Genomic DNA, 56,357 nt, shown 5'->3' with positions numbered 1-56,357 from the left:
CCCCACCGCCGCTGTGCTGGGTGCCGGCACTGAGGTCGGGCACGGCAATGCGGATTTCCTTGAGTTCGTCGGCCTGGGCCAGCAGCGGCAGGCAGCCCAGGAGCCCCGCCAGGGCCGGGGCGGCGAACAGGCTGATGACGCGTTTGAAGGGAAGGTTCATGGGTGCGGCTCCTGGTGGCAAAGGCTGAGAGGAGCAAAAGGTAGGCACGGAATCGTTCAACATTTAAATACTATAAATTCACATTTTAATAACTATATCGAATAAATCAGCTGCCACGGGCGTCCCCGGGGATATGCATGAAATGCATGAAAAATATTCTTCAAATGCATTGGATGCGTGTCGGCGAGAAGCCTTAAATGGCCTTTCTTATCTCTTAATAGAATCGATAAGAATTTTAATAGACCACAAATGCATAACACGTAGAAACCGCCTTGCCAGCGAACAGACCCTCAAACGCTGATTCGCCGACAAGCCAGCCCCTACGGCATCGACCCACGCCATGCAGTACCCGACGACGGAGGTCATCCATGGCCCGTGTTTCCCTGCTCAGCCTGCCCCTGGCGGCGCCGTCCGACGGACGCCCGGGCTGGCCCCTGATCAGCCAGCGGCTGCTGCCCTGGCTGTTGCCCATCAGCCTGTTAGCCCTGTGGTGGCTGGCCAGCCGCAATCAATGGATGAGCGAACAGATCCTGCCGGCCCCGGCCCTGGTCTGGAGCAGTGCCCTGGAACTGGGCCATGGCGAGCTGTGGAGCCATCTGGCGATCAGCCTGCAACGGCTGTTCTGGGGCCTGCTGGCGGGTATCGCCGCCGGCGCCCTGCTGGGGGGTGCCCTGGGCTTCAGCCGACGCCTGGAGCGCCTGGTGTTTCCCACCTTCGGCGCCCTGTCGCAGATCCCCACCCTGGCCTGGATCCCGCTGTTCATGGTGTTTTTCGGCATCGGCGAAGTGCTCAAGCTGGTGGTGCTGATCAAGGCGGTGGTGGTGCCCGTGACCCTGCACACCCTGGTGGGCGTGCGCGATGCCCAGCCCCGGCTGCGGGAAGCCGCCGCGGTGCTGCGCCTGCCGCCGGCGCTGCTGGTGCGCCGCCTGGTGCTGCCCGCTGCGCTGCCGGCCTTCATGGCCGGGGTGCGCCTGGCGCTGGCCACCGGCTGGACCTCGCTGCTGGCAGTGGAACTGCTGGCCTCCAGCGAAGGCATCGGCTACCTGATGGTCTGGGCACGCCAGCTGTTCATGCTGGACATCGTCTTCGTGTGCATCCTGGTGATCGGCCTGCTGGGGGTGTGCATGGACCGCGGCATCGGCTGGCTCGACCGCCGGCTGGTGCACTGGCCGCACCCGGCCACCGCCGAATTCCGTCGCGGCCCGCGCTACCAGGGCTGGCAGCGCCTGCAACCCTGGCTGCTGCCCCTGGCGCTGCTGGCCCTGTGGCAAGTGGCGAGCGACCAGCAGTGGGTCGACCCGAACATCCTGCCCAGCCCCCTGGCGGTACTCGCCACCACCGGCAACGGCCTGCTCGATGGCAGCCTGCTGGGGGGCATGGGCCTGAGCCTGGGCCGCACCCTCGGCGGCCTGCTGCTGGGCGGCGGCCTGGGCTTTGCCTTTGGCCTGCTGCTGGGCCTGTCGCGGTTCAGTGAACGCCTGCTGGGCCCGACCCTGGCCGCCATCCGCCAGATCGCCATCTTCGCCTGGGTGCCGCTGCTCACCGCCTGGTTCGGCCTGGGGGAACTGGCCAAGTGGGTGTTCGTCGCCCTGGCCGCATTCTTCCCGCTGTTCATCGCCACCCAGCGCAGCGTCGCCCAGCTCTCGCCGCAACTGGCGGAAGCCGCCCAGGTACTGCGCCTGAACCTCTGGCAACGGCTGCGCCGGCTGGTGCTGCCCGGCGCCGCGCCGGGGATTTTCGCCGGCCTGCGCATCAGCCTGATCTACGCCTGGCTGGGCACCATCGGCGCGGAATACTTCATGCCGTCCAACGGCGGCATCGGCAGCCAGATGATCAGCGCCCAGCAACTGCTGCGCATGGACCTGATCATGGCCGGCATGCTCCTGGTGGGCCTTACTGGGGCCCTGCTCAACCTGATCGGGCAACAACTCGAACTTCGCGCCACCCGCTGGAGACACGCATGAACGCACCCCTGGTCAGTTTCACTCACGTGGGCAAGACCTTCGCCGTCGCCGGTGGCGAGGTGGAGGCGATCCGCGAATTCAACCTGGACATCGCCGAAGGCGAGTTCGTCGCCATCGTCGGTTCCAGCGGTTGCGGCAAGTCCACCCTGCTGCGCCTGCTGATCGGCCTGGACACCGAGTTTCGTGGCCAGATCCGGGTCGACGGCAAGGCCGTCAGCGGCATCGGCGGCGAGCGCGGCATCGTGTTCCAGGAACACCGCCTGTTCCCCTGGCTGACGGTGGCCGAGAACATCGGCCTGGGCCTGGTCAACGAGCCCCTGAGCGCCGCCGAGCGCCAGCAGCGGGTCGGCGAATTCATCGAACTGGTGGGCCTCAAGGATTTCACCCGGGCCTATCCCCACCAACTGTCCGGCGGCATGGCGCAACGAGTGGCCATTGCCCGGGGGCTGGTAGCCAGCCCGCGGATCCTGCTGCTGGACGAACCCTTCGGCGCCCTCGACGCCCTGACCCGCCAACAGATGCAGGACGAACTGCTGGCGATCCGCGAGCGGGCCAAGATCACCACGGTGCTGGTGACCCACGATGTCGAGGAAGCGATTTTCCTCGCCGACCGGGTGGTGGTCATGGAACCGCGCCCGGGGCGGATCAAGCGCGTGGTCGAGGTGGCCCTGCCCCACCCGCGCCAGCGCAGCAGTTTCGACTTCCACCAACTGCGTGAGGAGCTGCTTCACGAACTGACCCGCGACGAGCTCTACCAGGCGCCTTCGCCGGTACAGATCCGCGACCTGCCCCTGACCTTCATTGCTTGCTGAACAGGAGTGCCGCGATGCCGCAACGTCCCAACTTCCTGGTGATCCTGGCCGACGACCTGGGCTTCTCCGACCTCGGAGCCTTCGGCGGCGAGATCGCCACGCCGAACCTCGATGCCCTGGCCTTCAACGGCCTGCGCCTGACCGACTTCCACACCGCCCCCACCTGCTCGCCAACCCGCTCCATGCTGCTCACCGGCACCGACCACCACATTGCCGGGATCGGCACCATGGCCGAAGCCCTGACCCCCGAGCTGATCGGCAAGCCGGGCTATGAGGGTTACCTCAACGACCGCGTGGTGGCCCTGCCGGAACTGCTGCGCGAGGCCGGCTACCAGACCCTGATGAGCGGCAAATGGCACCTGGGGCTGACTGCCGAACGCGCGCCCCATGCCCGGGGCTTCGAGCGCTCGTTCTCGCTGTTGCCGGGGGCGGCCAACCACTACGGCTTCGAGCCGACCTACGACGAGCACACCCCCGGGCTGCTCAAATCCACGCCGGCGCTGTACATCGAGGACGACCGCTTCATCGATGAACTGCCAGCGGATTTCTATTCCTCCGATGCCTTTGGCGACAAGCTCTTGCAGTACCTGAAAGAGCGCGACCAGAGCCGGCCGTTCTTCGCCTACCTGCCGTTCTCGGCGCCCCATTGGCCGCTGCAGGCTCCGGAGGAAATCGTCGCCAAGTACCGGGGCCGCTATGACGCCGGCCCCGAAGTGCTGCGCCGCGAGCGCCTGGAAAAACTCCAGGCCCTGGGCCTGGTGGACCCGCAGGTCGAGCCCCATCCGCTGATCAACCTGAACGCCGAATGGAACGCCCTCAGCGAAGAACAGCGCCAGGTGTCGGCACGGGCCATGGAGGTGTATGCGGCGATGGTCGAGCGCATGGACTGGAACATCGGCCGGGTGGTGGACTACCTGCGCCAGCAGGGCCAGCTGGACAACACCCTGATCCTGTTCATGTCCGACAACGGTGCCGAGGGCGCGCTGCTGGAAGCCTTCCCCAAGTTCGGCCCGGAGCTTTTGACCTACCTCAACCAGCACTATGACAACCGCCTGGAGAACATCGGCCGGGCCAACTCCTACGTCTGGTACGGCCCGGCCTGGGCCCAGGCGGCCACTGCGCCATCGCGGCTGTTCAAGGCCCTCACCACCCAGGGCGGAATTCGCGTGCCGGCGCTGCTGCACTACCCGCAACTGCCGCTCAAGGGGCAGATCAGCCACGGCTTCGGCACGGTGATGGACATTACTCCGACCCTGCTCGACCTGGCCGGCGTGCGCCACCCGGGCAAGCGCTGGCGCGGGCGCGATGTGGCGCCGCTGCGGGGCAAGTCCTGGCTGGGCTTTCTCTCCGGCGAAACCGCCCGGGTGCATGACGAACAAACGGTAACCGGCTGGGAGCTGTTCGGCCGCCGGGCAATTCGCCAGGGCCAGTGGAAGGCGGTGTACATCCCCGGCCCCGTGGGCCCGGCGACGTGGCAGCTGTACGACCTGGGCCAGGACCCGGGGGAGATTCACGACCTGGCCCACAGCCAGCCGGAAAAACTGCGCACCCTGCTGGAAGAATGGCAGCGCTACGTGGATGAAACCGGAGTGATCCTCAGCGAATCACCATTCCAGCCGGATTGAGCTTGTAGGAGCTGGCTTGTCTATGAACCGGCCCCTGGAGGAGCCTGCTTGTGTAGGAGCTGGCTTGCCAGCGAAGGCGTCCTCCAGAACAACACAAGTCTCCAGGGCCCTTTCGCCGGCAAGCCGGCTCCTACGGGGTGCGTTTGGGTTGTCGGTGAATACACCGAGCTGCGCCAGGCGCTGGCCTCAGCCTCGGGTGATGCGGCAAGCCGGGGTTATCGGCAGTTCCTTGACCACGACGTAATGCCCAGCCCGGTTTTTCTCGACCCGCAACGGCGAAGCGGTCAAGTAGCTGCCGCGCAGGCTCTGGTCGACAAAACAGATGGCGATGCCCTGCTTCCCCTGCTCCATCACTCTGACGCTGTAGACCCAGCTTTGCTCTTCGTCCACCGCGCTGTAGGTGCCCTCGGCGCCTGCGGCCTTCTCGTAGATCCGATAGGGCGACTGGCCCAGCGTGGTGCCGTCCGGGTAATGCCGCGGCCGCAAGGAATTGCGAAAACCGTTCACTTCCAGATGCTTCAAGATACTCAGCGCCAGTGCCTCGTCACTGCCCTGCGCCACCGAGTCGGCCAGCGACACGCTGCCCACACTCATCAAGGCAACGGCGATCAATCGCCTTACCGCACTGCTCATACTGTCTCCCTGTCGTTGCCTCTTCGCGGATTCCGGGCGTTTCCCGGCACCGCGTGACCTTGGCTTAACGTTATCGGTCCTTGCATATTTAACCAGAAAGACAGTCCGCCCCCTCAAGCCCGGGCGTTATGCGCCGGTTGCATCGCTTCGCGCTCCTGCCGGGTAAAGCGGTTGGCCCGGGCAAAGGTGCCGAAATCGTTGAAGCGCACGCCCATCTCGGCCATCACTTTATGCGCCACCGATGCCGTCATCTGGCGGATGTAGAACGGCTCCCTGACCACGAAATGGTGGATGCCGTGGGTGCTGCCGAAGTTGCAGCAGAAGGCCTGCAACGGCCACATCCACCAGGGGTTGAGCACCTGGGTCTGCTGGATCACGTTGCCCGGCTCGATGTCGCCGTAGTAGTGCATGTTGGAACTGACAAAGTGCAGGCAGAAGGTGCGCAGCACGTTGGGGCCGATGATCACCACCACGGCGATATCGACGTAGTGCATCAGCGACACGGTGTCTTGCGACCACTGGATCGGGCTGCCCAGCAGGGCGGCCACGCCGTTGGCCCCATGAAAGCCCAGGAACACATACCAGGCGCCCCAATGCAGCAATGCCAGCGGCGCGTACACCGCCAGGGTACGAACGAGGATGCCCAGCTTGCGCCTGGCCCCCGGCGCCCGCAGCAGGCGGATGAAGGCCGCCATCATGTTGTCCCCCACCATCAGCAGGCGGGCGATGCCCCAGGGCTCGCCGTTGGTGATGGCGCGCTCCTCGATGTCGCTCTCGCTGCCGGACACCTTGTGATGATTCAGGTGCAGGTGGCGGCGCACCCAGGGGTTGATGGTACTCGGCCGCGCCAGCCACACCAGCCCCAGCATCAGGTTGTGGGGCAGGCGCTGCTTGCGAAAGTACATACTGTGGATCAGGTCGTGTTCCAGCTCGTGGGTCAGGGAGGCGAAAAAGGCATTGAGCAGCAGGCACGCCCACCAGGCCAGGTGACCCGTGACATAGAGCAGCGCTGACCCCAGCATCCCCGACAGAGCGAACGCAAGGATCCCCGCGCCCAGCGCGTCCTGGTGCCGCAGCAAGGGAAAACGCCGGCGCAGTTCATCACCCCGGGCCAGGACCACCTGGCGTATATGCGCCGCCCGCTGCTGTGCGTTCATCCGCTCGGGGCTTGCAGAAATACCCTGCATGATTCCATCCTCTGGTCAGTGATGTGTGCATCCTGCCCCGAGCCCCGGCTCCGGGCGCTAGCCGTAAACGCCAACCTGTTGACCGGACGCGCCAATCGCATGACCGAAGCCACCTCCCTTGCCAGCTGGACCCGCGCCTTGCGCAAGCAACTGGACGCTCTGGACCTCGACAGCGCCGCACTGTGCCGCGAAGCCGGGCTCGACCCGCAATTGATGGACGACCCCAACGCCCGCTACCCGCTGTCGGCCACCACCCGCCTGTGGCATCTCGCCGTGCAGGCCAGCGGCGACCCGGCCATCGGCCTGCGGGTGTCGCGCTTTGTCAGCCCCACCACCTTCCACGCCCTGGGCTACGCCCTGGTGGCCAGCGGCAGCCTGCGGGAAGTGTTCGAGCGCATCGTGCGTTATCACCAGGTGGTCAGCGACGCCCTGGAACTGGCCCTGACCCGGGAAGCGGACCGCTACCGGTTCTTCCTCAAGGTGCCGGAGGGCTCGCCGCAACCGGCCTTCGAAGCCATCGACGCCTTTGCCGCGATCTACGTGCGCACCTGCCGCAACCGCCTGGGCCGTGACTACGCGCCGTTGGCCGTGCAATTGCGGCGCCCGGCCCCGGCGGACCCGAGCCAGTGGCACAAGGTATTCCGCTGCCCGGTGCAGTTCGCCGCCGTGGACGACTGCCTGGAGTTCGGCCTGCACGATTTCGACAGCCACCTGGACGACGCCAACCCGGAGCTGGCCGAGCACAACGAAGCGGTGCTCAAGCGCACCCTCCTGCAACTGCGGCCCCTGACCTGGGAGCGCAAGGTACGCGGGGTGATCGAAGCCCAATTGCCCGAAGGCGAACCTTCGGCGGAGCGAGTGGCCCAGGCCCTGCACCTGAGCCTGCGCAGCCTGCAACGGCACCTGGCGGATGAAGGCACGCGCTTTGACACCCTGCTCAACGAATGCCGGGAAAACCTCGCCCTGCTGCACCTGCGGGACCTGGAATGCTCCCTGAGCGAGATCAGCTACCTGCTGGGGTTTGCCGACGCCAGCAGTTTCAGCCGGGCATTCAAGCGCTGGACCGGGATGACCCCGGGGCAGTTTCGCGACGGCCTGCGCTAAGCCCCAGCAGCCTTGTAGCCGCTGCCGAGCCTGCGAAGCTGCGAACGACCGCAACGCGGGCGCAAATACTGCAGGCCGCTGAAGGCCTGGCGGCCTTGTCGCAGCCTCGGCAGTGGTTACAGGAGGGAGAAGCCCAGTTCGAATACCGTGGCCTGCTCATCGCTCATGACCCGCACCTGGCCGCCATGCAGCAGCATGATCGAGTGCACGATGGCCAGCCCCAGCCCCCCGGAGTCCCCCGGCTCGGCTCGGGACGGGTCGACCCGGTAGAAACGGTCGAACAGCCGGGGCAGGTGCTCGGGGGCGATCGCCGGGCCCTGGTTGTGCACCTGCAACCAGCACCAGCCCGCTTCGTCGTGGCGCCGCAGGCGGATCAGCGACCCTGCATCGGCATGACGCACGGCATTGGCCAGAAGGTTGCCCAGGGCCCGTTGCAGCAATTGCTGGTCAGCCCGCAGCTCGCCGGAAAAACCGTTCTCCAGGCGCAACTGGCGGTCGTCGGCCAGGGCTTCGAAGTAGTCGCACAGTTGCGCCCCGACACCGGCCAGTGACAGTACCTGCAGGTCCAGCACCGCATCGGCCTGCTCGGCCCGGGCCAGGAACAGCAGGTTCTCGGCCATGCGCCCCAGACGCTCGAACTCTTCCATGTTGGAGGCCAGCACTTCCTGGTACTCCGCCGCACTGCGCGGCTGGTTCAAGGCCAGGCCATTGCTGCCCAGGAGGTTGTGCAACGGCGTGCGGATCTCGTGGGCCAGGTCGGCGGAAAATTGCGATAGACGCTCAAAGCTCTCTTCCAGGCGCGCCAGCATGGCGTTCAGGGCCTGCACCGGCTCGTGGAATTCCGCCGGGATGCCGTTGGTGTGCAGGCGCCGGTCGAGGCTGCGCAGGTCGATCTGGCGGGCCGCTTCGCTGAGCTGGCGCAAGGGCTGCAAGCCCCGGCGCAACAGCAGCAGGCCCAGGGCGAAGGCCAGCAAGGCCCCCAGCCCCACCGCCAGGTACAGGCGCAGGCGGTAACTGGCGAGCATCTGCTCGCGCTCGCTGAGAACCTTGCCGGCCACCACGGTCAGGGCTTCGCCCTTGGGCCCCCGGGCCTGGCCCGCCAGCAGCGCCACCGGCACATCGTCCGGCCCCGGCCAGAGGCGGACATCGGTGCGTTGCGGCGCCTGTTGCAGCGCAATGGGGTCGAGCGCGGGCAGGGGCTGCCGGCGCGGGTTGATGTCGATCACCGTCGAGCCATCGGCCCGCAGCACCAGCAGCAGGCTTTCCTGGTTGCCCAGCATGTTCTGGTACAGCCGGGGCCGGGCTTGCAGGGCATCCAGGCTGTCGCTGTCCTGCAGCAGGGCCCGCACCTGTTCCAGGCGGCCGAGCAGGGCCAGGTCGTCGCGGTAGGCGATTTCCCCGGCCAGGGAACGGTAGAGGAACACCCCGATCACGCTGAGCACCAGGGCGCAGACCGCGGCAAAGGCCAGGGCCAGCCGCCAGGCGATGGAACTAGAGCGCTTCATCCGGGGCTTCCAGCTGGTAGCCGACGCCACGCACGGTGTGGATCAGCTTGGGCATGTAGGGGTCGTCGACCTTGGCCCGCAACCTTCGTACCGCCACTTCCACCATGTTGGTGTCGCTGTCGAAATTCAGGTTCCACACCTGGGAGGCGATGAGGGTCCGCGACAGCACTTCGCCCTGGCGGCTGGCCAACAGGTGCAGCAGGGCGAACTCCTTGTTGGTCAGGGCGATGCGCTGGCCGCCACGGCTGACGCGACGGCGCAGCACGTCGATCTCCAGGTCGGCGATGCTGAAGGACTCGGCCTCGCGCAGCGGTCCGCGGCGCAGCAGGGTGCGCACCCGGGCCAGTAGCTCGGCAAAGGCGAAGGGCTTGAGCAGGTAGTCGTCGGCGCCCAGTTCCAGGCCGCGGACCCGATCCTCGATAGCGTCGCGGGCGGTGAGGAACAGCACCGGGGTGGCACCGCGCTGGCGCACCAGTTGCAGCAACTGCCAGCCGTTGAGGCCGGGGAGCATGACGTCGAGGATGATCAGGTCGTACTCCTGCTGCTCGATGAAATAGCGCCCGTCCAGGCCGTTCAGGGCCACGTCCACGGCAAAGCCGGATTCTCCCAGGCCCTTGGCAAGGAAATGGGCGGTCTTGGCTTCGTCTTCAACTACCAGCAAACGCATGGCGCACCTCGGAAATGATCGGCACAGGCTAGGCGCCCGACGCGCGCTTGCCCATTACAAACTTGTAATCAAGACGACGGAGTTCTGACGGAGTGCGCTGGCTAAGGTGGCCACCGGTCTTTATGGAGCTCGTTCGATGATCTGCAAACCTCTTGTCCTGGGCCTCGGCCTGAGCCTCGCCGGCACGGCCCTGGCGGCGCTCGAACTGCCGCGCCATGCCGAACTGGACCTGGCCGCCGCCCGCCAGTTGGCCGATGCCAGCCTGGCCCAGTGCACCGCGGCGGTATCGGTGCTGGACCGTGGCGGCAACCTGCTGGTGGCGATGCGCGGCGATGGGGTGGGCCCGCACAACGGCCCGGCCAGCCAGCGCAAGGCCTACACCGCGCTGTCGACCAAGACTTCCAGCCGGCTGTTCGCCGAACGGGCGCGCAACAACCCCGAGGCGGCCAATCTCAATACCTTGCCGGAGCTGTTGTTGCTCGGTGGCGGCCTTGCGTTGTTTGCCGGCAAGCAGTTGGTGGGGGCCATCGGGATTGCCGGGGCCGGTGGCGCAGCGCAGGACGAGGCGTGTGCGCTCCAGGCCGCGCAGCGGGTGGGGTTGGCTACCGAGGCCGGGCGTGAGTGATCGTGAAAGCCTGCGCCCGCGTTGCGGTCGTTCGCAGCCTCGCGGGCTCGGCAGCGGCTACAGGTTGTGTTGTTTGTTCAATCGAGGAAGGAGTGGGGCATGAATGTTTTGCGTAATAGTCTGGCGGCCATCGGCCTGTGTGGTTTGTCGAGCCTGGCCCTGGCGGCAGGCAATCCGTTGAGCGTGCACGTGCTGAACCTGGAGAACGGCCTGCCATCGCCGGGGGTCAAGGTGACCCTGGAGCAGCAGGTGGGCCAGGACTGGAAGCCCTTGTCCGAAGGGGTGACCAATGAGCAGGGGCGGATTGCCGAGCTGTTTCCGGCGGGCCGGGCGCTGACGGCCGGCGAGTATCGGGTGGTGTTCAAGACCGGCGAGTACTTCAGGCAAGCCAAGCGCGAGACCTTCTTTCCGGAGATCCCGGTGATCTTCGAGGTCAGGCAGACCGAGCAGCATTACCACATTCCGTTGTTGCTCAGCCCTTATGGGTTCTCGACCTATCGTGGCTCGTAGGAACCGGCTGCCGGCGAAGGCGATCTCGCGGGCCTCTTCGCTGGCAAGCCAGCTCCTACGGGAGGCAGGGACATCGCGGGGGCTTCTATGGCGAGGTCAGGGCGCGCAGGCGCTCGGTGTCGAGGATTTCGATCTCGCCATAGCTCAGGCGCAGGATGCCCTGGTGCTGCAGCTCCTTGAGGATCTGGTTGGTGGTCTGGCGCGACAGCGAGAGCATCAGCGCCAGTTGTTCCTGGGGCAGTTGCAGCACGCGGCGGGCCTGGGCCACTTCACCGTAGCCGGCGGCCATCGCCAGCAGGCGGCTGGCCACCCGCGCCGGGGCCGGCATCAGGCTCAACTGCTCCAGGTTGATAAAGGCCAGGCGCAGTTTGTGGCTCATCAGCAGGGCGAACTGGCGCCAGTATTGCGGCTGCTGCTCCAGTAGTTGCAGCAGATTCGCCTGCGGCACCTGGAGCAGGGTGCAGGCGCCCTCGGCGTAGGCATCGTGGGTACGGGGCTGGCCGTCGAACAGGCAGATCTCGCCGAACCAGTGGGGCGCTTCCATCAGGCTCAGCAAGGCCTCCTTGCCCTGCTCGCTGACAGCTCCGACCCGCACCGTGCCCTCGAGCACCGCGTACAGCCCGCAGGGCGGATCGCCGCGCCGGAACAGGCACTGCCCCGCCGTCAGCCGGCGCGGGCGCGCACTGTCGAGCAAACTATTCTGTAAGGAAGCCGGCAGGTGGCTGAACCACTGGCCGGTCATCAGGCATTCACGCCACTGGTGCAGGTCCATGAACAGGTCTTTCCCTCAGGGCATCGCAATGATTGTCGCCTAGCTGACAGAGCCGAGCACCGCCGCCGGGCATGATCGAGCCACCCTAACGGAGGAACAACAATGAAAAGCCTCGTTGATCATCTCAGTCAATACGCCGCCTACCACCGCGACCCGCGCAATATCGCCAGCCACTTTATCGGCATTCCGATGATCGTGGTGGCGGTGGCCGTGCTGTTGTCGCGTCCCGCCTGGAGCATGGCCGGGCTGTCGTGGTCGCCGGCGTTGCTGCTGGCCCTGGCCGCGTCAGTGTTCTACCTGCGCCTGGAAGTGCGCCTGGGGGTGCTGATGACGGTGCTGATGGCGCTATCGGTGTGGGCCGGCCAGGTGCTGGCGGCGCAAAGTACCGGGCTCTGGCTGAGCAGCGGCCTGGGCCTGTTCGTGATCGGGTGGGTGATCCAGTTCATCGGCCATTACTACGAGGGCCGCAAGCCGGCCTTCGTCGACGACCTTTCGGGGCTGATTGTCGGCCCGCTGTTCGTGGTGGCCGAACTGGCCTTCCTGCTGGGCCTGCGCCATGACCTGAAGCAGGCCATCGAGCAGCGTTCCGGGCCGGTGGCCCTGCGGCACAAGAAAGCCATGGTCTGAAGCCCGGGAACGCTTCGGGAATATTGGGCCGGCCCCCGCAGGAGCCGGCTTGCCGGCGAAGAGGCCTTCGAGCCAGGTGCAAACCTGAAGGACGCTTTCGCTGGCAAGCCAGCTCCTACAGCGGGCGTGATGTCGGCGGGGTCAGAGGCTGGCGTGTTTCTGCCAGACCTTGGGCTTGAAGAACAGGGTTTCGCCACGGGCCAGGCCGATCAGGCTGTCGTGGTCCTTCACCACTTCGGCCTCGATCAGTTCGCTCTGCCCTTCCACCTTCAGGGTCACCCGGGTGGTGGCCCCCAGCGGACGGATATCCCGCACTTCGGCGGCGTGGTGGTCTTCCAGTTCGGAACGCGACAGCGACACTTCGTGAGGCCGGAACAGCACGTGGTTGTCCTCCCCCAGGTGCAGGCGGTTGGAGTCGCCGAGGAAGTGGTAGACGAAGTCGCTGGCCGGGTTCTCGTAGACCTCGCCCGGGGAACCGATCTGCTCGATCACGCCCTTGTTCATCACCACGATGCGGTCGGCCACTTCCATGGCTTCTTCCTGGTCGTGGGTAACGAATACCGAAGTCAGGTTGATGTCTTCGTGCAGCCGCGCCAGCCAGCGCCGCAGCTCCTTGCGCACCTTGGCGTCGAGGGCGCCGAAGGGTTCGTCCAGCAGCAGCACCTTGGGCTCCACCGCCAGGGCGCGGGCCAGGGCGATACGCTGGCGCTGGCCGCCGGAGAGCTGTTCCGGGTAACGGTCTGAGAGCCAGTCCAGCTGCACCATGTTCAGCAGCTCGTGGACCTTCTCGGCGATCTTGCTCTCGCTGGGGCGCTGGTTCTTCGGCTTCATGCGCAGGCCGAAGGCAACGTTGTCGAACACGCTCATGTGGCGGAACAGGGCGTAGTGCTGGAACACGAAACCGACGTTGCGATCACGCACGTCGTGGCCCGAGACATCCTCGCCGTGGAACACGATGCTGCCTTGGTCCGGGGTTTCCAGCCCGGCGATGATCCGCAGCAGGGTGGTCTTGCCGCAGCCGGACGGGCCCAGCAGGGCCACCAGCTCGCCGCTCTGGATGTCCAGGTTGATGCTGTTCAGGGCCTTGAAGGCGTTGAAGTTCTTGCTGACGTTACGGACTTCGATCGACATGACTTATTCCTCCGCGGCGCTGGCGCGCAGGCGGTTGATTCGGGATTCGCTCCACTGCTTGAGCAGCAGGATGAACAACGCAAGGATCAGCAACAGGCTGGCGACGGCAAAGGCGGCGACGTGGTTGTACTCGTTGTAGAGGATTTCCACGTGCAGCGGCAGGGTGTTGGTGACCCCGCGAATGTGCCCGGAAACCACCGACACCGCGCCGAACTCACCCATGGCCCGGGCGGTACACAGCACCACGCCGTAGATCAGGCCCCATTTGATGTTGGGCACGGTGACGTGCCAGAACATCTGCCAGCCATTGGCCCCCAGCAACCTGGCGGCCTCCTCTTCCTGGGTGCCCTGCTCCTGCATCAGCGGGATCAGTTCCCGGGCAACGAAGGGCACGGTGACGAAGATGGTGGCCAGGACAATGCCCGGCAAGGCGAAGACGATCTGGATGTCGTGGTCCGAAAGCCACGGGCCGAACAGGCCCTGGGCGCCGAACATCAGCACATAGACCAGGCCGGCGATCACCGGCGACACCGAGAACGGCAGGTCGATCAGGGTCACCAGGATGCTCTTGCCGCGGAACGAGTACTTGCTCACGCACCAGGCCGCGCTGACCCCGAACACCAGGTTCAGGGGCACCGAGATCAGCACCGCGATCACCGTGAGTTTCAGCGCCGACAGGGCGTCGGGCTCGAAGATCGCATCGAAGAACGCCCCCAGGCCGAGCTTCAGGCCCTGGGACACCACGATGAACAGCGGCAGCAGCAGGAACAGGGCGAAGATCAGCCAGCCGAGGCCGATCAGCAGGCGCCGCGAGGTGGCGCTGCCACGGCGGGCGGCGTTGGCGGAGGACGCGGCGGAAATGGACGATTGGGACATGGTCGCGCCTCCTTAAGGTCGTTCGATGCGCCGCTGCAGCAGGTTGATCAGCAGCAGCAGAATGAAGGAAACCACCAGCATCAGCACGCCGATGGAAGTGGCGCCGGTGTAATCGTACTGGTCGAGCTTGACCATGATCAGCAGGGGCAGGATCTCGGTCTTCATCGGCATGTTGCCGGCGATGAAGATCACCGAACCGTACTCGCCCACGCCCCGGGCAAAGGCCAGGGCAAAACCGGTGAGCCAGGCCGGCAGCAGGGCCGGTACCAGGATATGGCGGAACACCTGCCACGGCTTGGCACCCAGGCAGGCGGCGGCTTCTTCCACTTCACGGGGGATGTCCGCCAGCACCGGCTGCACCGTGCGCACCACGAATGGCAGGGTGACGAAGGTCAGTGCCAGGGTGATGCCCAGGGGGGTGTAGGCGATCTTGAAACCCAGGTCGGTGGCGAACTGCCCCACCAGGCCGGTGGGCGCGTAGAGCGCGGTCAGGGCAATGCCCGCCACGGCGGTGGGCAGGGCGAATGGCAGGTCGATCATGGCATCGATGATCTTGCGCCCGGGGAAGCTGTAGCGCACCAGGACCCAGGCCAGCAGGGTGCCGATGACGCCGTTGATGATGGCCGCATACAACGCGGTACCGAAGCTCAGCTTGAGCGCGGCGAGCACCCGTGGCGCCGAAATGATCGCCCAGAACTGTTCCCAGGTAAGTTGCGCGGCATGCACGAACATCGCCGCCAGGGGGATGAGCACAATCAGGCTGAGGTACACCAAGGTGTAGCCCAGCGTCAGCCCGAAGCCGGGTATGACGGGGGAGATACGACGCGACATAAGAGTCCTTGGTTAACGGAACGGATACGCAAAACCCGCAACTCAATGCGGGCTCTGCCTGGTAGGAGCCGGCTTGCCGGCGAAAGGGCCCGCAAGTCGTGCATTGCCCTCAGGGGCGCCTTCGCTGGCAAGCCAGCCCCTACAACAGGGTTATTGCGCCGTGTAGATCTGGTCGAACACGCCACCGTCATTGAAGAATTTCGGTTGGGCAGTTTTCCAGCCGCCGAAGTCCTTGTCGATAGTTACCAGGTCCAGTTTCGGGAACTGCTGGGCATATTTGGCGGCGATGTCCTTGTCCCGTGGGCGGTAGAAGTTCTTCGCGGCAATTTCCTGGCCGGCCGGGCTGTACAGGTGCTTGAGGTAGGCCTCGGCGATCTGGGTGTTGCCTTTCTTCTCGGCGTTCTTGTCCACCACCGCCACTGGCGGCTCGGCGAGGATCGACAGCGAAGGTACGACGATATCGAACTTGTCGGCGCCGCCGTCTTCCTTGAGGGCCAGGAAAGCTTCGTTTTCCCAGGCCAGCAGCACGTCGCCCTGACCGTTGTTGACGAAGGTGATGGTCGAGCCGCGGGCCCCGGTGTCCAGTACCGGTACGTGCTTGAACAGCTCCTTCACGTATTCCTGAGCCTTGGCCTCACTGCCACCGGCCTTCAGGCCGTAGGCCCAGGCGGCGAGGAAGTTCCAGCGTGCACCACCGGAGGTTTTCGGGTTCGGGGTGATCACCGAGACGTCTTTCTTGATCAGGTCGCCCCAATCCTTGATGCCCTTGGGGTTTCCCTTGCGCACCAGGAACACGATGGTCGAGGTGTAGGGGGTACTGGCATCGGGCAGGCGTTTCTGCCAGTCCGCCGGCAGGGTCTTGCCGAGCTTGGCGATTTCGTCGATGTCACCGGCCAGGGCCAGGGTCACCACGTCGGCGCGCAGTCCGTCGATCACCGCCCGGCCCTGCTTGCCGGAGCCACCGTGGGATTGCTGGATCTTCACGTTGTCGCCCGGGTGGTCCTTCTTCCAGAAGTTCACGAACTCGGCGTTGTAATCCTGGTACAGCTCACGGGTCGGGTCATAGGACACATTGAGCAGCTCATAGTCCTTGGCAACGGCGGAACCGGCGAAAACGGCGCTGGCGAGGGCGGCCAGGGCATAACGGCGAATCGACGACATGGTGAAGCTCCTGAAATTTTTTAAGGTGCTGGCATTTTTCTTATGGCGATTTCAGCCCGCATTCGAAAAGGAACGCTGGGATTCGTGCAGGGGGTCATGGATGACGCCCTCCGGTTGACCAGTCGGGCCTCTCGTTCGCGAGAGGGTGACGCGGTGTTCAGCGAGGTACTTTCAACTCGGTTTGTGGCCGGGCTGCTGCAGACGGAATTTTTCCTTGCGTTCGATCTGCACGACCTGGGCGTTGTGCACGGTGATTTCCACCGCACCGAAGCGCAGGTCGCGCAGTGCGCTTTGAATTTCCCGCAAGATGGTTGCTTCGTCCTGGCCGTCAACGCTACGTAGAGATGCGCTCATGGTGTTGCTCCTGAGTGGGATGTGCCTGGCAGTGGCGGCACTGCTTGCGGCGTGGGAGCAATACTAGATAGGGCCGGATATTCTTAAAAATACTATTTAAGAATGTTTATATAACCAGAAGAAATTATTCGAGCTGACAGCAGCTTAGCCCCAACCCTGTAGCCGCTGCCGAGCTTCAGCGAGGCTGCGCAAAGGCCCCCAGGGCCTTGCCTGGCGCCCTTGCGCCAAACCTCAACACCGCGCCTGCCACGTCGGTATGCCGCCCAAACCGTTCGCAGCCTGCGGCAGCGGCTACAGGGATCAACGGATCTGCGGGGCGTTGCTCCAGACCAGTTGCGCCGCCGGCATCGGCCGGCCGAACCAGTAGCCCTGGCCCAGGTCGCAGGCGTGTTCCAGAAGGAAACGCGCCTGTTCCACCTGCTCGATACCCTCGGCATGCACCTGCATGCCCATGCTCTGGGCCAGGGCAATGATGACCCGGGATATCGCCGCATCGTCCTCGTCGAACGGCAGGCCGGCGACAAAACCCTGGTCGATCTTGAGCTTCTGCACCGGCAGGCGCTTGAGCCGCAGCAGGGAGGAGTAGCCCGTGCCGAAGTCGTCGATGGCCAGGCGAATACCCAGCTCGCGCAAGCGGTGCATCTGCTCCAGGGCCACTTCGGGATCGTCCATCACCGCGCTTTCGGTGACTTCCAGCTCCAGGTAGGCCGGGTCCAGCCCGGTCTCGTGCAGCACCTGGGCCACCTGCTGGTACAGCTCGCTGCGGGCGAACAGGCGGGTCGAGACATTTACCGCGATAAACGACAGCACCACGCCATCGGCCTGCCACTGGCACATCTGCCGGCAAGCCTGCTGCATGACCCAGGCATCGATCTCGGCAATCATCCCGGTGCGCTCGGCAATCGGTATGAACTCCGCCGGCGACACCAGCCCGCGCTCGGGATGCTCCCAGCGCACCAGGGCCTCGACGCCTACCAGGCGGCTGGTCTTGAGGTCGTGCACCGGCTGGTAGTAGACCCGCAGTTCCTGCTGGTCCAGGGCGCGGCGCAGCTCGAAGGCGATTTCCACCCGCTGCTGGGCATGGGCGGTGAGCTCCTCGGTGTACAGGGCGTAACCGTTGCGCCCGGCGCTTTTGGCCTTGAACAGCGCCGCATCGGCGTTGCGCAGCAGTTGGCTGGCACTCAACGCGTCGCTGGGAAACAGGCTGATACCGATACTGGCGTTGATCACCACCTGCTGCTCGCCAAGCTGGAAGGGCTCCTTGAGGCCGTCGATGATGCGCTGGGCCAGGGCCGCCGCCTGCACCAGCTGCGGGCAGCTTTCGGCCAGCACCGCGAACTCGTCGCCGCCCAGGCGCGCCAGGGTGATACCCGGGCCAAACATCCCGCCCAGGCGCTCGGCCACCGCCTTGAGCAGTTGGTCGCCGACGTTGTGCCCCAGGCTGTCGTTGATCATCTTGAAGTGGTCCAGATCGATCATCAGCATGGCGCAGCCGCGCTTGTGGATCTGCGCTGAAGCCAGGGCCTGTTCGGCACGGTCGGTGAACAGCAGGCGGTTGGGCAGGTCGGTCAGCGGATCGTGATGGGCCAGGTGAGCCAGCTCGTGCTCGGAATCCTTGATCGCGCTGATGTCGGAAAATACCGCAACGTAATGAGTCAGCTCGCCCTGCTCATCGCGGATCGCGCGGATGGTCTGCCATTGCGGGTAGATCTCGCCGCTCTTGCGCCGATTCCAGATTTCGCCGCTCCACTCATCGGTCTTCTGCAACGAGTCGAACATCGATTGATAGAACTGCGCCGAATGATGCCCGGACTTGAACAGGCTCGGCTGACGGCCCAGCACCTCTTCGCGCTGGTAGCCGGTGATTTCGATGAAGGCGCGGTTGACGTGGACGATCTGCCCCTGGGTATCGCTCACCAGCACCCCTTCGCGGGTGCAGTCGAATACCGCCGCAGCCTGGCGCAGGCGCTCGCGGTCCTTCTGCTGGTGGCGCAGCCAGCGATCGGCCCCCAACACCCGCAGCAGACGGGCCCGGGCGAAGAAGATCAGCACCGCGCTGACCACCGCCCAGGCATAGCCGCCAACCAGTTGCCAATGGGCCCGATCGGAAGACTCATCGAAGAAACTGCTCAATAAGTAACCACTGAACTGCAACCAGACCAGCGACAACAGCAGATAGAGCAGCGCGGCACGCAAACCATTGCGATAAGAAACCGACATAAGTCCGTCTATTTCCACACGAAAAGTTTGGGATTATAGAGGAAGAAACATTCCGCCACTCTTATCTGAAAGGGCGACTGGTTTTCTCAGTGGGCTTAGTGATAATGCCTGGGCTGTTTTTTTCTTTATCGAGGGCCTTATCGCCTATGTGGTACGAAGGTTTACTTGGCTTGTCCGCCTGGCAACTGGTGGCAGTCACCCTGTTGATGACCCACGTGACCATTGTCGCGGTCACGGTCTATCTGCATCGCTATTCCGCGCACCGTTCCCTGGAACTCAACGCCGGCCTGAAACATTTCTTCCGCTTCTGGCTGTGGCTGACCACGGCGCAGAACACCCGCGAGTGGACCGCCATCCACCGCAAGCACCACGCCAAGTGCGAAACCGCCGACGACCCCCACAGCCCGGTGGTCAAGGGCCTGTCCACCGTGCTGCGCAAGGGCGCAGAGCTGTATCGCGAAGAGGCGAAGAACCCGGAGACCCTGCGCATCTACGGCAAGAACTGCCCGGAAGACTGGATCGAACGCAACCTCTACAGCCGCTACAAGCTGGGCGGCGTGGCGCTGATGGCAGCCATCGACCTGCTGCTGTTCGGCACCATCGGCATCACCATCTGGGCCATCCAGATGATGTGGATTCCGTTCTGGGCCGCCGGGGTCATCAATGGCCTGGGGCATGCGGTGGGCTACCGCAACTTCGAATGCCGCGACGCCGCCACCAACCTGGTGCCCTGGGGCATCATCGTCGGCGGCGAAGAGCTGCACAACAACCACCACACCTACCCCAACTCGGCCAAGCTCTCGGTGAAGAAGTGGGAGTTCGACCTGGGCTGGGCCTGGATCAAGGTCTTCAGCTTCCTGCGTCTGGCCAGGGTCCAGCGCGTGGCGCCTATCGCCCACCGGGTCGAAGGCAAGGGCCACCTGGACATGGACACCGCCATGGCCATCCTCAACAACCGGTTCCAGATCATGGCCCAGTACCGCAAGCTGGTGATCGGCCCGCTGGTGAAACAGGAACTGGCCAAGGTCGATCATTCGGTGCGCCACCAGTTCCACCGCGCCAAGCGCCTGCTGTCCCGGGAAACCAGCCTGCTGGAAGACCGCCACCACCTGCGCATCCAGAGCATGCTGGAGCACAGCCAGGCCTTGAAGGTGATCTACGAGAAGCGTCTGGCCCTGCAGCAGATCTGGGTCAAGACCAGCTCCAACGGCCACGACATGCTCGCGGCCATCAAGGATTGGGTACACGAGGCCGAGGCCAGCGGCATTCAGTCCCTGCGTGATTTCGCCCATCAGCTCAAGACCTATTCCCTGCGCCCCACCACCGCCTGACCCCAGCCCCTCGCCACTCCCGTGGCGAGGGGCTGCCCTTCTGAAATCAAGCCTTGCAGGCCCCTCTCGACCGTCTGGCGGGCGCTCGCGCTATCGCTGTAGCGGCCGGGAACTTAGCGCCCGATCCCCTATCTCAAACAACACTTCGCCACCCAGGCGGGCTTGGTTGTAGCCGCTGCCTAACGGCGCGCGGCACGCCCTTTGAGATCTGTGCCGATGGTCAACAAGAACCCACACACTCCCTCTGCGCTTCCACAGTGGCCCGAAGCCGCGCAAACCCTGATGGCCCTGATGCATGCACAGGGCGAAGTGGCCCGCCTGACCGAACGCGAGCAGCTGTTCAGCTCGCTGCTGGTCAGTGTCAACGCGGTGCTCTGGGCCTTCGACTGGGACAGCCGCCAGGTGCTGTACGTCAGCCCGGCCTATGAACGGATCTTCGGTCGCCACGCAGGCCTGCTCCTGGCGGACTGCAATCAATGGCGCGACAGCATCTACCCCGATGACCTGGAGTACGCCGAGCGCAGCCTGGCCCAGGTCCTGGAAAAGGGCGCGGTGGAAGATCGCGAATACCGCATCATCGATGCCCAGGGCCAGGTGCGCTGGCTCAGCGACAAATGCTTCATCAACCGCAATGCCGAGCCCGGGCAACGCCTGATCGTGGTCGGCATCGCCGAAGACATCACCGAAAAGAAGCAGCTGGAAACCGAGTTGCAACGCCTGGCCACCACCGACGTGCTGACCCAGAGCAGCAACCGTCGGCACTTCTTCGAATGCGCCAACCGCGAGTTCGAGCAGGCGCGCCTGCAAGGCTCGTCCCTGGCCTTCTTGCTGCTGGATATCGATGACTTCAAAGTGATCAACGACACCTACGGCCACCCCGAAGGCGACATCGTCCTGCAGCGCATCGCCGAAAGCGGGCGCGCGGCCCTGCGTCGCGGCGACCTGTTCGGGCGGATCGGTGGCGAGGAGTTCGCCGCGGTTTTTCCCGGCTGCACCGCGGACATGGCCCGCCAGGTGGCCGAGCGCCTGCAACGGGAGATCCAGCGCCAGAATTTCAGCCACCAGGGCCAGACGTTCACCATCACCGTGAGCCAGGGCCTGACCGGCCTGCTGGCGGAAGACGAAAGCCTGGACAACCTGTTCGCCCGCGCCGACAGCGCCATGTACGAAGCCAAGCGCCAGGGCAAGAACCGCATCATCACCGGATAAACCCGCGATCACTCGCCCGTAGGAGCTGGCTGGCCCGCGAAGGCGCCCGCAAGGCTTGCACAAGACTCCAAGGCCTCTTCGCCGGCCAGCCGGCTCCTACAGTGGTTCAGCCCTTGCGCAGGCGGGTCAATTCCGGCAGCCCGACCTTCAGCAGCCGCGCGGTCTTGCAGCGCGCGATCTCTTCCACCCCTTCGTGCTCGGTCAGCCGCGCCAGCTGCGCCGCCAGGTTCATCACCAGTGCCTCGCGGGAATACACCCCACCGCCCAACTGGTAGATCGAGGCAATCAGTTCCCGCAGTTCAAGGGGCATGCGCCAGCGGGTCCGCAGCGCCGAGCCGTAGGCCGCGCCAAAGCGCTCCAGGGCATCGCCGATTTCTTCCTGGTCGTCCAGCTCGCCGCCGGCCTGTTTCCACTCCTGCAGGCAACGCAGCAGCGCCAGGTCGCCCAGGCGATGCAGTAGCCCGGCGCAGTAGCAGCGCTCCTGGTCCAGGTCCAGCAGGCGCGCCAGGGTCCGGCCGTATTCCGCGATATGCAGGGACAGCTCCCAATAGCGCTCGGCATAGTCGGCCAGGGCCGGATCGCTCAGGCGCGCGCTGCGCTTGAGGGTCAGGCCGAGGATCAGGTTCATGCTCTGCCCGGTGCCCAGCCGATGCAGGGCCTGGGACAGGGTCTGTACGCCGTCGCCATGGTGCTGCGCGGCGCTGTTGGCTGCAGCGATCAGCACCGCGGTGACCTGGGGATCGGTGCGGATCTCTTCCTCCAGCACCTTGAGGTCCAGGCCTTCGGGGTTGAGGCTGCGCTTGACCGCCAGTTGCACATCGGTGAGCAGCGGCGCGCCGTCGGCCACATCGCGCCGGCGTTCGAGAAAGGGCCACAGGGTCATGCCCGGCGCCAGGGCCGGCACCTCGCAGGAGACTTCCTGGCCGGCGTCCAGCAGCAGGCCCTGCAGGCGCTGGGTCAGCCCCTCCATGTTCAGGGGCTTGGTCAGGTAGGCAGTGGGCGCCAGGGGCAAGGCCTCGCGCACGCTGGCGCTGTCGCTGCGCACGCTCAGCAGGATGAACGGCTGCACCGGGTTGCGCTTGCGCTGGCGCACCGCGCGCAGCAGCGACAGGCCATCGATGCCCGGCAGCTCCCAATCGGCAATGATCAGGTCATAGGGTTTGGCGCTCAGCAGGTCCATGGCCTCCTGACCGTCGGCACACAAGTCCAGACGCGCATCACAGCGCACGTTCAACAGCACTTGCTTGAGCAAATCACGAGACCAGGGATCAGCCTCGGCAATCAGCACGCGAGGTACAGCGGGTAAATCAACAGCGGTCATGCAGCACGCTCCCTAGGCAATCCCTTGCACCTTAGTCAATGCGCGGGCTTCCATACAACGCAAATCCCCCTGGAGCCGCTTGAGGGCGAAAAAAAACCCGCCGAAGCGGGTTTTTCTGTCGATCAGGTCACAGCGTCATCAGAGTTCAGCGAAGCACTCTTCGATGATGGCCAGGCCTTTGTCCAGCTGGGCATCCGGCGAGGTCAGCGGTACCAGAACCCGCAGAACGTTGCCGTAGGTGCCGCAGGACAGCAGGATCAGCCCCTTGTCGCGAGCCTTGGCCACGACCTGGGCCACGGCAGCGGCGTTCGGCTTGTGGCTGTCGCCATTCTCGAACAGTTCCACCGCGATCATCGCGCCCAGGGCACGCACTTCACCGATCACCGGGTACTTGGCCTGGATGGCCTTGAGGCCGGTCACCAGGCGCTCGCCAACAGCCTTGCAGCGATCCAGCAGGTGCTCTTCCTCGAACACTTCCATCACCGCCAGGGCCGCCGCACAGGCGATCGGGCTACCGGCGTAGGTGCCGCCCAGGCCGCCTGGAGCGATGGCGTCCATGTACTCGGCCTTGCCGCAGACACCGGCCAGCGGGAAGCCGCCGGCGATGGACTTGGCGAAGGTGGTCAGGTCGGCGGTAACGCCCATCTGTTCCATGGCGAAGAAGGTGCCGGTACGGCCAGCGCCGGTCTGCACTTCGTCAGCGATCAGCAGGATGCCGTGCTGGTCGCACAGGGCGCGCAGGCGCTTCATGAACTCTTTGGGCGCGACGTAGAAGCCGCCTTCGCCCTGCACCGGCTCGATGATGATCGCGGCGATATCACGAGGCTCGGCGTCGTTCTTGAAGATGCGTTCGATGCTGGCGATGGAGTCGTCGATGCTCACGCCGTGCAGTTCATTCGGGTACAGCGCGCGGAAGATGCCGCCTGGCATCAGGCCCATGCCGGCCGAGTAAGGCACGACCTTGCCGGTCAGGCCCAGGGTCATCATGGTGCGGCCGTGGTAGGCGCCGGTGAAGGCGATCACGCCGGCGCGGCCAGTGGCGGCACGGGCGATCTTCACGGCGTTCTCTACGGCTTCGGAACCGGTGGTCACCAGCAGGGTTTTCTTGGCGAAATCACCTGGCACCTTGGCGTTGATTTTCTCGCACAGCTCCACGTAAGGCTCGTAGGCCAGGACCTGGAAGCAGGTGTGGGTCAGCTTGTTCAGTTGCTCGGTCACTGCGGCGATGATCTTCGGGTGCACGTGACCGGTGTTCAGTACCGCGATACCGCCGGCGAAGTCGATGAACTCGCGGCCTTCAACGTCGGTGACGGTGGCGTTCTTCGCGCTGTCGGCGAAGATCGGGTGAATCTGGCCAACACCGCGCGGTACAGCGGCTTCACGGCGTTTCATCAAAGATGCGTTGGTCTTGCTCATAGTGTCCTCATTCACCGCTGCGGCAGCGGTGTGATTCAAGGGTTGCGGGGCGGGGAAGCGCCTGCGACAGCATGCGATGATCGACTGTCGGAGCGGTCCCGGGCCACCTTGAAAAGTGCGTTTTTTAAAGCTGCGCAGGGGGACAGCGCTCTCGTGCCCCCGGCGCTTGAAACCGGATCAGATACCCAGGCAGAGGTATTTGATTTCCAGGTAATCCTCGATCCCGTACTTGGAACCTTCACGGCCCAGGCCCGAGGCCTTGATGCCGCCGAACGGCGCCACTTCGTTGGAGATCAGGCCGGTGTTGACCCCGACCATGCCGTATTCCAGGGCCTCGGCCACACGGAACACACGGCCCAGGTCACGGGCATAGAAGTACGAGGCCAGGCCGAACTCGGTGTCGTTGGACATGGCGATGACTTCGGCTTCGTCTTTGAAGCGGAACAGCGGCGCCAGTGGGCCAAAGGTTTCTTCCTTGGCCACGGCTGCATCCTTGGGCACGTTGACCAGGATGGTCGGCTCGAAGAAGTTGCCTTCCATGGACTTGCCGCCGGCCAGCAGGGTCGCGCCTTTTTTCAGGGCGTCGGCGATGTGTTCCTGGACCTTGGCCACGGCTTTTTCGTCGATCAGCGGGCCAGTGGTGGTGCCTTCTTCCAGGCCGTTGCCGATCTTCAGCTTGGCCACTGCTGCCTTCAATTTCTCGGCGAAGGCGTCGTAGACCGAATCCTGGATGTACAGGCGGTTGGCGCAGACGCAGGTCTGGCCGTTGTTGCGGTACTTGGAGATGATCGCGCCTTCGACGGCCTTATCCAGGTCCGCGTCGTCGAACACGATGAACGGCGCGTTGCCGCCCAGCTCCAGGGAGACTTTCTTGATGTCCTTGGCGCATTCGGCCATCAGCTGGCGACCGATCTCGGTAGAGCCGGTGAACGACAGCTTGCGCACGATCGGGTTGCTGGTGAGCTCGCCGCCGATGTCGCCGGCGCTGCCGGTGACCACGCTCAGCACGCCTTTCGGGATGCCGGCACGGTGCGCCAGTTCCACCAGGGCCAGGGCCGAGAACGGGGTTTGCGAAGCGGGCTTGATGACCATGGTGCAACCGGCGGCCAGGGCCGGGCCGGCTTTACGGGTGATCATCGCCGCCGGGAAGTTCCACGGGGTGATGGCCGCGGTCACGCCGATCGGCTGCTTGATCACGATCAGGCGCTTGTCGGGCTGGTGGCCGGGAATCACGTCACCGTAGATGCGCTTGGCTTCTTCGGCGAACCATTCGATGAAGGAGGCGGCGTAGGCGATTTCGCCCTTGGCTTCGGCCAGCGGCTTGCCCTGCTCCAGGGTCATCAGGCGACCCAGGTCGTCCTGGTTCTCGATCAGCAATTCATACCAGCGGCGCAGCTTGGTGGCGCGCTCCTTGGCAGTCAGGGCACGCCAGGCCGGCAGGGCCTTGTCGGCGGCCTCGATGGCGCGGCGGGTTTCGGCAGCGCCCATCTTTGGCACGGTACCGAGGATTTCACCGGTAGCGGGGTTGTTGACCTTGATCGTCTGGCCGTTGTCCGCGTCGACCCAAGCTCCATCGATGAAGGCTTGTTGGCGGAACAACTGGGCGTCTTTGAGCTGCATGTCGGCTTCCTTAACAGCACCGCGCATACGCGGGGCGAATTGTGATTGTAGAAAGGCGCCAGGTCAGGAGGAGAGCGCCGGGGCGCTGTCACCAGCCCGTGGCCAGGCTGCCGTCAGGAAAATCGTTCACTGGGTAAAAGCACGAAAAAGTCGCACACAAGAATAGACGTGCGTTTGGGCACCCAGGCAAGAGCGTTTGAAATCTCAAACGAATCCTAGGGTCAACGGGGGTAAAGGACAATAGGCTGTTCGAAAAAAAGAACGTAAAGGCGCCTAGCGGTAAAAAATCCGCTTCAACCTCCCATGCCGCCGGGCAAAAGACAACGCCCCCGCAGCCTATGGCAGGCGGCGGGGGCGCTGGCATGGCGCCTGGGGAACGGTCAGCTACTGAACGACTTGAGCACCGTCAACAGGCTGGTGAGGTTGTCGGCCACACCGCCCTGGGCGACTTTCTCGGTGGCCGACGCACCGGCGGTGGTGTCGACGCTGTAGATCTGCATCACGCCCTGGTTGGTGGCCGCCTGGGCCAGGGTGTTTTGCTGCTGCTGCGCCGAAACCGAGTTCTGGAACAGGATGGCCACGGACTGGCCCATGGACTGGTAGATGGTGCCCATCGACATGGCTGGCGCTTCGGCGACGACCTTGACGTTGGTCTGGGTGACGGCATCGGTGATTTGCGGACTGACTGTGCTCATAAAAACTCCATTTTTTCAGCAGGTAGGTTCAACGGAAAATCAGGCTTTCAGCCATCAGCTCTGAAAGGACTTGAGAACCGTCAACAGGCTGGTGAGGTTGTCGGAGACCCCGCCCTGGGCGACTTTTTCGGTGGCCGCCGCCCCGGCGGTGGTGTCGACGCTGTAGATCTGCATCACGCCCTGGTTGGTGGCCGCCTGGGCCAGGGTGTTTTGCTGCTGCTGCGCCGAGACCGAGTTCTGGAACAGGATCGCGGTGGCCTGGGCCATGGATTGGTAGATGGTGCCCATCGCCATGGCCGGCGCTTCGGCGACGACCTTGACGTTGGTCTGGGTGACGGCATCGGTGATTTGTTCGTTTACAAGTGGCATGGCTCAACTTCCTTTGTTAGGCACACGGAGCATTCCGTGTCATTGAGTGAACGTGGCAGCCCTGATGCTGTGAAGCGGGGCTTGAACGGCCTTGCGGTTATTTCAGGGGGCCCTTATTGCCCACTGCCGGCGGTCAGTTGCTTGAGGGTGTCTTCGACTTTCTGCGACAGCCCGGCCATCCGCGCCTCGACCGCGGCTTTCACCTCCTGCTGGACCAGGGCGCTGATCATTGCCTTGAGCTGCGGATCGTCCGGCGGGAAGCTGGCCGGGGACAGTGCCGGCGCCAGCGCCGCCGCGGCGGCTGCAGCGGCGGCGGTCGTCACCAGACCGGCCCCGGGGGGCGATACCGACAGCGGCTCCTCGGACTCGGCGGCCGCCAGCAATTGGCGCAGCACCAGCTCCCGCGCCTGGGGATCGGCCTTGCCCGCGGCGGCGGAACCGGCCAGTTGATCGATGATCTGCCGGGTGCGCAGCCCATCGGACTGCATCAGCTCCGTGGCCCGCTGCCGCGCCTGATCGACGCTCTGTTGCGCGGCCCTGGACATGTCCAGCGGCTTGTCCTGGGCAAATGCCTCCAGTACCTGGCGCTCGACCTGGGTCAACGGGCGTTTCAGATACTTCTCGGCAAAGCCGAATATCGTCGCCATCGGGGTCTGCTCTTCATTCGCCATTGCATGCTCCTTACTCAATGAATGACGTTGAAGGGCTGGGCACCGGGTCCGTCGAACTTCAACGCCAGGGGAAAAGCCTGTGTCGCGGTCATGCTCCTGGCCGTGCAGGCCCCGGGCACCTGGCGCGCCCGGGGCGCTTGCTCAGGAGGACGGTGTGCGATTGGCCAGGGTGCTGCTGTACTTGGCGATGCTCTGGTCGATCTTGTCGATGGCCACGCCGGCCGCGTCGGCCTCCATGGCTCCGGCAGCCGCCGCCACCGCAGCCGCCGCGCCCACCAGCAGATCGGTGACCAACGCGCCCAGGGCATCCTCGGCAGCCCCCTTGACGTTCTCTTTGACGATGTTCTCGGTCATCTGCTTGAGCAGCACCGCCTGGGCCGCCAGGGCCAGCTTGCTGACCCCGTCGAAATACCCCGCCGCCGACTGCGCCACCAGGCCGGCGGCCTGGCTGATCATCATGTCCGGCGCTGCTGCGATCTGCGCCGGGGCATAGCTGAAGGTCTGGGCATTGCTGAACTGCACCGCCTGGACGATCTGGCTGTTCAGGGCATCGGTGCTGTCGCTGCTGGGCGTGCCGGCCTGCTTGAGCAGGTGCGCGTTCATCGTCTGCATCATCGAGGGCTGCGCCGGGCCTGCAGGCGATGGCGCAGGATCGGGCGCCGGCGCGCTGGCCGTCGAGGCGGCGTCACCGGCCATCGCCGAGGGTGCCTCAGGCTCGGCGGCTACTGCAGCGGCGCCAGGGTCGGCCGCCGCGCCGGCGCTTTCATCGGCCGCGGCTGCGGGTGGGGTTTTCTTCTTGAACCAGGCCATGACGATTCTCCCGGGCGGTCAGCCCTACTCGCCAATCGCCATGATCAGCGCCACGGCCTTGGACACCACCGCATTGGAGATCTGGTTGAGCGCCTGCTGGCTGTTGACCGCGTTCTGCAAAGACAAGCCGGCCGAGTGGCTGGCCACCTGGTACAGCGAGGCGATGGCCTGGGCCGGAGCCTCGGCCACGACCTTGACGTTGGTCTGGGTGACGGCATCGGTGATCTGCGAGTTGACCATTGGATCGGGCATACATCTCTCCTTAGATGGAATGGCCCACCGCAGAAGGCGGCGGCACCGGCTACAGCATCGAAAACAGGCTCACTGAACAGGAACGCCCGAGCGAGCCGGCTGTGAAACCTCAGGCCACATCAACGCAACTGCGCCCGCAACAGCTGCACATACTTGCGCGCCAAGGGCTGGTTCATGCCCAGCTCGGCGGCGATGTGGGGATAGGGCAGGTCGTCGACAAACTTTAGTTCAAACAGGCGGCGCTTCTTCGGCGGCAGTTGCGCCACCCGTCGACTGAGCAAGGCCAGGGTCTCCAGCAATTCCACCTGGTCGAGCACCGACATCTGCGGGGCCTCCAGCTGCTGCAGCGGGTCATCCTCGAGCCCGGCGAAATCCACAAACAGGCGCTGCTCCCGGGCCTGCCGGCGGCAGCTGTCGACAAACACATGATCGAGCACCAGGAACAGAAAGCCCTGGGGGTCGCGAATCCGCTCCGGCGAGCGACGAAAGAACAGCAGCGCCTTGATCGCCGTGGCCGCCAGCCACTCTTGGGCACCATCGGCGTTGCCCCGCGCCAACTGCCGGGCGCGGCGCTGCAAACCGGGCAATACCGCCCTCCAGCTGGCTTCGAACAGTTGGTCCGGCAGGCCCGCTTGCAGGCCGCCCGGCATGGAACAGTTCATCTCCTGCACCTCCCTGTGCCCCGTGATTGCACGGTTCTGGCTGCAGGTTGCGCGCAGGTACGAGGAAGCTTCAGCAGGAAAAACTGCCACTACGGCCCGGGTTTCCGGGGGTTGCGACGGACAAGCACCAGCCGATGAAAACCGGCGTGGACGCCCCGAGTCGACATAGGTATGATGTCGCCCGCACTGCACTCGTAGCTCAGCTGGATAGAGTACTGCCCTCCGAAGGCAGGGGTCGTGGGTTCGAATCCCGCCGAGTGCGCCATCTTCAGCGAAAAAGCCCCAGGTCTTACGGCCTGGGGCTTTTTTGTTGATCCGCGATGCAAAACGGCGCGATGCCCGGACGGCACCCCGCACACATGACGGCCCCGGGCTGTCCTGGCGAGGCGCAACTTGCTACATTCGCCGCCCCCGGACAGGAGGTCCCGATGCTGCGCCATCCCCTGCACAATCAACCCTTCGAGCCCCAGATACGCGACTGGGTCACCTGGTTCATGGGCTATGACATGCCCCCGGCCCTGGATGCCGAACTGAACCGCTACAACCCCAATGACCCGGACGACCGCGAATACCTGGTCCGCCACTACGGCCTGATGCGCCACGGTTCCCGGGAAAATTTCCGGCATCGACAGCGGCTGGTGGAGGTGCTGCAAGCGGCCCTGGATGACCCGGACTACGACTTCGAACAGATCTGGGAGCCCATCGAGGACGACTACGAATACGATCAGTGGCCCAGCAACTGGCCAGGGGTGATCGACAACAGCCGGGACCTTTTCCAGCGCCTGCTGAACGCGGCACGGGAGCGCTGGCAGGAAGACCTGGTCCGCGCGCAATTGCCTTCGCTGGCAGAGTGCCGGGCAATCCCGCACCGTGAGCGTTTCGGCGGGGATTGGCTGTTCGGCATCGACAACCCTGAAGCCTGGCGGGCCGAGTTCGATGTGACCGCCACGCCCTATGACCTGGAGACCCAGGGCCCGCAGTTCCAGGGCGAGCAACTGAGCCTGCACCTGAGCGGTGAACTGCCGCGCTTGTCTGTGCCTGCCAGCTGGCCGGTGATCGAGGCGGCGACCCACTGCAGTTTCGTGCTCAAGGTCCAGGGCATCAGCGAACTGGCGGTCAGCGGCACGCGCTTCGACGGGCGCATGCGCACCCAGCTCACTCGCCTGGGCCCCGGTTATCACCTGCGCCTGGAAATCGGCTTCGATTGCGTGATCGAATGCGTGGCGTTATCTGTGAGCATCGCCGACGTCAAGGGAACACCCGATGAAAAGCAACTTTGAAGTGGCTCTGGAGCGCGAGGAAGTGCTGCAGTTCTTTCGCGGCCAGGGCCAGTACCTGACACGGGACGGCGATTGGGACGAGCACCTGTACTGCATCAATTGGCCGGGGATCTTCGCCTACCTGCGGGACAACGCCGACGGCGCACAGCAACTGAGTGCCAGCTTCGAGCGCTACGCGTACAGCGTCGAGGAAAGCATTGAGGACTGTTTCGGCCTGCGGGAAAACCTGTTCTGCTACTACTCGACCCGAGCCCGCTGGGCGCCCGAGAGTGTCGACCTGCTGGGGCAATTGCCGGAGCCCTGCCGGCGGCGGATCGTGCAGCGCCTGAGCTGGTATCGCTGGCAAGTGGAAAACCACGCCCGGCTGCTGCCGGAACGGGCTCGGCGCATGACCGCGGACGGTGCCTGCGCCGAGTTCATCGAGTTGCCCGCCACCCCCTACGCCTGAGCGCCGGGGCTGCCGGATCACTCCTCCTCGACGGCGTCGGAGTGCGGGGCCGCCTGATCGTCTTCGTCGTCGGCCTGCTGATCGAGGTCCTCGCCCTCTTCAAGGCCAAAGTCCTTGCGGCTTTCCTTGATGGCCTGGCGCAGCTCCGCGCCCTTGATCGGGCAGTTCAACATTGCAGCAATACGGTCGATGCGGGGTGCCATGACCGGCCTCTCACTTTCTGGAAACTGGGCAGATAGTGCGCGTTTTCCGCTGCGACAGCCAACCCCCGCACCTTATTGACGACGCAAGGCTTGCAGGCGCGCGTCCAGATCCTCCTGTGGATAAGTTTCCTGCAGCTGGAGCAGCAGCTCGGCCGCCGCGCGGTTCTGGCCCTCGTCCCATAGACGCAGCACTGTCTGCAGTTGCTCATTCAATCGCTTGATCGCCCGGGGCGCGGCCGGCGCCGACATGCGCTTGGCCAGCTTGCTCGACTCGGCCCTGGGCTTGGCCATCGCAGGTGGCGCTGCATCAGCGGACGCTTCCATCTCCGGCGCCGCGGCAAAACTGCCGACAGGGGCCGCCGGAGCGATGGGCGAAGGGGCAGCCGGCTCAGGGACGCTCAAGGCCCCGGCCAACTCGGCGGAACGTGGCGCCGCCTGGCGTGCCATGGGCGCAGCTGGGGCTGGAGCGGGCGCAGGGACAAAGGCCTGCTCTTGTGGATAGTGCTCCGGGGAAGGCCGCAGCAAACCGATGACCAGCGCCACGCCAAACAGACTGGCAAAAGCCAGTTGATAACGCGGCCGCAGGCAGGCCTGCATCCAGCGTTGCCAGAAGCCGGGCTTGGGCGCCGGGGCTTCGCGGCGGGCAGTGGCCAGGATCAGGGCATCCAGATGGGCCGGTGGTTCCTGGGTACTGTGTTGGCGGATATGCGCCAGCATCTGCTCTTCGGGGGTAGGGGTCTGTCGGGCGTCAGTCATGTGAGTACCTCCTCGGCCAGGAGCCGACGCAATTTTTTCAACGCATAGCGGAAACGGCTTTTCACCGTTTCCAGGGGAGCCTGGGTCAGGCTGGCGATTTCTGGCAGTTCCAGGTCGCCGTGGGCCCGCAGCAAGAACACCTCGCGCTGGTCTTCGGGCAGGTCCTGCAGGGCGGCTTCGATACGCTGCTGGTCGCGGCACAGGCTCAGTTGCTGTTCGGGGCCGGGGGCTTGGTCGGCTTCACCGTGCAGTTGTTCGTCATAGCTGTCGTGCAACGGGTTGCGCTGGCCGTGCTTGCGCCAGTGGTCGATCAAGCGGTTGCGGGCAATCTGGTACAGCCAGGTACGAAAGCTGGCCCGGCCCTGGGGCTGGCTGGTGCTGCGGATCAGGCTGAGCCAGGTTTCCTGGTAGACCTCATCCGCCAGCTCGGCCTTGCCACACAGGCTCAGCACAAAGCGATACAAGCCCTGGCGATGGCGCTGGTAAAGCACCTCGAAGGCCGCGGGGTCTCCGGCACGGTAACGCGCCAGCAGCGTTTCATCGCTGCTGGCGTCGCTGGTGGATTGGGCAGCAGACATAGGGCGGTTGAACTCCTGTTCACTGCGGGTCTGAGGTCTACTCAAGGCGGCTCTGCACTTGGCTCAAGTCCACGGGCTGCGCCGCCTGGGCTTTCGGCGCCTGAGTTTGCAGGCTTTGCGCCAGCTCCACCAGCTGTACGAACTCGCCTCGCAGGCCGTAAGGGTCGGCACCCTTGGCGCCCTGGGCCAGCTTGACCGTGTCGGCCAGGCTGAAGTTGCCGGTGTAGCGGCCGTCCTTGAGCTGCTGGGAGAACGCCGCCACGGCTGCGGCGAAGCGCAGGTCGGGGCTGGCCGCCGCCAGGCTGCCCGGCTGCTGGGCACTGATGGGCCGTTCGATCAGGCGGCTGCTGCCGCCTTCCGGCGCCTTGTAGCGCAGCCGCAGCATGGCCAGTTCGCCCTGCTTGCCACTCTGTTGCGGCGCCTTGGCCTGGGCATAACGCAGCGGCTCCAGCCAACCCTTCTCGCCAGCCGGGACAATTTCATACAACGCGGTAACCGTATGCCCTGCACCGATTTCACCGGCGTCGACCTTGTCATTGCTGAAGTCTTCTCGCTTGAGTGCACGGTTCTCATAACCCAGCAGGCGGTATTCGCTGACCTGGGCCGGGTTGAACTCCACTTGCAGCTTCACGTCCTTGGCCACCACCGCCAGGGTCGAGCTGAGCTGGTCCACCAGCACCTTGCGCGCTTCGCGCAGATTGTCGATGTAGGCGTAGTTGCCGTCACCGGCATCGGCCAGTTGCTCCATCAGGTGCTCGTTGTAGTTGTCCACACCGAACCCCAGGGTGGTCAGGGAGACACCACTCTTGCGATTCTCGGCGGCCATGGCCTTGAGGCTGTCGAAGTCGCTGACGCCGACGTTGAAGTCGCCGTCGGTGGCCAGCAGGATGCGGTTGATGCCCTTGTCGATAAAACCCTGCTGGGCCATCTGGTAGGCCAGCTGGATACCCGAGGCGCCCGCCGTGGAACCACCCGCGGTGAGCTGGTCGATGGCAGTGCGGATCTTCGCCTTGTCACGACCGGACGTGGGCTCCAGCACCGCCCGTGATTCACCGGCGTAGACCACCAGCGACACCCGATCCTGGTCCCGCAGTTGATCCACCAGCAGCTTGAGGGTGCTTTTCACCAGGGGCAGGCCTTCACGGCGATCCATGGAGCCGGAGACATCCACCAGGAACACCAGGTTGGCCGGGGCCAGCTCCGCCACCGCGCGATCCGATGCCTTGATGCCGATGCGCAGCAGGCGGGTATGGGGGTTCCACGGCGACGGCGCCAGCTCGGTGGTCACGCCGAAGGGCGAGCCGTCCGTGGGCAGGGCGTAATCGTAGGGGAAGTAGTTGACCAGTTCCTCCAGGCGCACCGCGCCCTCCGGCGGCAGGCTGCCCTGGTTGAGCAAGCGGCGGACGTTGGCATAGGCACCCGTATCGACGTCGGCGCTGAAGGTCGAGACCGGTGCTTCGGCGACGCTGTGGATCGGGTTGTCCGGCAGTTTCTGGTACTGCTCCCGGGGCTCGTCGCGGTAACCGGCCACCAGCGAATCCCGTGAGCTAATGGGCGCCGGCATCGGCGCTGACAACCTCATGGGATGCACAGCGCGCTTGGCCATGGTGGCATCGGCATGCTGCACCTCGTACTGCGCTTGAGGCGCAGCCTGCAATGCTCCCTGGGTTGACGAGCCGGCAGCGGATTCGGGCTTGGACGACACACCACAGCCGGCAACTGCCAGCAACAGGCCGGCGGCAAAACCCTGGGCGGCCGGACGAAGGAAATGCACGGGAAGGGACATGGGGCTGACCTCGGAAAGAAATGATCCATTCCCCCCTTCAGACGAAGCCCCTGGGCGATTCGGGTTAAGCCTTCGAAAAAAATTTCACTCAGCGGGAATAGCGGCGCACCACACTGCTGTTGCGCAGTACGTGACCGTTGATCTTTTCCAGCAGTTGGGCGCGGGTCAGCCCGGCGGGCAGGGCTTCCGGCGGCAGGTCCAGGGCGTAGATCTGGATGATGTAGTGGTGCGCGCTGTCACCCACCGGCGGGCACGGGCCCATATAGGAAGTACCGTTGCGGCTGTTGAGGCCGGCCAGCCCTTCCAGGTTCGGCTTGTTGCCGGCACCGGCGGGAATCTGCCGGGTGGTGGGCTTGATGCCGTAGTGCACCCAGTGATCCACGCCCTGGCCCTTGGCCCCGTCCGGGTCGTGCATGACGATGGCGTAGCTCAAGGTCCCGGTCGGGCCGGCGGTCCAGTTCAAGGCCGGGGAATTATTGTGCCCGCCACAGCCCTTGGCATCGCTGGCATTGCCCGTAGTGAACAGCCGGTCATCCGAAACCCCGGGAATGTTCAGGGTAAAACGCTCCTGTGCCTGCACGGGCAAGTGCAGGCACAGCAACGCGGCACCAACGGCCAGCCAAGTATTGCGGGAGGCAAAGCGAGACATACGAAAGCACCTTATTTGCGGATGAGGTCAGGGTGAGCACAAGACTATAGCCTGCACGAAAGAGCGCACTCCTTCGCACCAGGCAAGGGAGCAGATTGAGCTTGAGGACGGGGGTAGTTGTAAATGAATATTTCAGACAGGAATCGCAATGGCGACCACCCTCCACGGCCGGCCGGAAAGAGCGGCGGGCCATCCGCCCGCCTCCTGAAATGATGCACAGGCCTCAGTCCCGGTGGGCCTGCATGTACTGGCGCAGCAATTGGTTGATCCGCGTCTGGTAACCCGCGCCCTGGCCCTTGAACCACTCCAGCACATCGGCATCCAGGCGAATGGTCACGGCCTTCTTGCCCGGCAGGTGCACCTCGGCGCGGCGAAAGAAATCGTCATCCAGCTCGGGAATATCAGAAGTATCGATGCCCTGGTCATCGGTTTTCGCCAGGCGATCCCAATCAGTTTTCGATCCGTTGGACATAATATTTAGCCTCCCGCTTAGTGGCTTTTCGCGCCGAGATAATGCGCACCGCATGACCCCGCCGCTCGGTATGGACCACCACGCCCACCAGGCCCCTGATCCAACCGAGGCTGGCCCAGCGCTCCTCGCCGTAGTCCAGGCGCTCATCGCGCAAGGACAGCACCGGGCGCTGGAACATCAGCACCGCATCGTTGAAATCGATGCCGTGCTTGAGCATGTTGGCGTGGTTCTTGGCCTCGTCCCATGCAACGTACATGAGCAATTTCGTATTTACAAATGTACATACAGGCTAGCCGACCGTTCGCCAAAAGCGCCCTGGCTAAACACCTGGAAATACAGTCGCAAGCGGGATAGATGTGTACGGAAAAAGCCCTACAACGCTCTCGGAAAAGACGCCACCACACTTGCCTTGCACCCTCGCAAGCTCGCGGCTTATAGTCCGGCCGTCGCCCATATGGCGACCTGGTTTGGCGACCGGAGTAACGAGTACATCGATCCATTAAGCGAGGTGTACTAATGAACCGTTATATATCCCTAACCGGCCACGACTGCCTGATTCCTTCCCTGCTGATCGACACCCAGGCGCCCATCGATGTGTTGCACGACGCCGCAGCCTTTCGCATCCGCGCCGCGACCCAACTGCTGGAGAACTTCGCCGCCGAGACCCTGCGCAGCGAACCGGTGCTACTGCAGGAACTGACCCTGGTGTGCAGCATCCTGCTGCGCGATGGCTGTGATCTGCTGGATGTGACATCACGGCGTTTGCAACAACAGGCCGTACTCTAAAACACCCCAGGGCGGCTTCCCGGCCGCCCATTCTTCATAAGGAAATGCCATGCATAAACCCGCTACAGAAATCCCCCAGCGCCAGATCCGCGCGCTCTACGACGCCGACACCATCCGCGTCTACCAGGCCTACTCCGACAGCATCGCCGACGCCGCCCTGGCCCACGGCACCTTCGTCTCCCCACCGTTCAAGATGGAGCGCATGACCTGGATAAAGCCGTCTTTCCTCTGGATGATGTACCGCGCCGGCTGGGGTTTTAAGGACGCCGGACAAACGCGCATCCTAGCCATCGACATCAGCCGCGAAGGCTTTGAATGGGCCCTGGCCAACGGCTGCTTGAGCCATGCCGACGAGTCCATGAGCAAGGAAGAATGGTTGAAGTTGAAAGACCAGTCGCCGGTGCGGATTCAGTGGGACCCGGAACGGGATCTGTACTTGCGGCCACAGGAACATCGGGCCATTCAGATTGGCCTGAGCAAGGAGGCTGTGCAGTTGTATGTGAACCAGTGGATCAAGCGCATTACCGATGTCACGCCGTTGGCGCACGAGATTCATCGACTCATTCAGGAAGGGGACTTGGAGCGGGCCAGCAGACTGCTTCCGCAGGAGCGGGAGTATTCAAGGGAGGTTGATGTATAGCCTGTACTTTCGGAAGTTGCAGCTAAGTTACTGAAAGAACTAACTTATTCACCTTAGAGGCTTAGCAAACAACAATCGCCACCTGATCAACCCCACTTAAAATCAGGTGTGATGGTACATAAAACCCCTGCATGACCAAGCATTTTCCTGACCCGAGAAACCTCAACAGCCTGCCCGGAGAACAGAAGAAATTGGCCTTTCTGCAGTGCTTTTCTGGACATCAAAAAATTGTAACCTGCCACCTCGGATACAACTCGCACATGTGCTTCGCTTTTATAATTACCGCTACAAAAAATTTTATATTCTCGCTCATCGATTTTAATGTCTGAAATATGTGTAGTAACCAAGGACCAGCCACAACCGGAACACCTTAATCCTTGGGTAGAACCCTCGTTAAACACATCGAGCTGTTCTTCACACGATGTACATATTAGAGGAGATACTTCTTTCATCATGGCTTACCAGATTAAAACACTTTGAAAACCGTGGATTACTAGAAAATCATCTACTGCTCAACGGTCACCAGTTCCTTCAAAGAAACACAAAAGTCATCTACCGCTAAAAAATCAATACCAGCCTCGAACCCAAAATATACATTCGAAGATTCTTCGCAACTACTTCCAAGGTTAAATAAAAAACCTATGGAAAAGTATCCATCTTCCATGCTTTCAGCCTCCCCGGCCATGAACCTTATTTGAAAGTCGCTTTCCAAAGGCATATAAACCAGTGACTCATTAACCTGATTAGTAAGCACTGACAATTTATGCCTATAGAAATAATCAACAAGCCTATTTATATCATCGAAATTCAAACTACAAAAGAAATCAGCCGGTAAACAGCCAGAATATTTATCATACCAAATACTGACAATATCGAAGTCAAAAAAACTATCCTTAGCCTTCATATTTTTGACAATAAACTCTAACACTCCCGCCTCTGTCTTAAGTTTAATGCTCATGCTACATCTCACTTAAAAATGCAAAATACATGCATACATATCTCTGTACCACGCGCGATTACACCATAATATATTTTCTTCTTCACTCTAAAAACTCATCACTTACGTGACTCTTACTTAATATATAGCCCACTATGATCCGAAGGCTGACAAACTAGAAAAAACAAACTTGATGCAGGTCACAGCAGAGCTTCTTTTTCAAACCTTCTTTCAATCTTGAAAAAATCAAAGACTCAGGAATTAGTGAAAAATCATCTGATTCATCATGCAGCCCATGAGCTATCCTTCACCTACAATGACTTTTCGCAACCCAACTAAAGCAGTTCTTATCAACTTAACTTCATAGTCCGCATTCAAAGTTATCTTTACGCCTGCCAGCATCGAGTTCAATTTCTCTTTCGGATAAACATCCGCTATTGAATACAACTCTTGGATCACCCTATCAATCAAGCCTACAACTACATCAGCATACTCTTGGCTTTTCAGAAATTTATCTAGCTGCAGATCAATACAACCAGGGCCGCCATACGAAATCGAATCGACCCAAGAATCAAACATATCATCCAAAGCTTCCGAGCTTACATATTTTCCGGACTCTATTACTAGAAAGCAGGCAATACTCAAGTCCAGATCATGAATCCGCGTAAACTGCCCAGAAAACTCTAAATTCGAATAAGCCAAATCAAACTCTCACTCATTGTAAGTATGAAACAGAGCCCTGCCATCTTGGGATTCTTTATTCCGCTCTAATAAACCCAAGCCACCCTACACCAACAACCAGGTAGCTAGTCAGAAAAATTTCAACATCAGCCTCTTCGGAAAACTAGAAATCTCCGATACATAAAGGAAGTTTTACAAACTCTTGTCGATGCAACTTAAATATTAGACGATGCATATTTTTTGCTTCCCCAACGTTTCTATGCAGAATCTCCTGCAGACTTGATCCATATTCAGCATATAACACAGCGCCTTCACATACCCTCACTTCCCTCACAAGCTTCCGCGCACCATACTTCAAAAGAACTGAATAGACTCCTTTACTTTTCGCTTCGAAACCAACAACTATTAGTTTCACAAACTACTGCTCAAAAATTAAATGTGAATTCCCTGTTCCTTGAGGCCCTTTCATTTCCATTTTTTGCTAGTCCCTTTACACAGCCCATAATTCATCACACATCCGCAGCTATTCAAACCATCGACTAAAATTCAGCATCCAATTTCATTACCTCCTTCCCAAAGCTGAACAACCACGAGCCTGTTGAGCTCAGCGCATACCCCCATACTTTCCGTTTCAACATAAGAGCAAGTCCTCTTACAAGAGCCAGACAATCTAACTTCTAAAAAACAAAACAACTTATTTTGACCTCCGCCTCATAACGCCAAGACTTTATAATGCCCTCTTTTGAGATAAGTATTGATCAGATCTCTAACAAATCACCAACAACCCCAGCTTTAATATCGCCGCCGTTTGCACACATCAACATTTTCAACAAACCAAGCAGGTCCCACTCGGTTTTTACAACACATTTCACATTTGAATCGTAATGATAAACTGCATCATCGCCCATTAAAGTCTGAATAAAATAGTACTGAGTCTCAGAAACCCAGGCTAAGACAAATGGCTTATTCAGAAATTCATAATGCCCGGCTTCTTGCATCTGACTCAAGAAACCAACCTGAAAAAGCAAATGAGTACGTACTCGCCAAGACGGGCGATACAATTGGATAAATGAGTCCCCAATCAACCCTCCATCACTTCGCCCCATTTCAAGTAAAAATGACTGTAGTTGACCACTGATACGGATATCGTAAAGTCTCTTGATTTTCTCCAGCTCATCTAGGCTATAGCCACAAAAACCAATATCCCCCTTAAGAAGATCTTCACTTATAACAGATCTAACAAATTCACCAATCATGGCTTAATTCCCGAAGCCCCTGAAAAGTCCTCAAATCAAAAGTATGGTTGTTTTCCAAAAATTTCACCTACCACAAAACTTCCACTGCACATACCGGGCTTGACTACGGAGGTTTTCTATACGTAATCGGCTAGGGATGGTCTGAAGTAGTCCGATATTTTTGGCCGACTTCCGCACCTACCGTTTTTGAAAGCAGGGAGTCGATCTAAAATGACCAAATCACCCGCTCACTTCTGTGTTTTTAGCCGCCGCGAGCACCTCGCGACCGCTACTACCTGCATCACAGGCACACCTCTCCCGTATTCGTCAGTAAGTGCCGGCGCGCCATCCACAGATTTGAAAGAGCGAATAGCGTGACCAACTGCGCGGTATTCAGCCCACGGAAGCGCACCTTGGTGTAGCCGAACTGGCGCTTGATCACACGAAACGGATGCTCGACCTTGGCGCGTGTCTGCGCCTTGGCTCTCCCGATCTTGCGCTTCATTCGGTACAACAAGCTGCGTTTTCCGTGCTTCTTGTAGGTGCTGCGAACTGGCGCAGGATGGTGGTCTCGTACAATGCCTCTTCCATCGCCGGATCGCTGTAGCCAAACCAGTTCTGCATCAGATGGACGCGCAGCATCGCCATCAACGGATAGGCCGGGCGGCCGGGCTCGATGAGGGCAATCAAACCTTTCCACGGCACCACCTGATCCATCTCGATCAGGAACAGCTCCTTGCGGGCTTGCTTACGCTTGCCGGCGTACTCGGCATCGGCGAAAGTCATCTGCTTCATCGGGATACTCGGGCAACGGGATCGGCGTATTTCACCAGATTCGGGAAGTCTTCTTCAGGATTTCCCTAACAGCCTGAGATCGGAACTGAACTCCATTCCTTCGTCTTAAAGCTTCCTTGTTTGCATTAACACCATCTATAAAAACAAGAAACCTATCTATGCTCATCAAGCAAATAACCATTTTCAATCTTCAGTGTCCGCGAATCATCTAAGCCTTCAAAATCAACATAAAAAACCCCGTCAAAATCAGCATTTAGATTAGCGATATTACTCAAAACAAATTTAAAAAAGTCATATGCTTGCGAATTTACTACAGCGCCATAAAACACATAGCTTCTCCAATTTATAGGCGCATTTGGGAATGACCACCCCTTCCAATACAAATCTGCAGCTTTTCTACCCAAGCCATATTTATCACATACCCCCCATGACTCAATCGCAGAATTCTTTACAGTCGATACCTCATCAAAATCGCACTCAACCCAGCCTCTTATCGAAATATAACTAGACATTATTCCCCCAGTCCGACTTTAACAATACCGCCTTTCCCTTCAATGTAATTCCTTACTTTAGAAGAAACACCATATTTAAACCAAAACTCAGCTCGCTTACCCTGCTCCACTGCAGTTTCAATAGTAAACTTAATTTGGTTTCGCGTCGCTTTATTAAGAAAATTATTTGGCTTTTCAATAGCCGAATATGTCCTTTTAACTTGAATCAACGCAACATCTGTAACAACATCAATCTCTCTACCATTAATAACTTGAGATTCCCCTCCAACTTTACGCCTAACCAAGTCCTCATAATGAACATCTAGAGCTTCACGATATTTTCCTTTTGAGTATAACTCCCTGACGTTATCAGACATTTTAATAGGAGGTTCTTCAAGGAAAGCACCTCCTTTTCCGGCAAGTAACTTAGCCTCCTGCCGTTTGACCAACGCTGCCTCAATCGCCTTGAGAGTGAGTTTACCACCCGGCATCCCAACCGTGAGAATCACTTCATCGATTATGCCTACTGGCGCTGTATTCTTCACCGCCAAAGACATTAATCGATCAGCGGCGTCTTTGGTACTCAGATACGAGCTGGAGATATCTAAAATCTCCTTAGCATGCTCCGTCGTTTGCTGCTTACCATATTGATTCCATTTCTCAGCAAGAGACAACTCGCCATAGTAACCTTTACCTAGAACATTAAATAAGCTCGAGTCCTTAAACTGTGCGCCGGTCGAAGAAAATGCATAGACAGGAGCACCGTGTGCAACAATTGGACGTCCATCCGCCCAAGTTAAAGGGATTTTTTGATCAGCTAGCTTCCTAACTTCTTCTTTTGCAATATCCAGATCTAATCTGAACCAGTCGGCTGTAGGGTCGTTCCCCCATTTCTTATCCAGAGCATCTAAACGTGCCTTTTCTACTTCATCTAGTTTTGCACCACTTGCCAAAATCAGAAGATCTTCCCACAACGCATCTGACTTTGGTTTACCAAGTGTTTTCTCCAAGTCCTCTGCTTTCTTCTTCAACAGAGGAATTTCTTGTTCACGATGTATCTGACGATTATAAACCTCAACTCCGGACGCATTTTCTCCTGCAACAACAGCGCCAGAAACCCCTCCAATAGCTCCCAGGCTTCCACCCAAGCTAGTTGCAATTAGCGCTGCAATAGCATCCTGGTTATATTCCTCAATACCACTGCTCTTCAACGCCTCAGCAATAGCCGGCATGAGCGCTGCAGATGTCCCTGCCCCTAACGCACCACTTCCAGCGTTCCCGCTAGACAAGCCTATCGTTGCACCAGCCAATGCATGCAACAGAACCCTCGCCGCACCACCCTCAGCCCAAGCCGCCTTGGTAGCACTGTCCGCCTTGGGATTTTTGTGCTGGGCATCTGCGTAATCACCGATTTTCTTGAACACGTCAGCCGATGACGTGTAAGCAACAACACCAACAGCAGTCGAACCTCCTGCCCCTCCCAACCCGGCGGCAACCAAGCCAGAGGCGATATCGGCCATGATTCGCTTGTCGCCACCCACATTCCAACTAGCCGCATCCTGAGCAGCGGCATTGGCTGCCGCTATCTGCTCTGGGTTCTGCGACTTCTCTGCTTCTCGCTTCGCCTTATTGGCCGCATCCGCTTTAGCCTTCGCGACAGTATTGATAACGCTGCTCGCCAGTTGCGCTGAACTCTGGATAAGGTCAATACGCTCCTGCATGGCCTTCTCGTCAGGGCGGTCCAGGCGCTGATTGGCGTTGGCCGTATCCCGATTCAAGCCCACCAGATCATTGGCACCAGCCGGATCACGAACGGTGATGGTTCCCTCACTGATCGCACTGCGGGTGCTACTGTGATCCGACTCCTTGAGCGCGATCGGCAGAGTGCCCCCGGTCTCCGAATGTGCCCACTTCCTTTGATCATCAGGGGTCACTGGACCGCGCGGATTGTCCCATTTGGTACTGGTATAGGAGGCGCTCAAGCTCGCGGCTTGGCTTTTGATTTCACTCTTGTTCTTGATATCACTAACAAGCAGGCGTCCCGTATCCAAACGGTTCTGCTCAGCATTGGCATTGCTGGCGATGACCGCCCCCTGCAACTGGGTGGTCTCACCTACATGAATGTCATATCCGCCTTTACCCGCATACAGCCCGGTCTGGTCCGTTACCGCCTTGTAATCGCTGTTCATCTTGCTGCCAGCAATATTTCCCGAGGCGGTGACCATGGATCCGTAGCAAAAAGGTGGGATACAGAGACTGACTCCCGCACCAGCGCTCTTTTGCTGGTTCTTCTGGCTGGCCTCATCTTGCCGGGAGGCGATATTCAAGTTGCCGCCAATATCAGCCTTGATCGTGTCTGCTCTGACTTGCGCCCCAGCCAAGGTAGTGTCTTGGCCACTGGTCAGAAGTAGTAAGCCAGTGTCAATAGTGCTATTGACCTGAGTGACTGAATGCCCAGTCCCCATGCCTTTCGCAATCTGTGCTCCAAGATCCAGAGTGAAACCATTTTGATCGCCAATATTAAAACTGGCGCCAACACTTGTTTTACTGTTGGTGTTCTGGTTGTCCCATTGCGCACGATCTTGAGCGCTTTGCAGCACGATATCGCTCTTGGCTATCAAGGCCGTGTTTTCAGCCTTTAGGCTGCTACCAATGACGTGGATATCACCCTTGGCCCCTGCCCCATCGCCGCCAGCACTAATAACCAACCCCGCACCACTGGTCAGGGTTGATTGTTTGGCGGTTTCACTGTCGTATTCGCTGGAACTTTTACTGCGTGTATTGGCAAGTTCGGTACCGATCTTGATCAACGAGCCACTGCTGTTGGCAGGCTTGCCCTCAGACTCTTGCGCGGAACCTGAGTCCTGATTACCCACAGCGTTGTAAGCAGAAAGCAGTGCCTGAGCCCCCTTGACTGCCTTGAGCCGGCTATCGTCAGCCTCCTTGGCGGCACGAATATCGTTGCGAATACTCTTGGCGGTATCAATCACCACCCCACCGACCACTCGCCCAACAGCCAGGCTCCTCGAGCTGTCAGAGCTGGTTTGCCTGGCGGTTTCAGTACCTGCCGCAATGGTGACATCCGCCCCGCTCAGGGACATGTCCTTAGTACTGACCAGATCACTGGCGACAATCTTGAGCTCTCGCCCCGCAGTCAACGTTACGTTGCCTGCACTGGAACCAATGGTGCTACCCGTAAGGGTCGTTTCCTGCGCATTGCTATCGTGCTTCTGACTGCTGATGGAAAGATGCTGGTTACCAGTAATGTCATCCAAGCCAAGGTTATTGGCAGTCAACACCCCCGTCAGATCACGATTTTTTTGCTTATGTATTTCTGTGCGCGAAAAAGTGTTCGTTGCAGCATCAATCGTGAGATCTCGAACAGCCTGTACGCTCAAGTCTCCCGTACTGACCAACGAAGACCCGGTAACAGTCGCATCCCTGCCGGCAGTCACACTGACGGTGTCACCCGACACCATGCTGCCAATAGCCGTGGTACGAGTTTCGCTGACTTTATCTTCAACTTTGCTCGACTTCAGTCCGCCCCAACTGCTCTTGCTCTGCTTACGCTCATGCCGATCACTCTCGGAGTCGGTAACAGCAAGGATCTGGACATTCTTGCCCGCTACCAGTTGTGCGTTGCCTTTTTCAGCGATCACCGCACTACCTTGCAATTGCAGGTTTTCTCCAGCTACCAGGACACTGTTAGTACCGGCACTGACCAAGCTACCCACATTGGAAATGCTTTCGGTCTCATCAAGGCGGAACTTCTTACCCGAAGAAGACTTCTTGGTTTTGCTGTAGAAGCTGTAGTCCTGATCTTCGGCAGCTTTGAGGGCGAGGTTTTTACCAGCGACCAAATAAGCCTCATCACCCGCCGTTACACGACTAGCGATCAGGGCCAATTCCTGTCCCGCACTCAAGGTCACATCACCACCACCTTTTAGGCTAGTGCCCACCTGCTGAACATGATCCTCCTGACTGGTGACCTTCTTGGTCTTGCTATACGCATGCTGCTCATTGGCCGCTGAAACCAGGCTCAGGTTTTCCGTGGCGGTCATCGCCACATCGCGCTTGGCTTCGATCTGGCTGGCGATGGCGGTGATGTCGCGCCCGGCGCTGATGGCCAGGTCGCGACCGGCCTGCAGGCTGGAGCCGTTCTGGGTCACGCTGAGGTCGTTGTAGCGCACGCCGCGGTCGTTGCTGACCACCTGTTCCACAGCGCTCAGGTTGACGTCGCGACCGACCTTGAGGCTGGTGTCGGCTCCGCTCTTGAGTACGCCGCCGTTGTTGTTGATGTCGCGCCCGGCACTGATCACCAGGCTGTTCGCCGCTTCTACCCGGGCGGCGTTGTCGACGAAGTCGCGCTGCTGGGCGTAGCTGCCGTTGCTGCTCTGGTGCGAGGTCAGGGTGCGCTCGTTGATGACGTCGCCCCGGGTTGCGGCGAGGCTCACGTCACGCCCGGCGATGATGCCGCCGGCCTTGTTCACCAGGTCGTTGCCGGCCAGCAGGTCAAGGCGATTACCGGCTTCCACCAGGCCGCTGTTGATCAGGTTCTGCCCGGCCTGGGCCGACAGGTTGTTGGTCGCGCGCAGGGTGCCGACGTTGTTCATGTCCTGGCCGGCGATCAGGTTGACGTCGTTACCCGCGATCAGGGCGCCGTTCGGGGCCAGTCGGTTCTTGGCCTGGGCCAGGTAGAGCACGGGCACCAGCACTTGTTCGCCGTTCACTTCATGGCTTTCCAGCCAGACGATGTCGTGGGTCAGGGCCGCCACCTGCTCGGAGGTCAGGGCCACGCCCACCGACAGGTTGAGCTGTTGCCGGCTTTGAATGGCGTTGTCCATCAGGTACTTGAACAGCTGTTCGTCGCTGTTCTGGCCGTCGATAAAACGCTGGCCGGTACGGGCTTGTACCGCTTGTTGAATCAGCTTCTGCTCGTAGAAGCCATCCCCCAGGCGTTTGGCGCTGTCGTCCGGGTTGTAACCGAGGCTGGACAGCAGGTAGTCCGAGCTCATGAACTGCTTGAGGTCGGTGAGTACCGGGTTGGTTTCTATCAGGTACTTGTGCGGCCGGGTAAGGTTCGCGGCATCCGGCAGGCCGGCGATCTGCGCCGGAGCTGGTGTGGCGCTGCTGCTCTGACCACTGAGGCGGAACAGACCGTTCTGCCCAGCGGGCAGACTAAAGCCAGGCAGGGCCAGGGGGTTGACCTGTTGCTGGGTCAGGTCTGGGGGCAGTTGCGGGCTGAGGCTGATGCGAGTGGCGAAGGCGGTATCCGGTACTTGGGTATCGGTACGCGCACCGCTGCCGACATAGGTGTAACCCGGACGGACCACGCTGCTGTCGAAGCCATTGCCGGCCTTGATGCTCACCGCTCCCCCGGCCTGAATCACTGCGGCATAGCTTTGATCACCACCGGCGAGTTTTTTCGTCGTCCCCAGGCCGACCCACTCACGTTCGGTCATGCCGATAAAACCGGCCAGCGCGCCTTCCAGACCACCCAGGTCATCAGGCGTATAACCCGCACTCTGGAACCAGTATCGGTTGGTGACAGCGTTAGCGACGTTGTACCAGGCACTGGCATTTTTGGTCCGCGCCGACATGAACACCCGGGTGGTTTCGGTCTCGCCGGTTTCCACGCCGCTGTGGGTCAGGTTGTTGACCGTGGCCACCAGGTTGCCGGCAGCGCTGATACTGCTGCTCTGGTTCAGCAGGTCGCCGGCGTTGATATTCAGGTTGACGCCCGCGGCAATGCTCGACGCCGCACTCGCTTCGGTGACTTCGAATTTGTCGCGCTGAACGATCTCCCACACGTGATTGCGTTTGCCGCCACAGTCACCGGCGTTGTAGCCCTCGATGCAGGCGACTTCACCAATTCTGGCGGTGTAGATGCCGCCGTTGTTGGTGGCCAGCACATCGCGCATGTTCTCAAGGGTGCTGGCTGCAAGCGTCATGGAACCATCGCTTTGCAGGGTGCCGGAACGGTTGGCGATGCGGCTGGCCAGAGCCCCCTGACCATCGCGATCGATCGTCAGATGACCGAGGCTGTAAACGTTGCCGTAGCTGTTGGTCAGGGTGTCGACCCGCAGCCCCATGTCGTCGCCACTGAACACCAGCCCGTGATCGTTGAGCAGGCCGCCGGTGGTCAAGGTCAGGTTCTGGGCAGCCCCAAGGGTGCCCTGATTGTTGATGCCACTCGCGTTGAGCGTGAGCCCGGCCGCAGCGCTCAGGCGCCCTGCGTTGTTCAACTGGCCGAACACCGAGACTGTGGTGTTGCCGCCGCCAGCAATACTGGCACTGTCTGCCAGGTCCACTTGGGCAGCTTTTAGGTCCAGTTGCCCAAAGCTGCTGAGTCGGCCCTTGCTGCTGTAATGACCACTGAGGTCGATATTGACGCCTGCATCACTGCCGATCAGGCCGTCATTGATCCAGTTCACGCCGCTGCCTATCAGGCCATTGCCGGCTAGGAGCTGGCCCGTACGGGCCTGGGTCAGGTGGTTGACGTTGACTGTCAGTTTCCCGGCCTGGATCGAGCTGCTGTTGGTCCAGCGTTCGCCTTCCAGGATCAGCTGACCGGCGGTTTTCAGGCGCCCGCCCACATCCTCGAGGTTGGCCATGGACAGGCCGAACAGGCCGTTGCCGCTGTGCAGCACGCTGCCGCCACGGTTGTTGAAGCTGCCAGCGTCGAAGGCCAGGTTTTGGTTGGCGGTTTCCAGAGAGCCATCGCGGTTGTCGAACAATCCGCCGAGCTCCAGCCGTGTATCGCCACCGTCTCCCAGGGCGCGCAATTGGCCGGTCTGATTGTCGAGGCTGGCGGCCTTGATCGTCAGGCTGCTGTCGCTTTCGATGATGCCCTTGTGGTTATTCAGAGCGCCGCTGAGGTCGAAATTAATCTGCTGGCCGGCGATTTGCCCGTTGTTGCCGCTGTTGTCGAAATGGCCGCCGCTAACTTTGACAAGGCCCTTGGCGTAGAGGCCACCGTTGCGGTTATCGAAATCGCCGGTGGTGATCAGCGCATCGCCGCTTTGCGCGGAAATCCGCCCGCCGTCGTTGTCTATGCCAGCCAGGGCCTTGAGGGTCAGGCGCTGGGCCTGGGTCACGCCGCCCTGGCGGTTGTTGCTCGGGTCGTAGCCGTTTTTCAGCACGCCGCGAAGATCGGCGATCATCGAGCCTTGCACGCTAGAAAGCACGCCCCCACGGTTATCCAAGTGGCCGGCGCCGATGTTCAGGTTACCGTTCCTGGCCAGGATGCGACCACTCTGGTTGTCGATGTCGCCGGTGCTCAGGTTCAGAGCGCCTTGGCTCTGCAGGGTGCCCTTGCCATTGGTGAGGCTCCCGACCTGAACGTGCAGGCCGCCGGTCTGGCTGTAGATCAAGCCATCACCGCTGTTCTGCAGTGCGCCGTCCAGGGTCAGGGTCAGTGGGTCGTTGGCCATCAAGGTCCCACGGTTACGATTGTCCAGGCTGGCAGCGAACAGGCTCAGCAGGCCCTGGCTGGCCATCTGGCCACCCCGATTGTCGATCTGCCCAGCGCGTTCGATGCGCAGCGGGCCGCCGCTGACCAGCTTGCCGTGGGTATTGTTCAACGCGCCCAACAGATTAAGGGTGACGGCGGTTTTGCCGGTGAAAGTGCCGGTGCCATTGTCCAGGTCGGTGCCGGTAAAGGTCAGGTCACCCGAGGCGTCAAGGGTGCCGCCGTTGTTGCCCAGGGTCATGGCCTGCAGGGTCAGGGTCGCGGCGCTGTCGATGGAGCCGCCCTGACTGTTGTCCAGCCGGTCGCTGAGTTTGAGGCTCTGTGCACCCGCGCTAGAGATCATGCCCTTGAGGCTGTTGTCGAGGCTGGCGGCCTTGACGTCCAGAGCCTGCTGGCTGACCAGGCCACCGCCCTGGCTGTTGTTCAAGGCGTCGCTGAGGGTGACCTCGACACCGCCCTTGAGGCTGGAGACGGTGCCCTTGTTGCTGTTGTTCAAGCCCGTGCCATTGAGGGTCAGGCCCTGCCAGCCCGACAGCAGCCCGCCCTGGTTGTCCAGTTCCGCAGTACCGGTAATCTCCAGGGTCTGTTGCGCCAGTACCACGCCGGTGAGGTTGTCCATGCCGGCCAGTACCAGGGTGCTGCTGCCCTGGCTGGACAGCTCGCCGCCGCTGTTGCCCAGGTGGCCCAGGTTGGCATCGAGTGACTGCTGGCTCTTGATCAGGCCGCCCTGGCCGTTGCGCACTTGCTCGGCATCGAGTTGCAGGCGCTCGGCGCTCAGCAGCTTGCCCTGACGGCTGTTATCCAGAGTCCCGGCACTGACCGTCACCTGGCGCTGCCCGCTCAGGGTACCGCCCCGGTTGTCCAGGGTCTGGGCCGTGTTCAGGGTCAGGTCGCGGCTGGCGACAATGCTCTTGCCGCGGTTGTCGAGATCCCGGGCGTTGAGGCTGATATCGCCGTTGGCGTTGCGAGAGTTGTCGGCATTGACCCCGGCTTCGATGATGCCCTGGTTGCTCAGTTGGCCACCGCTGTCCAGCTGGATGCTGTCGCGGGCGGCGAGGGTTTTCTGGCTGCTCAGGTCGCCCCGGGTCTGTACCTTGAGTTCGCTGCCGGCGTAGACCGCGCCCTGGGCCTCCAGGCTGCCGGCCTTGATCGCCACCGCGCCCTTCTCGGCAGTGGCGTCCGCCATGCGCAACTGGCCGTTGGCATCCAGTTGGATATCACCGCCACTGGCAATCAGCTTGCCGTCGAGCTTCACCCCCACCCCGGCCTCGGTGCCGACCAGTTTGATTGCCCCGGCGTACATGCCACCCAGGGCTGATGAGTCGATGGCCAGTTGCGGTGCATCCGCCGGGTTGGCGGTGCGGGCCGTGGCGTTCAAGGTCTTGGCGTCGACGTCGTTGGCCCCGGCGATCACCGCCAGGTGCCTGGCCTGGATCTCGGCGTTGATCTTGGCGCTGCGGGTGATGATTTCGAACTGGTCGATATTGCTCGCGTTGAGGCCCGCGCCCTCGATGGCGACGCTGCCCTGGTCCACCTGGTAACGCTGGACCTGGCCGTTCTCGATCACCGGCTTGCCGGTGGTCAGGGTGGCCTTGGGGGTGTTGATGAAGCCGCAGCCGTTGCAGGTCACGCCGTAGGGGTTGGCGACGATGACATGGGCCGCTTGCCCGGCCACTTCGGTGTAGCCCTTGAGCTGGCTGGGGCTGCCGCCGTTGACCTCGTTGAGGATCACATTGGCCGCGCGGCCGCCCAGGTTGGGGTTGCCGAGAATGATCCCGCCCAGTTGGGTTTCCTGGGTGCGGCCGGTGGCGTTGTTGAGGATCACCCCCTGCTGGCCGACGTTGTAGTCGCTGAACTTGTTATGCGACAGGCCGCCGCCATTGGGCGTGGCAATGTTGACGATGGGCACGCCATTGCCGGCCTGTCCCAGTGTTGTACCGCTGCCGTTGACCACGATGCCGTCGGCCATCGCCACCAGCGGCTGCCAGAACATCACGTTAGCCAGGATGAACGCCAGACCGCGTTTGGACAGCCCCCAGAACGAATCCCGCGCTTGCAGGGTGGCGGAAGGCTGGCGGGCCAGAAAGGCGAGTTGGCGAACGTCCATGTCAAAAGCCTCAATGAATCAGTGCAATCAGAGATAGAAATCCAGGCGGAAATGGGTCGGGGTTTCCCGTTCACTCAAGGCTTCGGGACGTTCGAGGGAATGGGTAAAGCTCACGCCGGTGACAAGGTGGTTGCCCATCGGGCGAGTCCAGCGCAGATCGTTGCGCCAGCAGTAGCCGCTGTCGCCGTTCAGGCTCGGGTCTTTGTAGCCGCGGATGAAGGACTGGGCGCCCAGGTTGAAGGTGGTACCAGGCATCGGCGCGACAGCGGCGCTATGCAGCGCGCTAAACAGCAGCAGGCAGGACAAGGCACAGCACAACCTCATCCCGAGCGTGGAGAGAGACATATCCGATCCTTCGAAAGCGTGACGACAAGAGCTACGAAGGGCGTGACGCTAATAAGCTATTACTGCATCGTCAAATGACTGCCGCAGAATCGCCAATAACAATCAAATCGAACTTTCAAGCAACTTTACGAGATAAAAAACATGCAATTCCATCATGGAGCCGCCCATTTTAAATTTTGAAATATTTAAAGGAAAAATCATCTGAAAGCCTTTTAAATCAAGGCTATAGAGTTTTAAAAAGTTTTAGCAAAAATTTGAGATTGCACACTTATAAGAGCCAACGCCCGTACGCAAGAACCCTGCTTCTCACTCTCTCGCTACGATTAAAGAACAACTCACCCACAACCACATCCGTAGCGACAAACCCATGCAGAACCCCAAATAAATCAATAACCCATTGATTTATTTACTGAAAATAGAATCAGACAATTCCCTCTGCAAATTCAGAAGAGCCGTACCCCCCAGGGCTCATCCTCCCTGGGCAATCAATCTTCTCCTGTCTTCTTGCCTTCATCCCCTTCCGAACGCAGATGGATCACCCGCGGTGGCGGTTCCACCCTTAGCGGCGGGTGCTGCTGGTCTTCGGGAAGAATGCGATAGAACTGCGTGGTGACGTGGCTGATACCGCCTTCCTCGTCGTTGTGCACGATCATGGTGCCGGGCTGGCGCATCTGGGCGAAGGTCGCGTCGTTGAGCTTGAAGGTTTCGCTCAGGCGCTTGTCGTCCACCACGGGTGCCGGCAGCCGAGGCGGGTAGCTCTTGTTGCGACGCTGGCGGTAGCGGGCCCAGGAAATCAGCAGCACCGCATTGAGTACCGCCACCCAGGCATAGAACTGCAGGGTAGTCAGGGCATCGAGCATGCCCGCTTCGATCCGCGGCCCTTCATGGCTGTCCAGCAGCGGAATGAGACCACGAACCAGCAAGTACAGCAGGCCTACCCAGGCCAGTACGGTGAGGACAACGTCGACGATCACCATGAACGGACGCTGGCGGGTTCGGATGATTTTCATCAGCGCACCTCCTCTTCGTCATCGATGGGTTTGATGCCGCGGTCCGGGCTGACCCAGCGCGCGCGTTTCTGGTGTTCGCCAAACAGCACCCGGGGAAAGCTCACCAAGGTGGTGAACAGGCTGATGAACCAGAACACCAGCGGGTACCAGACCACCCAGAACATGGTTTTCCACAGGTCTTTTTCATAACGGCGGTCGATCAGGATACTCACCGCGAACTGGGTCAGGCAGACCATCGCCAGCACCAGCCCGGTGAAGGCCGGCGGGACGATGGTGTGCACCGCGATGGCCTCGGGCATGACGATGAACTTGCCCAGGGCCCAGAAGATCACCGACAGCAGGAAGGTGAAGGCCCAGCCGGTGGACAGGCAGTAGTCGAACAGCAGGGTCCAGAGGTAGCGGTGGCGCCACTCCCAGATCCCGCGGATGTTCTTGAACAGCACCTCGGCGCCGCCCTGGGCCCAGCGCAGGCGTTGCTTCCACAGGCCGCGCAGGGTCTCCGGCATGAGGATCCAGCACAGCGCCCGCGGCTCGAAGAACACGTACCAGTGGTCCAGTTGCAGCTTCCAGCTGATGTCGATGTCTTCGGTGATCATGTCCGGGCTCCAGTAGCCCACCCGGTGCAGGGCGGTGCGACGGAAGGCGACGATCACCCCGGAGACGGTGAAGACTTTGCCGAACACCCGCTGGGTGCGCTTGATCAGGCCGATGATCGAGGAGAACTCGCCCACCTGGACCCGACCCACCAGGGTCGAACGGGTGCGGATCCGCGGGTTGCCGGTCACGGCGCCCAGGCGCGGGTTGTCCAGCATCGGCGCCACCAGGTAGGCCGCCGTGTTGGGCGCCAGCAGCGCATCGCCGTCGATGCACACCAGGTATTCGCTGTGTGCCGCCACCGCGCCCATGCGCAGGGCCACGGCCTTGCCCTGGTTCTGCGCCAGGTGCAACACCCGCAGGCGCGGGTCCTGGGCGGCAAGGCGGTCCAGCACCTCGGCGGTGTTGTCCTTGGAGCCATCGTTGATGGCGATCACTTCGATGTTCGGGTACTGCTGGGCCAGGGCCGCATGAATGGTGTCGGCGACGTTGTCGCCTTCGTTGTAGCAAGGAATGAGGATGCTGATCAGCGGCTCACCGGCCAGGGGCGGCGGCAGGGTGTCGTCGCTCCACGGCCAGTGGCGCTCCCAGTGCATCCAGTAATACAGGCCGCCGGCGATCCACAGCGCCGACATGAACAAGGGGTAGTAGAAGACGAAGTCCATGAGGAATTCGCCGGTCAGCACGAAGATCAGCCCCAGGGGCACGCCGAGAACGAGCGCCAGGACCACCAGCGCAAAGATACGATCCACCATGATTCAAGGGCTCCATTTGTTGGAGAGCGCGGGCCGCAGAGTCTTCAGGTCCGGTGAGTTCTCGAGGAAGTTGTCCGGGTAGTAGCCGAAATTGGTCGCGCCCTGGCGCTTGAGGCGGCCCATCCAGTCCGCCAGTTGCTGGGCGGAGAGGTCGCTGGCGGGCTTGCGGGCCCAGTCCCGGGCCTGCAGCTCGAACACCGTGCGCTGCAAGGCACCGGGGCGGGCGCGCACCTGGTCCACCAGGGCTTCGAGCCAGGGCCCGGAATGCCGCTGGCTCTGGCCTTCCATCAGCGGCATGGCCATGGGCGCGGTCCAGTCGTAGCTGACCAGGAAATCATCGAGGTTCTGGGCGAACCAGGTTTCACTCTGCGGGTTGATGATCGGCTCGGCGAACAGGTTGCGCGCGGTCTGCACCTGCGGCCCGCGAATCGCCCGGACCTTGGCGGCCAGCTCATGGGTGAAGTCGATCAGGTAGCGGCTCTTGAAGCGGGTCCAGCGCTGCAGGGTGGCCGGATCGTCGCGCAGGGCGGCCATGGAACCCGGCAGGCCCTGGGCTGCATAGGCGCGCAAGGCCCCGGGGCTGGCGTCTTCGAAATCCGAGAGCACGGCGTCGTCGTGGAACAGAATGCCGTCCACCGACGTCATGCGCGCCACGTCCTCGTAGAGGTCACCGATCTGCCGGCGCACATTGGGGTCGAAGGGCGACAGCCGCTGGTACTGCTTAGGATCGATGGTGCTCTGGCCGGTGGCCGGATCCCAGCGCGTGACCCGGGGCAGCCGGGCGTCCAGGGCGAAGCTGAGCACCGGCATCCAGGCATAGACCTTGACGTGGGCCCGGGTGCGCAATTGCCAGGCGACCCGGTCGAACAGGTCGGCGCGCATCGGCAGGTGCCGGTTGGGGAAATACAGCGACTGCACCAGGCCGTCGCCCTTGGGGTCGGCGAAGGCCTGGAGGAATACGGTGTTGGCCCCCAGGTCGGCCATGCGCTGCACCAGCTTGCCGAGGTTGACCTCCTGCTGCTTGGGGTCCGGGTCGTAGACGTTGTCCAGGTCCACGTGCACCACGCGCATGGGCGCGGCGGTCTCGGCGCCGACAATGCTGTTGGAGAAGTGGATGCCGTCCGGGTCCGAGACCACCAGGAAACGCGGGCTGCTCATCAGGTTGTCGAGTGTGTCCAGGCCGTCGTCCAGGGTCAGGGCCAGCTTGAAGCCCTGGCTGTCCACCACTTGCAGGGTGGAGCCGTCGGCCGTGCCGTAGGGCCAGACCCAGATCCGCGGGCGATAGCCGGCCACGGCCAGGATCTTGTTCGAGATGGCGGTCACGTCCTGGCGCATCCGCGCCTGGAAATCCGCCTCGCTTTCATAGCGCCCGGAGGCGGCGTCAAAACGGCGGGTCGCCGCCGCCGGCTGCAGGTTGCCCTGAGGGTTGGCAAGAATGCCCAGGTGGCTGTGGTCGGTATGGGCGGCGATTTCCACCAGCCCGGAACGGGAGATTTCCCGGACCTGCGCCCAGGTCAGGAACTGAGAGCGGGGCCGCAGCTCGCCGGCGAAGTTCACCGGCTGGTCGGCCGGGGTGTCGATCCAGGTGCCCACCGGCGCCAGCACCGCAGGCCAGTGATAGCTGCGCAGCACCGGCAGCACCCGGGTGTAGAAGCTCGAATAGCCGTCATCGAAGGTCAGCAGGATGGCCTTGGCCGGCAGTTCGGGGCCGCCGTTGCGCGCCGCCAGGATCTGGTCCACGGTCACGGGCCGGTAGCCGTTTTCCCGCAACCAGGCCAGTTGCTCGATCATCCGCTCGGTGCGCACCGCCACCACCCGTTGGTCCGGGTCGCGATCCTCGATGTCGTGGTAGGCAATGCCCAGCACGTGGTTCTTCGGCCAGGGTGCCTCGGTGTTGGGCAACGGCCGTTGCGCCGGGGCGAGAAAGTCGGCGGCGGGCTGGGAACAGGCGCTGAGAACCAGGGCTCCCAGCAGGAGGATGCAACGGTTGATCAGGCGCATCGTCACACTCTTCTCTAGAAGCGATAGGTAAGGTCGACAGCCAGGCGCAGGTCGGTTTCCCGATCGCCGTCGTAAGGCCGGTTGATCACGCTCAGGACTCCGCCGATGTCGAACACGTCGTTCCAGCTGTAGCGCTGGCCGTAGCTGAGCAGCCCCACCGCTCCAGTGGAGTAGCCGCGTTCGCTGTAGGTACCGGCGCCGGCCTGGAACTGTTGGCTCCAGGAGGTCTGATAGCGGTGATAGAGCACGTGGTTGACGGTGACGGTGGGCAGGACGCTGAGGTCCGCCTCGGGGTTGTAGTAAGGGGTGTCTTCCAGGGTGTTGTGGCTGGCGCCCACTTCCAGGCCGAGGTCGACCTGCACTTTCGGCGAGCGGTAGACCCCTTCGCGGCCCGTGAGCAGGGCCTCGAACCTATTGTTGCCGTCGCTGAAGTGCGACGGGCTGAGGGACAGTTTCCACTCGCGGCTTTCATTGGCCCGCCAACGCAGGAAGGCGCTGCCGCCGTTGGCGCTGATATCGCTGTTGAGGGCCCGCAGCGGGGTGTTGGCAGAGAGGTAGTCGAGGCTGCCGCCGTATTGCCAGTGATCGTCGATGTCCCGCGCCAGCGACACCCGGGCACCGGTCTTGTCGCCGTAGCCATAGGAATGGTTGGAGACTTCCGCTTCCAGGGTCATGTCGCGGGTGCGCCGCTCCACCCCCAGGACCTGCCAGCGGTGATTGCCGATCCCTTCCGAGAAGTCCCCCATGGCATAGCCGATGCCGCCGAACAGGCGCCAGTCCTCGGCGATTGGCGGCGTGTAAAGCCGGCTTTCGATGCCGAAATCACGGCTGCCGGATACCGCGCCGGCACCATTGCTGCCACCGCCGTAACTCTTGCCGCCATAGGTCATGACCCGCAGTTCGGCCATGTCGTGCACTTCGCGCTCGCGGGCCAGGCGCTGCACCTGGCGGCTCTCCGGAAAGCGCTCCACCACGTCGTCGGTCAGCGCATCCAGTTGCCGCCATTCCTGCAGGTCCTGGGCCGTATGGCCCTGGGACACTTCCAGGCTGACATCGCGCGGGGCCACACTCTCGGTTTCCTTGAGCAGGCTTTCCGAAAGCCGGGGCCAGTCGCGCACCCGGTACAGATCGGCCTGGGCCAGGCGTACGCTGATGTTGCCCGGGGCCTGCCCCGCCAGGGTCTCCAGGCGCTGCTCGGTGCCCGGCAGGTCAGCCCC

General features: G+C 61.8%; 51 protein-coding genes, 1 tRNA gene and 2 pseudogenes (2 of these 54 cut by a window edge). 14 read left to right on the top strand and 40 right to left on the bottom strand.

Annotated features, from left to right (window positions below):
• Positions 1–160: the 5' end (the start) of an ABC transporter substrate-binding protein gene (locus A9971_RS11555; protein WP_041115133.1), read on the bottom strand. 863 nt of this gene lie to the left of the window's left edge; 160 of the gene's 1,023 nt are visible here — the first part of the coding sequence; it begins with the start codon at positions 158–160; its stop codon lies beyond the left edge, outside the window.
• Between the two features lie 368 nt (positions 161–528).
• Here A9971_RS11555 and A9971_RS11550 point away from each other — a divergent pair, with 368 nt between their 5' ends.
• From A9971_RS11550 to A9971_RS11540, 3 genes are read left to right on the top strand one after another with little or no spacing between them, the layout of a single operon-like run.
• Entirely contained in the window at positions 529–2,124 is a 1,596-nt protein-coding gene (locus tag A9971_RS11550) for an ABC transporter permease (RefSeq protein WP_053155854.1), read from the top strand.
• Entirely contained in the window at positions 2,121–2,936 is an 816-nt protein-coding gene (locus A9971_RS11545; RefSeq protein ID WP_011058586.1) for an ABC transporter ATP-binding protein, read from the top strand. Before A9971_RS11550 ends, A9971_RS11545 begins: the two co-directional genes overlap by 4 nt.
• Positions 2,937–2,950: 14 nt before the next feature.
• The gene (locus A9971_RS11540; RefSeq protein WP_183000621.1) at positions 2,951–4,561 is read left to right on the top strand and encodes an arylsulfatase; all 1,611 of its coding nucleotides are present in this window, start codon (positions 2,951–2,953) and stop codon (positions 4,559–4,561) included.
• Positions 4,562–4,747: 186 nt separating this feature from the next.
• Here the strand turns inward: A9971_RS11540 and A9971_RS11535 are convergent, their stop codons facing one another.
• Complete coding sequence (locus tag A9971_RS11535) at positions 4,748–5,194, bottom strand: pesticin immunity protein (RefSeq protein WP_081002077.1); 447 nt, start codon at positions 5,192–5,194, stop codon at positions 4,748–4,750.
• 113 nt (positions 5,195–5,307) lie between these two features.
• Positions 5,308–6,381, bottom strand: a complete 1,074-nt coding sequence (locus A9971_RS11530) for a fatty acid desaturase (protein ID WP_169892874.1) — start codon at positions 6,379–6,381, stop codon at positions 5,308–5,310.
• A gap of 99 nt (positions 6,382–6,480) precedes the next feature.
• On the opposite strand from A9971_RS11530, the gene A9971_RS11525 reads away from it, so the two are divergent.
• The gene (locus tag A9971_RS11525) at positions 6,481–7,485 is read left to right on the top strand and encodes an AraC family transcriptional regulator (RefSeq protein ID WP_041751902.1); all 1,005 of its coding nucleotides are present in this window, start codon (positions 6,481–6,483) and stop codon (positions 7,483–7,485) included.
• Between the two features lie 116 nt (positions 7,486–7,601).
• On the opposite strand, the gene A9971_RS11520 is transcribed toward A9971_RS11525, so the two are convergent.
• Both A9971_RS11520 and A9971_RS11515 read right to left on the bottom strand, forming a co-directional pair.
• Positions 7,602–8,990: a heavy metal sensor histidine kinase gene (locus A9971_RS11520; RefSeq protein ID WP_183000620.1), complete on the bottom strand. Its 1,389-nt coding sequence runs from the start codon at positions 8,988–8,990 to the stop codon at positions 7,602–7,604.
• Positions 8,977–9,657, bottom strand: coding sequence for a heavy metal response regulator transcription factor (locus A9971_RS11515; RefSeq protein WP_011058580.1), 681 nt, complete (start codon positions 9,655–9,657; stop codon positions 8,977–8,979). The genes A9971_RS11520 and A9971_RS11515 overlap by 14 nt, the downstream gene beginning before the upstream one ends.
• A 136-nt stretch (positions 9,658–9,793) precedes the next feature.
• Between A9971_RS11515 and A9971_RS11510 the strand changes: the two genes are divergently transcribed.
• Both A9971_RS11510 and uraH read left to right on the top strand, forming a co-directional pair.
• The gene (locus A9971_RS11510; RefSeq protein ID WP_015633712.1) at positions 9,794–10,282 is read left to right on the top strand and encodes a heme-binding protein; all 489 of its coding nucleotides are present in this window, start codon (positions 9,794–9,796) and stop codon (positions 10,280–10,282) included.
• Positions 10,283–10,381: 99 nt separating this feature from the next.
• A complete protein-coding gene (gene uraH / locus A9971_RS11505; protein ID WP_011058578.1) occupies positions 10,382–10,792 on the top strand; it encodes a hydroxyisourate hydrolase in 411 nt (136 codons plus the stop codon).
• Positions 10,793–10,877: 85 nt separating this feature from the next.
• On the opposite strand, the gene A9971_RS11500 is transcribed toward uraH, so the two are convergent.
• On the bottom strand, positions 10,878–11,564 hold the full coding sequence (locus A9971_RS11500) for a Crp/Fnr family transcriptional regulator (RefSeq protein WP_015633711.1): 687 nt from the start codon (positions 11,562–11,564) through the stop codon (positions 10,878–10,880).
• Positions 11,565–11,666: 102 nt separating this feature from the next.
• Between A9971_RS11500 and A9971_RS11495 the strand changes: the two genes are divergently transcribed.
• Entirely contained in the window at positions 11,667–12,191 is a 525-nt protein-coding gene (locus A9971_RS11495) for a DUF962 domain-containing protein (protein ID WP_041115120.1), read from the top strand.
• A gap of 141 nt (positions 12,192–12,332) precedes the next feature.
• On the opposite strand, the gene A9971_RS11490 is transcribed toward A9971_RS11495, so the two are convergent.
• From A9971_RS11490 to dibA, 6 genes are all read right to left on the bottom strand, one after another.
• Positions 12,333–13,322 carry a sulfate/molybdate ABC transporter ATP-binding protein gene (locus A9971_RS11490; RefSeq protein ID WP_011058575.1) on the bottom strand — a complete coding sequence of 330 codons (990 nt, stop codon included), beginning with the start codon at positions 13,320–13,322 and terminating at the stop codon, positions 12,333–12,335.
• A 3-nt stretch (positions 13,323–13,325) separates the two neighbouring features.
• Positions 13,326–14,198 carry a sulfate ABC transporter permease subunit CysW gene (gene cysW / locus A9971_RS11485; protein ID WP_011058574.1) on the bottom strand — a complete coding sequence of 291 codons (873 nt, stop codon included), beginning with the start codon at positions 14,196–14,198 and terminating at the stop codon, positions 13,326–13,328.
• Between the two features lie 12 nt (positions 14,199–14,210).
• The gene (gene cysT, locus A9971_RS11480) at positions 14,211–15,029 is read right to left on the bottom strand and encodes a sulfate ABC transporter permease subunit CysT (protein WP_011058573.1); all 819 of its coding nucleotides are present in this window, start codon (positions 15,027–15,029) and stop codon (positions 14,211–14,213) included.
• 150 nt (positions 15,030–15,179) lie between these two features.
• On the bottom strand, positions 15,180–16,190 hold the full coding sequence (locus A9971_RS11475; protein ID WP_011058572.1) for a sulfate ABC transporter substrate-binding protein: 1,011 nt from the start codon (positions 16,188–16,190) through the stop codon (positions 15,180–15,182).
• Positions 16,191–16,361: 171 nt separating this feature from the next.
• A complete protein-coding gene (gene oscA / locus A9971_RS11470; RefSeq protein WP_011058571.1) occupies positions 16,362–16,544 on the bottom strand; it encodes a sulfur starvation response protein OscA in 183 nt (60 codons plus the stop codon).
• A gap of 300 nt (positions 16,545–16,844) precedes the next feature.
• Positions 16,845–18,764, bottom strand: coding sequence for a phosphodiesterase DibA (gene dibA / locus A9971_RS11465; RefSeq protein ID WP_041115116.1), 1,920 nt, complete (start codon positions 18,762–18,764; stop codon positions 16,845–16,847).
• Positions 18,765–18,910: 146 nt separating this feature from the next.
• Between dibA and desA the strand changes: the two genes are divergently transcribed.
• On the top strand, positions 18,911–20,095 hold the full coding sequence (gene desA / locus A9971_RS11460) for a delta-9 fatty acid desaturase DesA (protein WP_011058569.1): 1,185 nt from the start codon (positions 18,911–18,913) through the stop codon (positions 20,093–20,095).
• A gap of 216 nt (positions 20,096–20,311) precedes the next feature.
• Positions 20,312–21,304 (top strand): sensor domain-containing diguanylate cyclase, encoded by a 993-nt coding sequence (locus A9971_RS11455; RefSeq protein ID WP_053155841.1) that lies wholly within the window; start codon positions 20,312–20,314, stop codon positions 21,302–21,304.
• Positions 21,305–21,410: 106 nt separating this feature from the next.
• On the opposite strand, the gene A9971_RS11450 is transcribed toward A9971_RS11455, so the two are convergent.
• The 9 genes from A9971_RS11450 to A9971_RS11410 form a co-directional block, all read right to left on the bottom strand.
• On the bottom strand, positions 21,411–22,625 hold the full coding sequence (locus A9971_RS11450; RefSeq protein ID WP_183000619.1) for a response regulator: 1,215 nt from the start codon (positions 22,623–22,625) through the stop codon (positions 21,411–21,413).
• A 138-nt stretch (positions 22,626–22,763) separates the two neighbouring features.
• Positions 22,764–24,041 (bottom strand): 4-aminobutyrate--2-oxoglutarate transaminase, encoded by a 1,278-nt coding sequence (gene gabT / locus A9971_RS11445; RefSeq protein WP_011058566.1) that lies wholly within the window; start codon positions 24,039–24,041, stop codon positions 22,764–22,766.
• Positions 24,042–24,218: 177 nt separating this feature from the next.
• Positions 24,219–25,661 carry an NADP-dependent succinate-semialdehyde dehydrogenase gene (gene gabD / locus A9971_RS11440; protein ID WP_011058565.1) on the bottom strand — a complete coding sequence of 481 codons (1,443 nt, stop codon included), beginning with the start codon at positions 25,659–25,661 and terminating at the stop codon, positions 24,219–24,221.
• A 380-nt stretch (positions 25,662–26,041) separates the two neighbouring features.
• Positions 26,042–26,356, bottom strand: coding sequence for a RebB family R body protein (locus A9971_RS11435; RefSeq protein WP_011058564.1), 315 nt, complete (start codon positions 26,354–26,356; stop codon positions 26,042–26,044).
• Positions 26,357–26,410: 54 nt separating this feature from the next.
• Positions 26,411–26,725: a RebB family R body protein gene (locus A9971_RS11430; protein WP_011058563.1), complete on the bottom strand. Its 315-nt coding sequence runs from the start codon at positions 26,723–26,725 to the stop codon at positions 26,411–26,413.
• 113 nt (positions 26,726–26,838) lie between these two features.
• Entirely contained in the window at positions 26,839–27,396 is a 558-nt protein-coding gene (locus A9971_RS11425; RefSeq protein ID WP_103407939.1) for a hypothetical protein, read from the bottom strand.
• Positions 27,397–27,537: 141 nt separating this feature from the next.
• Complete coding sequence (locus tag A9971_RS11420; protein ID WP_011058561.1) at positions 27,538–28,206, bottom strand: hypothetical protein; 669 nt, start codon at positions 28,204–28,206, stop codon at positions 27,538–27,540.
• Positions 28,207–28,230: 24 nt separating this feature from the next.
• A complete protein-coding gene (locus A9971_RS11415) occupies positions 28,231–28,458 on the bottom strand; it encodes a RebB family R body protein (protein WP_011058560.1) in 228 nt (75 codons plus the stop codon).
• A gap of 119 nt (positions 28,459–28,577) precedes the next feature.
• Positions 28,578–29,120 carry an RNA polymerase sigma factor gene (locus A9971_RS11410; protein ID WP_072443737.1) on the bottom strand — a complete coding sequence of 181 codons (543 nt, stop codon included), beginning with the start codon at positions 29,118–29,120 and terminating at the stop codon, positions 28,578–28,580.
• Positions 29,121–29,308: 188 nt separating this feature from the next.
• On the opposite strand from A9971_RS11410, the gene A9971_RS11405 reads away from it, so the two are divergent.
• The 3 genes from A9971_RS11405 (at position 29,309) to A9971_RS11395 (ending at position 30,848) form a co-directional block, all read left to right on the top strand.
• A tRNA-Arg gene (locus A9971_RS11405) sits at positions 29,309–29,385 on the top strand.
• 163 nt (positions 29,386–29,548) lie between these two features.
• Positions 29,549–30,400: a hypothetical protein gene (locus tag A9971_RS11400; RefSeq protein ID WP_015633705.1), complete on the top strand. Its 852-nt coding sequence runs from the start codon at positions 29,549–29,551 to the stop codon at positions 30,398–30,400.
• Positions 30,384–30,848, top strand: a complete 465-nt coding sequence (locus tag A9971_RS11395) for a hypothetical protein (RefSeq protein ID WP_011058557.1) — start codon at positions 30,384–30,386, stop codon at positions 30,846–30,848. Before A9971_RS11400 ends, A9971_RS11395 begins: the two co-directional genes overlap by 17 nt.
• A gap of 17 nt (positions 30,849–30,865) precedes the next feature.
• Here A9971_RS11395 and A9971_RS11390 read toward each other — a convergent pair whose 3' ends face one another.
• The 7 genes from A9971_RS11390 to A9971_RS11360 form a co-directional block, all read right to left on the bottom strand.
• The gene (locus A9971_RS11390) at positions 30,866–31,051 is read right to left on the bottom strand and encodes a hypothetical protein (RefSeq protein WP_011058556.1); all 186 of its coding nucleotides are present in this window, start codon (positions 31,049–31,051) and stop codon (positions 30,866–30,868) included.
• A gap of 72 nt (positions 31,052–31,123) precedes the next feature.
• Positions 31,124–31,807 carry a hypothetical protein gene (locus A9971_RS11385; protein WP_077933180.1) on the bottom strand — a complete coding sequence of 228 codons (684 nt, stop codon included), beginning with the start codon at positions 31,805–31,807 and terminating at the stop codon, positions 31,124–31,126.
• Positions 31,804–32,385: an RNA polymerase sigma factor gene (locus A9971_RS11380; RefSeq protein WP_011058554.1), complete on the bottom strand. Its 582-nt coding sequence runs from the start codon at positions 32,383–32,385 to the stop codon at positions 31,804–31,806. Before A9971_RS11380 ends, A9971_RS11385 begins: the two co-directional genes overlap by 4 nt.
• 37 nt (positions 32,386–32,422) lie before the next feature.
• A complete protein-coding gene (locus A9971_RS11375; protein ID WP_183000618.1) occupies positions 32,423–34,171 on the bottom strand; it encodes a VWA domain-containing protein in 1,749 nt (582 codons plus the stop codon).
• Positions 34,172–34,259: 88 nt separating this feature from the next.
• A complete protein-coding gene (locus A9971_RS11370; protein WP_011058553.1) occupies positions 34,260–34,820 on the bottom strand; it encodes a YbhB/YbcL family Raf kinase inhibitor-like protein in 561 nt (186 codons plus the stop codon).
• A gap of 223 nt (positions 34,821–35,043) precedes the next feature.
• Positions 35,044–35,292 (bottom strand): BrnA antitoxin family protein, encoded by a 249-nt coding sequence (locus tag A9971_RS11365; protein ID WP_011058552.1) that lies wholly within the window; start codon positions 35,290–35,292, stop codon positions 35,044–35,046.
• Positions 35,270–35,548, bottom strand: coding sequence for a BrnT family toxin (locus tag A9971_RS11360; protein ID WP_053148401.1), 279 nt, complete (start codon positions 35,546–35,548; stop codon positions 35,270–35,272). Before A9971_RS11360 ends, A9971_RS11365 begins: the two co-directional genes overlap by 23 nt.
• 260 nt (positions 35,549–35,808) lie before the next feature.
• Between A9971_RS11360 and A9971_RS11355 the strand changes: the two genes are divergently transcribed.
• Positions 35,809–36,078 (top strand): hypothetical protein, encoded by a 270-nt coding sequence (locus A9971_RS11355; protein WP_183000617.1) that lies wholly within the window; start codon positions 35,809–35,811, stop codon positions 36,076–36,078.
• Between the two features lie 49 nt (positions 36,079–36,127).
• Positions 36,128–36,718: a DUF4291 domain-containing protein gene (locus A9971_RS11350; protein WP_183000616.1), complete on the top strand. Its 591-nt coding sequence runs from the start codon at positions 36,128–36,130 to the stop codon at positions 36,716–36,718.
• A gap of 86 nt (positions 36,719–36,804) precedes the next feature.
• On the opposite strand, the gene A9971_RS11345 is transcribed toward A9971_RS11350, so the two are convergent.
• From A9971_RS11345 to pgaA, 12 genes and pseudogenes are all read right to left on the bottom strand, one after another.
• Complete coding sequence (locus tag A9971_RS11345; protein WP_183000615.1) at positions 36,805–37,170, bottom strand: hypothetical protein; 366 nt, start codon at positions 37,168–37,170, stop codon at positions 36,805–36,807.
• Between the two features lie 53 nt (positions 37,171–37,223).
• A complete protein-coding gene (locus tag A9971_RS11340) occupies positions 37,224–37,676 on the bottom strand; it encodes a hypothetical protein (protein WP_183000614.1) in 453 nt (150 codons plus the stop codon).
• Positions 37,677–37,955: 279 nt separating this feature from the next.
• The gene (locus A9971_RS11335; protein WP_183000613.1) at positions 37,956–38,300 is read right to left on the bottom strand and encodes a hypothetical protein; all 345 of its coding nucleotides are present in this window, start codon (positions 38,298–38,300) and stop codon (positions 37,956–37,958) included.
• A gap of 794 nt (positions 38,301–39,094) precedes the next feature.
• On the bottom strand, positions 39,095–39,592 hold the full coding sequence (locus tag A9971_RS11330; RefSeq protein ID WP_220802968.1) for an SMI1/KNR4 family protein: 498 nt from the start codon (positions 39,590–39,592) through the stop codon (positions 39,095–39,097).
• A 280-nt stretch (positions 39,593–39,872) separates the two neighbouring features.
• Positions 39,873–40,366 (bottom strand): annotated as a pseudogene (locus A9971_RS11325) (transposase).
• Between the two features lie 152 nt (positions 40,367–40,518).
• Complete coding sequence (locus A9971_RS11320) at positions 40,519–40,878, bottom strand: hypothetical protein (RefSeq protein ID WP_183000612.1); 360 nt, start codon at positions 40,876–40,878, stop codon at positions 40,519–40,521.
• Complete coding sequence (locus tag A9971_RS11310) at positions 40,878–50,435, bottom strand: hemagglutinin repeat-containing protein (protein WP_259652324.1); 9,558 nt, start codon at positions 50,433–50,435, stop codon at positions 40,878–40,880. The genes A9971_RS11320 and A9971_RS11310 overlap by 1 nt, the downstream gene beginning before the upstream one ends.
• 27 nt (positions 50,436–50,462) lie before the next feature.
• Positions 50,463–50,672 (bottom strand): annotated as a pseudogene (locus A9971_RS11305) (ShlB/FhaC/HecB family hemolysin secretion/activation protein); the annotation flags it as partial.
• 593 nt (positions 50,673–51,265) lie between these two features.
• Positions 51,266–51,790, bottom strand: a complete 525-nt coding sequence (pgaD, locus tag A9971_RS11300; RefSeq protein WP_011058546.1) for a poly-beta-1,6-N-acetyl-D-glucosamine biosynthesis protein PgaD — start codon at positions 51,788–51,790, stop codon at positions 51,266–51,268.
• Positions 51,790–53,139, bottom strand: a complete 1,350-nt coding sequence (pgaC, locus tag A9971_RS11295; RefSeq protein WP_019093523.1) for a poly-beta-1,6-N-acetyl-D-glucosamine synthase — start codon at positions 53,137–53,139, stop codon at positions 51,790–51,792. The genes pgaD and pgaC overlap by 1 nt, the downstream gene beginning before the upstream one ends.
• A 3-nt stretch (positions 53,140–53,142) precedes the next feature.
• Complete coding sequence (gene pgaB, locus A9971_RS11290) at positions 53,143–55,140, bottom strand: poly-beta-1,6-N-acetyl-D-glucosamine N-deacetylase PgaB (RefSeq protein ID WP_041115082.1); 1,998 nt, start codon at positions 55,138–55,140, stop codon at positions 53,143–53,145.
• A 14-nt stretch (positions 55,141–55,154) separates the two neighbouring features.
• Positions 55,155–56,357 carry the final stretch of a poly-beta-1,6 N-acetyl-D-glucosamine export porin PgaA gene (gene pgaA, locus A9971_RS11285; protein WP_053155822.1) on the bottom strand. Its footprint extends 1,284 nt past the window's final position, so 1,203 of the gene's 2,487 nt are visible here — the last part of the coding sequence; its start codon lies off the right edge, out of view; its stop codon occupies positions 55,155–55,157.

The sequence above is a fragment of the Pseudomonas sp. UME65 genome, from assembly GCF_014170225.1.
Classification (GTDB): Bacteria; Pseudomonadota; Gammaproteobacteria; order Pseudomonadales; family Pseudomonadaceae; genus Aquipseudomonas; species Aquipseudomonas protegens.
This window is presented reverse-complemented; position numbering and strand designations above follow the sequence as displayed.

What these genes read in the sequence shown, in the direction of transcription:
- A9971_RS11550 (WP_053155854.1), top strand. Translation starts at nt 529, where the DNA reads ATGGCCCGTGTTTCCCTGCTCAGCCTGCCCCTGGCGGCGCCGTCCGAC.
- A9971_RS11545 (WP_011058586.1), top strand. Translation starts at nt 2,121, where the DNA reads ATGAACGCACCCCTGGTCAGTTTCACTCACGTGGGCAAGACCTTCGCC.
- A9971_RS11540 (WP_183000621.1), top strand. Translation starts at nt 2,951, where the DNA reads ATGCCGCAACGTCCCAACTTCCTGGTGATCCTGGCCGACGACCTGGGC.
- A9971_RS11535 (WP_081002077.1), bottom strand. Translation starts at nt 5,194, where the DNA reads ATGAGCAGTGCGGTAAGGCGATTGATCGCCGTTGCCTTGATGAGTGTG.
- A9971_RS11530 (WP_169892874.1), bottom strand. Translation starts at nt 6,381, where the DNA reads ATGCAGGGTATTTCTGCAAGCCCCGAGCGGATGAACGCACAGCAGCGG.
- A9971_RS11525 (WP_041751902.1), top strand. Translation starts at nt 6,481, where the DNA reads ATGACCGAAGCCACCTCCCTTGCCAGCTGGACCCGCGCCTTGCGCAAG.
- A9971_RS11520 (WP_183000620.1), bottom strand. Translation starts at nt 8,990, where the DNA reads ATGAAGCGCTCTAGTTCCATCGCCTGGCGGCTGGCCCTGGCCTTTGCC.
- A9971_RS11515 (WP_011058580.1), bottom strand. Translation starts at nt 9,657, where the DNA reads ATGCGTTTGCTGGTAGTTGAAGACGAAGCCAAGACCGCCCATTTCCTT.
- A9971_RS11510 (WP_015633712.1), top strand. Translation starts at nt 9,794, where the DNA reads ATGATCTGCAAACCTCTTGTCCTGGGCCTCGGCCTGAGCCTCGCCGGC.
- uraH (WP_011058578.1), top strand. Translation starts at nt 10,382, where the DNA reads ATGAATGTTTTGCGTAATAGTCTGGCGGCCATCGGCCTGTGTGGTTTG.
- A9971_RS11500 (WP_015633711.1), bottom strand. Translation starts at nt 11,564, where the DNA reads ATGGACCTGCACCAGTGGCGTGAATGCCTGATGACCGGCCAGTGGTTC.
- A9971_RS11495 (WP_041115120.1), top strand. Translation starts at nt 11,667, where the DNA reads ATGAAAAGCCTCGTTGATCATCTCAGTCAATACGCCGCCTACCACCGC.
- A9971_RS11490 (WP_011058575.1), bottom strand. Translation starts at nt 13,322, where the DNA reads ATGTCGATCGAAGTCCGTAACGTCAGCAAGAACTTCAACGCCTTCAAG.
- cysW (WP_011058574.1), bottom strand. Translation starts at nt 14,198, where the DNA reads ATGTCCCAATCGTCCATTTCCGCCGCGTCCTCCGCCAACGCCGCCCGC.
- cysT (WP_011058573.1), bottom strand. Translation starts at nt 15,029, where the DNA reads ATGTCGCGTCGTATCTCCCCCGTCATACCCGGCTTCGGGCTGACGCTG.
- A9971_RS11475 (WP_011058572.1), bottom strand. Translation starts at nt 16,190, where the DNA reads ATGTCGTCGATTCGCCGTTATGCCCTGGCCGCCCTCGCCAGCGCCGTT.
- oscA (WP_011058571.1), bottom strand. Translation starts at nt 16,544, where the DNA reads ATGAGCGCATCTCTACGTAGCGTTGACGGCCAGGACGAAGCAACCATC.
- dibA (WP_041115116.1), bottom strand. Translation starts at nt 18,764, where the DNA reads ATGTCGGTTTCTTATCGCAATGGTTTGCGTGCCGCGCTGCTCTATCTG.
- desA (WP_011058569.1), top strand. Translation starts at nt 18,911, where the DNA reads ATGTGGTACGAAGGTTTACTTGGCTTGTCCGCCTGGCAACTGGTGGCA.
- A9971_RS11455 (WP_053155841.1), top strand. Translation starts at nt 20,312, where the DNA reads ATGGTCAACAAGAACCCACACACTCCCTCTGCGCTTCCACAGTGGCCC.
- A9971_RS11450 (WP_183000619.1), bottom strand. Translation starts at nt 22,625, where the DNA reads ATGACCGCTGTTGATTTACCCGCTGTACCTCGCGTGCTGATTGCCGAG.
- gabT (WP_011058566.1), bottom strand. Translation starts at nt 24,041, where the DNA reads ATGAGCAAGACCAACGCATCTTTGATGAAACGCCGTGAAGCCGCTGTA.
- gabD (WP_011058565.1), bottom strand. Translation starts at nt 25,661, where the DNA reads ATGCAGCTCAAAGACGCCCAGTTGTTCCGCCAACAAGCCTTCATCGAT.
- A9971_RS11435 (WP_011058564.1), bottom strand. Translation starts at nt 26,356, where the DNA reads ATGAGCACAGTCAGTCCGCAAATCACCGATGCCGTCACCCAGACCAAC.
- A9971_RS11430 (WP_011058563.1), bottom strand. Translation starts at nt 26,725, where the DNA reads ATGCCACTTGTAAACGAACAAATCACCGATGCCGTCACCCAGACCAAC.
- A9971_RS11425 (WP_103407939.1), bottom strand. Translation starts at nt 27,396, where the DNA reads ATGGCGAATGAAGAGCAGACCCCGATGGCGACGATATTCGGCTTTGCC.
- A9971_RS11420 (WP_011058561.1), bottom strand. Translation starts at nt 28,206, where the DNA reads ATGGCCTGGTTCAAGAAGAAAACCCCACCCGCAGCCGCGGCCGATGAA.
- A9971_RS11415 (WP_011058560.1), bottom strand. Translation starts at nt 28,458, where the DNA reads ATGCCCGATCCAATGGTCAACTCGCAGATCACCGATGCCGTCACCCAG.
- A9971_RS11410 (WP_072443737.1), bottom strand. Translation starts at nt 29,120, where the DNA reads ATGAACTGTTCCATGCCGGGCGGCCTGCAAGCGGGCCTGCCGGACCAA.
- A9971_RS11400 (WP_015633705.1), top strand. Translation starts at nt 29,549, where the DNA reads ATGCTGCGCCATCCCCTGCACAATCAACCCTTCGAGCCCCAGATACGC.
- A9971_RS11395 (WP_011058557.1), top strand. Translation starts at nt 30,384, where the DNA reads ATGAAAAGCAACTTTGAAGTGGCTCTGGAGCGCGAGGAAGTGCTGCAG.
- A9971_RS11390 (WP_011058556.1), bottom strand. Translation starts at nt 31,051, where the DNA reads ATGGCACCCCGCATCGACCGTATTGCTGCAATGTTGAACTGCCCGATC.
- A9971_RS11385 (WP_077933180.1), bottom strand. Translation starts at nt 31,807, where the DNA reads ATGACTGACGCCCGACAGACCCCTACCCCCGAAGAGCAGATGCTGGCG.
- A9971_RS11380 (WP_011058554.1), bottom strand. Translation starts at nt 32,385, where the DNA reads ATGTCTGCTGCCCAATCCACCAGCGACGCCAGCAGCGATGAAACGCTG.
- A9971_RS11375 (WP_183000618.1), bottom strand. Translation starts at nt 34,171, where the DNA reads ATGTCCCTTCCCGTGCATTTCCTTCGTCCGGCCGCCCAGGGTTTTGCC.
- A9971_RS11370 (WP_011058553.1), bottom strand. Translation starts at nt 34,820, where the DNA reads ATGTCTCGCTTTGCCTCCCGCAATACTTGGCTGGCCGTTGGTGCCGCG.
- A9971_RS11365 (WP_011058552.1), bottom strand. Translation starts at nt 35,292, where the DNA reads ATGTCCAACGGATCGAAAACTGATTGGGATCGCCTGGCGAAAACCGAT.
- A9971_RS11360 (WP_053148401.1), bottom strand. Translation starts at nt 35,548, where the DNA reads ATGTACGTTGCATGGGACGAGGCCAAGAACCACGCCAACATGCTCAAG.
- A9971_RS11355 (WP_183000617.1), top strand. Translation starts at nt 35,809, where the DNA reads ATGAACCGTTATATATCCCTAACCGGCCACGACTGCCTGATTCCTTCC.
- A9971_RS11350 (WP_183000616.1), top strand. Translation starts at nt 36,128, where the DNA reads ATGCATAAACCCGCTACAGAAATCCCCCAGCGCCAGATCCGCGCGCTC.
- A9971_RS11345 (WP_183000615.1), bottom strand. Translation starts at nt 37,170, where the DNA reads ATGAAAGAAGTATCTCCTCTAATATGTACATCGTGTGAAGAACAGCTC.
- A9971_RS11340 (WP_183000614.1), bottom strand. Translation starts at nt 37,676, where the DNA reads ATGAGCATTAAACTTAAGACAGAGGCGGGAGTGTTAGAGTTTATTGTC.
- A9971_RS11330 (WP_220802968.1), bottom strand. Translation starts at nt 39,592, where the DNA reads ATGATTGGTGAATTTGTTAGATCTGTTATAAGTGAAGATCTTCTTAAG.
- A9971_RS11320 (WP_183000612.1), bottom strand. Translation starts at nt 40,878, where the DNA reads ATGTCTAGTTATATTTCGATAAGAGGCTGGGTTGAGTGCGATTTTGAT.
- A9971_RS11310 (WP_259652324.1), bottom strand. Translation starts at nt 50,435, where the DNA reads ATGGACGTTCGCCAACTCGCCTTTCTGGCCCGCCAGCCTTCCGCCACC.
- pgaD (WP_011058546.1), bottom strand. Translation starts at nt 51,790, where the DNA reads ATGAAAATCATCCGAACCCGCCAGCGTCCGTTCATGGTGATCGTCGAC.
- pgaC (WP_019093523.1), bottom strand. Translation starts at nt 53,139, where the DNA reads ATGGTGGATCGTATCTTTGCGCTGGTGGTCCTGGCGCTCGTTCTCGGC.
- pgaB (WP_041115082.1), bottom strand. Translation starts at nt 55,140, where the DNA reads ATGCGCCTGATCAACCGTTGCATCCTCCTGCTGGGAGCCCTGGTTCTC.